Below are 57,671 nucleotides of genomic sequence, written 5' to 3'. Positions count from 1 at the left end.
ACCCGTCACTGGTCAGGAGCGCTGACGGCCTGTTCTCCGACAAGGTGGCCCGTTTCCATATCCGCAAGATCTTTCGCCCGCGCACCTTCATCTACATGGGCGCCTGGTCGGCGGTCGGTCTCGCGCTGCTCTATTCGCTGCTGACCCGCGAACGGCTCGAATTGAACGTCCTGCACGATCGCAACCCGCAGTTCGTGACGCTGTCCGACGGTTCGATCCGCAACGGCTACACCGTCAAGCTGCTCAACATGATCCCCGAACCAAGAACGATCATTGTCACGATGCAGGGCCTGCATGGAGCCGAAATGAGCGTTGTCGGTATCGACCTGGCGGCGGATCGCTCCTTCGCCATCCCGGTCGAACCCGACCGGCTCAAGATGCTCAAGGTTTTCGTGCGTCAGCCGGCAGATCAGGTTCGGGGTGCAGCGCAAACCTTCAAGTTCCGGGTCGAAAACAAGGCAACGTTCGAGTCGGACGAATACACGGCCACTTTCAACGCACCGGAGATCGCCAGATGAGCGACACCTCGCGACAATCCCGCGAATTCACCGGCAGGCATATGCTGTTCACCATCCTTGGCTTCTTCGGCGTGGTCATAGCGGTCAATCTGACGATGGCGACGCTCGCCAACACGAGCTGGACCGGCCTTGTCGTCGAAAACACCTATGTGGCGAGCCAGCAATTCAACAAAAAGGCCGAGCAAGGGCGAACTCAGGCAGCCCTCGGCTGGACTGGCAAACTGACCATCGCAGGCGGTGAGGTCCGCTACAGTCTCACCGATGCTGACGGCAAGCCGGTTGCCTTGCGCGGCGTCAAGGTGCTGTTTCGTCATCCCGCCTACGAGGCCGAGGACAATTCCGTCACTCTTGCCGCTGCCTCCGGTCAGATATTCGCCGCGCACCACATTCCCAAGGATGGCGTCTGGATCGTCGAAATCGACGCCGATGCGAGCCTTGCGAAACCCTATCGCGACCTTCGCCGGATCATGATTTCCCACGGGGCGCTGCAATGAGCTGCTGCGCGCCAGGCGCCGAAATGGCGCTGGACCTGGACAAGGTCGCACTCGTCCGGCCTTCTAGCCAGGAAATCAGACTGGCGAGCCGCTCGATTGGCGAAAATCTTCGCCAGACCGACCTCTCGGTGCCGGCTGTGCATTGTGCCGCCTGCATCCAGACGATCGAGACGGCGATCGGCAAGCTGGATCGCGTCGAACGCGCTCGTGTCAATCTTTCAACGAAACGTGTTTCGGTCCGGTGGCGCGGCGACGAGGTTCCGCCATTCGTCGCCACACTTGGACGGCTGGGCTATGGCGCGCACCTGTTCGATCCCGAGGCTGACGGGAAGGACAGGACGCTCTCGGAACTGATCCGCGCCGTCGCGGTCGCCGGCTTTGCGGCGGGCAACATCATGCTGCTATCAGTCTCCGTCTGGTCCGGCGCGCAAGGCGCGACCCGCGACCTGTTCCATTGGGTCTCGGCCTTGATTGCCATTCCTGCGCTCGCTTTCGCCGGCGGCATCTATTTTCGCTCGGCCTGGAATGCGCTGCGCCACAGCCGCATGAACATGGACGTGCCGATCGCGGTCGGCGTATCGCTCGCTTACGCCATGAGCCTCTACGAAACGATCAACCATGGCGACCATGCTTATTTCGAGGCGTCGGTGTCGCTGCTGTTCTTTCTGCTGATCGGCCGCACGCTGGATCACGTGATGCGGGAACGGGCACGGACGGCCGTAAACGGACTGGCTCGGCTGGCGGCGCGCGGCGCCATGGTGCTGCGCGAGGACGGTTCGCGCGACTACTTGCCGGTTGGCGAGATCGAACCGGGAATGGAGCTCTTGATCGCGGCCGGCGAGAGGGTGCCCATCGACGGCTGGATCATTGGCGGGGCGTCGGATCTCGACTGTTCCCTGGTTTCCGGGGAAAGCACGCCCAGAACGGTGGGCCCGGGGGCGCAGGTCCAGGCCGGTACACTCAATCTCACCGGTCCGCTGACCATCGAGGCGATGGCCGCCGCGAAGGATTCCTTCCTGGCCGAAATGATTCGGCTGATGGAAGCGGCAGAGGGCGGCCGCGCCCGCCATCGCAGGATCGCCGATCGCGTCTCCGCGCTCTATGCCCCGTGGTCCACCTCACCGCCTTTGTGACGTTCCTCGGCTGGATGGCGGCGACCGGCGACTGGCACCGGGCAATAACAATCGCCATCGCCGTTTTGATCATCACATGCCCGTGCGCGCTCGGTCTCGCCGTGCCGATCGTGCAGGTGGTCGCTGCGCGGCGGCTGTTTGAAAGCGGCGTCATGGTCAGGGACGGCTCCGCCATGGAGCGCCTGGCGGGGATCGACACGGCATTGTTCGACAAAACCGGCACGCTTACGCTCGGACTGCCAAGGCTGATCAATGCGCCGTCGATTGATCCGACGATGCTCGCCATGGCGGCCGAGATGGCAGCGCATTCCCGCCATCCCTTTTCGAAGGCAATCGCTGGCAATGCAGCCTTTGCCGGCCAGCCGAAACTCGCGTCCGTCAGCGAGCATCCGGGCTTCGGCATCGAAGCCATCGCCGAGGGCAGTACCTGGCGGCTGGGTCGCCGCGGATGGGGTGAGTGGAAAGCTCGCACCGTCGGCGAAGGCAAACAAGGCTATGGCGGAACCGTTCTGACGAAGGACGGGGTCATTGTCGCGACTTTCGATTTCGAGGATGAGCTGCGTGCCGATGCCAAGGCGGCCCTCGAACTCTTGAACAGCGCCGGCGTGTCGGTGGAGATGCTGTCGGGCGACACAGAAGCTGCCTGTGTCGAAGTCGCGGAAGCACTGGGCGTCGAGCGCTTTATTCCCGCGTTGCTTCCCTCGGGCAAGGTCGAACACATCGAAGCATTGACCAGATCCGGCCACAAGGTCCTGATGGTCGGCGATGGGCTCAACGACACGCCTGCATTGGGTGCCGCACACGTTTCGCTCGCTCCGGCCACGGCGGCGGATATCGGTCGCAACGCCGCGGATTTCGTGTTCCTGCGTAAAAGTCTTCTGGCGGTCCCACTTGCTTTAGACATTTCGCGGAAGGCCGGACGGCTGATCCGGCAGAACATCGCCATCGCGATCGTTTACAATGGCATCGCCGTGCCGGTCGCCATTCTGGGGCACGTTACGCCACTGATCGCGGCGGTCGCGATGTCCGCCTCGTCCCTCCTGGTCATCGGCAATGCGCTACGCCTGCAAGGTTTCGTGTCAAATGCATCGGTGCAAGATGCCCGACATGACAGGCGCTCCGACATTGGCGCACTGGCACAACCCTCATGACGACGCTCGCCTACCTCATACCTGTGGCCCTGTTCCTCGGAGCGCTTGGGCTGGCCGGGTTCCTGTGGGCCTTGAGGAGCGGCCAATATGAAGATCTCGATGGCGCCGCCGAGCGGATCCTGATCGACCGCGGCGAGCCACGCAGTTGACCCAGCCTGCCCTGCGAGGACTCGCTCGAATATTTTCCGCGGTTGCTTCGCGTCATGCCGATTTCGGCGCGCGACGGGTGCGAACGGATCAGCCAGAATACGTTGCCGAACTTTCGGCCAGGAAAGGGCCGCACCGAACGGGAAGCCGGCCATTCCATGATGACCTGACCAGACCATGGTGTGGCGGTCGACCAGTCGACCGTGAACCCGCCGTTGCCGCGTTTATCGAGCCTGGTTGATCCACATCAGGGTTATCTCTTCATAGGCATGGTTTCATTGAGCATTTTTGAACGGAGAACGGATGTCTAACGGACGGTTAGGTCGCGTGGAGACGCTTGGGGAGATGAGCCGCAAACCGTGGATCGATTGCGATGCGTTCCAGTGCCCTTCGTCGCAGATAGCCGACGCAATGGCGGCACGCTGATGGCCGGCTCTGTCGATAGATTCGACGTTATTGTGGTCGGAGCCGGGCCGGTCGGACTTTCCTTCGCCGCGTCGCTTGCCCAGAGCCGACTCAAGGTGGCAGTGGTTGAACGGCAGTCGCTCGAAAGCCTGGCGAATCCGGCTTTCGACGGTCGCGAGATCGCGCTGACCCACGCATCGGTTGGAATCCTTCGCGAGCTCGGCGCCTGGGATGCCATCCCCGCTTCGGACAAATCACCGCTACAAGGCGCGCGCGTGCTCAACGGATCGAGCCCTTTCGCCCTGAGCTTCGATTCTCCCAGCGGATCTGGGGAACCACTCGGAATTCTGGTCCCAAATTGTCGGATCCGCAACGCCCTGTTCAAGCTTGTCCACTTCCAGGATCATGCCCAGCTGCTGTGCGGCCGCTCGGTCGTCAATGCAACAACCAGCCACAAAGAAGCAGTCATAACGCTCTCTGATGGCAGGCAATTGGCCGCTCGGCTGCTCGTTGCAGCGGATTCGCGTTTGTCCGCGACGCGCGACCTGCTCGGCATTGGCGCCGACATCAATCGGCTTGGCAACTCCATGCTGATTTGCCGGGTGAGGCACGAGCGCGCCCATCACCAGATCGCGGTCGAATGGTTCGATCACCATCAGACGATAGCGATGTTGCCGCTCATGGAAGGCGTGTCGTCGCTGCTTCTCACGTTGCGCTCAAGCGAGGCCGACAGACTGCTTGCTCTCGACGACGATTTGTTCCTCATGGAATCGACGAGCCGGTGTCGAGGACGCTTCGGAGAGATGACCTTGGCAAGCACCCGCCATGCCTATCCGCTGGTCACGACCTGGGCGCACAAGTTCTGGGCTCCGAGTGCGGCACTGATCGGCGATGCTGCCCTCGGCATGCACCCGGTGACCGCGCATGGCTTCAACATCGGCCTCAGTGGCCAGAAGCAACTCGCCGATAGAATCCTGGCGGCATGTCGCGAGCGCCGCGACATTGCTGATCCCGACATGCTCGGCAGATACGAAAGCCGGCTGCGTCTGTCGGCGGCACCGCTCTATCATGCTACGAATGCACTTGTCGCTCTCTACTCAGGCGAGCACCCGGCGGCACGGCTTGCAAGACATGCAGGGCTTCGCTTTGCCCAATATCTTCCCTTTATCCGCCATGGCATTTCGGCCATGCTCAGGCGGTGAATCGCAGGCAGCGCTGCCGCTCTGGAACGCTATCTCGGCCCGGCTTCCTTTTGTCTCGCCGGGCGCGTTGATGCCGTTGGTAGGGCTGCTTCCATGGTGACGTTGCCGATCCTGGGATGATTCGGATCAAGGCACGCGTGCGGGCAAGAGCTCGATGGTCAGACGGCAAGGCCAAGAGGCAGACGTGCGCCCCGAAGACATGGTGAGCACACTGGTTATCCCCGCTGGATAGTTAACCCGTCCTTCAGTGGGCCTGCGTAGGCTTGTCCTCGCGAACAACGATGGGAGCAAGCTGGTCCGTCCATGGCCCCGAAGAATGAAGACACGCTGGAGGCCAAAATCCGCCAGGATCAGCTTGCTGACCTGAGGGCCGGCCTCTTCGTGTCGATGCCGATAAGCGCTATCCTGTCAGGCCTGATTTGGGCGGTGCACGCCCTTTCTGGCAGCGGCTTTGCAGCTGCAATCTGGTTCCTGGTCGTCAATGCGATAAATGCCGCCCGCCTTGCACTCGCGCGTTATCAGCTAAAGGAAACGGGGCGCCATGACGGATTAGTGGGGGTTTTGCCGCGGCTTCGCTGGTTTGGCATCCTTGCTCTTCTGGCAGGGTTTGCCTGGTCCTTCCTGGCCGTCCTGACTGTTGGATACACGACACCTCAAGCACCGCTGCATCTGGTCATTCTGGCGGGCATTTCAGCTGGTGCGGTTACATACGGCAGTTCGTATGCCGCGGCGGCGATCAACTTCATCACACCTCCGCTCCTCATCACGGTGGGTTGCCTTTTGGCGAAAGGCAATTTTGAAGACTACATTCTGGCTTTTACCGTTCTGCTCTTCATGGGCGGCTTGGTTCGAGCTTCGTTTGTTGGGCAAGCACGGTTCCGCGAAGCGAGCCGCCTGAGGCATGAGGCCGAGCGGCTTGCGGCGGAGATGAAGGCCAGTTCCAGGCAGGACCACCTGACGGCCCTTCTCAACAGGCGTGGCCTCGAAGACGCTATCGGACGGTTCGAGACCGCGGATGGCCCCTTCGTGGCAATGCTGGTTGACCTGGACGGGTTCAAATCCGTCAACGATACCTACGGTCACAGGACCGGTGATGAACTGCTTGTCAGGATCGCCCGCCGCATAGAGGAGGAAGCACCGGAAGGCTCAACGCTCGCTCGTATCGGCGGCGATGAATTCGTGCTGTTTTTTCCCTCAACGAGGGTTTCGCTTTCTGCCAGTGATCTCGCCTCCAATATCATAGCCAAAATTGCCCGCCCCTATATCGAGGTCGCGTCCGTCCGGGTCGGGGCATCAATAGGAATATACCTGGCGGAAAGCCCGGGCCTGACCGAAATGTTGTTGCGGGCGGATATCGCCCTTTATACGGCCAAGCGTCGTGGCAGGAACGAATTTTGCCTGTTCGATGCCGAACTCGACAGGGAACTGCAACGCCGCCAGTCCGTCGAACGGGACCTTCATTCGGCGATAAAGACGAGAAGCTTGCAACCTTGGTTCCAGCCGATCGTGAAACTCGACACCGAGGCCGTGGTCGGCTTTGAAGCCTTGCTGAGGTGGTCCCATCCGACTCATGGTGCCATCTCTCCACCCGAAATCATCACAGCTGCACGCGAAACCGGAATGCTTCAGCTGCTGACGCAAACCGTATTCGCCGACTGTTGTGCTTTTATCGACGGCTTGGTGAAAGCTGACTGTCGGGATCTCCGTGTGGCGATGAATGTTTCACCGCGCGAACTGGAAGCCGGCGATATCGACGACATGGTTCTGGATGGTCTGGCGGCAAGAGGTCTCCCTGCAACGATGTTCGAGATCGAGATTACCGAAGAATCCCCGGTTGACCCGGACAGAGTGGATGAAAAGCTCGGACGGCTTTCACATGCGGGCATTTCCATCGCGCTCGATGACTTCGGCACCGGCTTTTCTACGTTGGCATCGCTCAAGGACAGTCGGATACGCAAGGTCAAAATAGACCAGGGCTTCATTCGCGGCTTGGCCAAGTCCCGAGAGGACCGACTGCTTGTCAAATCGGTCATCGATCTCGGTAACATGCTCGGGATCGAGGTCATGGCCGAGGGCGTCGAAACAGAGGCGGATCGGCAAACCCTGCACAAGCTTGGCTGCCGAACCGCTCAAGGCTTCCTGTTCTCCAAGGCTGTGCCTCTGAGCCAAGCATTGGAAATGGCAGTCAAACAGCACGCGAACCAGTTGTGACCGCTCCCGCCGCGCCGTCTCTCGCGGCCGTGCGCTCATGAGTGACGGGTATCTGAACTTCCTTGTTTGAAGAGCATGACAATCCGTGCTGTGCGTCAGCCGGCGAACAGTTCCTTGTAGCCGGTCGTGACCATCCAGTTCGCCCGGTCGATATGGCTGCGAAGAGCCTTGCGGGCGCGGACCGGTTCAAGGGCCGGGTCGATGCCTAGAATGAGATCGGCCATCTCCTCTTCGCTGGCATTGTCGGCGCAGGCATCCAGGATCCGCAGGTAGATCGTGAAATGCTGCCTATCGTAGGCCGTCAGGTTCTCCGACCAGGGGACTTCGTCGCACAGAGTTGAGTTTCGAGTCTCATCTGTTCCCATTGATCGATTCATGCCTGTTGCGAGCCTCGGCTGTTGAGCGCTGGATGCAACGCAGCATATCCCAAAATGGGATAATCCGAAACCGGGATTAGTCGCTGATCCGGTCTTTACCCGACCGGTTCGCCTACATGCCCAAATCTCTTCGCTCGCCCCGCCACCAGCGGTTTCTGGCCCAGCTGGTTTCCCTGCGCAAGGCCAAAGGCCTGACTCAGGCGCAGGTGGCCGAGAAGCTTGATCGTCCCCAATCCTTCGTGGCCAAGTACGAGGGTGGAGAGCGGCGTCTCGATGTCATCGAGTTTCTCGACTTAACTGCGGCGCTTGACGCTGATCCGTGCGAGATTCTGTCCAGCCTGCGGGCTAACGGGCGCCTGCGCGTCTAACGGCTCGCGCCGGTACCGTGAACCGAGCGTGCTTTTCTTCGGCAAGCTGCCATTCCGCTGCGGGTGGGTCTTTACCAAGCCATGCCGATATAGGATGATAATCCTAGGTGGGGCGATTCCTCACGGAGATCGCAATGGCTAGGACCAAACTTTCCAAGCAGCTTTCACAGGCTGAAATCGAGCGCTTTCTCGCGGAGGCAGAACGGCTGCACCAGAGCATCGTCCAGCCGCTTCTATCACCTACCAGCAACCATTACCGGGCTCTCCAACGCACCCATGAAGCGCTGTTGAAGACGGTGAAGGATATCACCGGTAAGGATGCGCCGTTCATTCAATGGTTCGGAACAGGACCGGTGAATTAGACCAGACTTATAGACTCCAGGCTGCAAACGTCGCATTCTCTCTTCGGGGAGAAGGGGCGTGGGCAACCATCGCTATCAAGACAATCGGTACAACCGTCGCAGGTATGGCGAGCGCCATCGTTCGAAGGACGTTCCGTTGTGGGCAAAGATCGTTGCTGGTGGAACAATCCTGGCTGGCTTTCTTGCCTTCGAAATCGGCCCTGCCGCTCTCGGCTGCAACATCAAAGCCAATATCAGCTACAACACGGGCGAGCGCATCTATCATGTTCCCGGACAGGAATATTACTGGGAGACGCGCATCAACCTGTTGAAAGGCGAGCGCTGGTTTTGTTCGGAGGAAGCCGCGCGCAAGGCTGGGTGGCGGAAGTCTCGGGTCTGAGCCTCCGTGGTAAATGCTTGCGAAAATGCTGCATCGCACATGTTTTCGGTGCAGCATTCATTTGAAGTATTTATCGCGATCCGTTCGAAAAATCTGTCCAGCCTGCCGTCCTGGCGGGCGCCCGCGCGCCTGACGACGCGCACCAGGTGCTCGTGAACCGAGCCCGCTTTTCTTCGGCAAGCTCAGGCGGTCTCGGCCATTCGGCTTCGCCCCTTGGCGTGGGCAGCCCTTCGGGCTGAGACGGCCGCCGTCCTTGCGGGCGGCGCGGTTTGTCTGTTGGCCTTTCCCGGTGGCGCGGGGTGGGCGGCACTCCCTTCTAGGCCCGCCGCGGCAGCCCGCAACCCTTCGCGTGCCGCTCAGGGTCCTGCTCTTCGTTCCGGTCCTTCGGATGCGGTCCGCCTCCCACGGCGGGCCTTTCCGGTCGCGACTCGCCGCCCACCCCGCTTCCGGGGAAAGGCGCGGCGATTGGCGAGCGGAGGATGAGACGATGCATGCAAACAGCAAGCGTACCCCCAGCGGAGAGGCTGGCACAGGCAAGGGCGGGCGCCCCGGCGCCAGCCTTTATCAGGAGATCACGGACCGCATCATTGCCGAACTGGAGCGCGGCACCGTGCCATGGGTCAAGCCATGGGGCAGCGCAAAGGCAGGCCTTGGCCTGCCGAGAAATGCATCCTCTGGGCGCATCTATTCCGGCATCAATATCCTCATCCTGTGGGGCGCGGTCATCGAGCGCAGCTATCCCAGCCAGAACTGGCTCACCTTCCGGCAGGCGCTCGTCCTTGGCGGCAATGTCAGGAAGGGCGAGCGCGGCACGACCATCGTGCATGCCGACCGCTTTGTCCCCAAGGACGAGAAGGAGCGCGCACGCCACGAGGGCGATGAACCACAGGCCGTGCCTTTTTTGAAGCGCTTCACCGTCTTCAATGTCGCGCAGTGCGATAATCTTCCGGAAGACCTCTATGCCGCCGCCGAGCCGCTGCCTCAGTGCGAGATCGTGCCGCACGCCGAGACGCTCATTCGCGCCAGCGGTGCGGATTTCAGGGTCGGCGGCGATCGCGCTTTCTACATGCCGGGCAGCGACCACATTCAGGTGCCGCCGCAGCCGGCGTTCCATCACCAGATCGACTATTACCGGACCTGCTTTCACGAGCTTGGCCACTGGACCGGCCACCCAACGCGGCTTGCTCGCGACCTCTCCGGCTCGTTCGGCTCCAAGGCTTACGCGCGTGAAGAATTGGTCGCCGAAATCACTGCCGCCTTCGTCTGCAGCAATCTCGGTATCGAGCCGACCGTGCGTCATGCCGATTACATCGGCTCATGGCTGAAGGTGCTGCGCGAGGACAACCGCGCCATCTTCCGTGCCGCCAGTCTTGCCTCCAAGGCCGCCGATTTCCTGTTTGGCCTACAGGCCGATGCCGAAGGCGAGGCGCAGGAAGGGATTGCGGCATGACGATGCGCGATCCTCAACTGACCGCGACCGAGCCGACGCCGCAAGGCGAGCAGATGCTCATTCCAGGCGTTCGGCCCATCACCACGCGCGATCGGCTCACCCTCCTGACGGACGCGCCGATGCGTCCGCGCGCGGCGCAAAAGCCGCTCGATATCGGCCTCTTCGATGAAGCCAGCAGAAATCAACTCGACCTGTTCTGACAAGGAGTCTTTCCATGATCCTGATCACCGATCCACTGCGCGCACGACTGCTCGCCAATGGCGCCGCCGACGCCGACATCGACCATTTTCCCGTTGTGAAACTGTTCGATCCGACAGGTGCCGCGACGTGGCTTCTGAGCGAACTCGACGCCGATGGCGACACGCTGTTCGGTCTTTGCGATCTCGGCTTCGGCTTCCCCGAACTCGGCAGCGTCAGTCTGGCCGAGCTTGCATCCGCAAAAGGTCCGCTTGGCCTCGGCATCGAGCGCGACCTGCATTTCCAGGCGCGCTTTCCGCTCTCCGTCTATGCCGAAGCCGCCCGCATTTGCCGCCACATCACCGAGGCCGAGCGACTTCTGCGGCAGGCAGCAGACGCCCTTTCAAAGCCCCATTCCGAGCTTCCGCCCGACACGGCGGAATAGCAGCGCCGATAGGCGCAAAAACCGTCCCGCCGCGCCGGCCGTCGGCCTCTGCGGCGGGACAACCTCACCAAAGCGATGGAGAGTAACCATGCAGCTTGCCCACATCCCCTTGGATCAGCTCAACATTTCCGCGCTCAACATGCGCCATGGAAAACGCGCGCCCGACATTTCCGACATCCTGCCGTCCGTGCGTGCGCGCGGCGTGCTGGTGCCTCTCCTTGTGCGGCCCAACGGCCAGCCGGAAACCTTCGAGATCGTTGCCGGCAGGCGGCGCTATTTCGCCGCGAAATCGCTTGCCGACGAGCGCGGCGAAGGCGATCCCTTGCCCTGCGCCATCATGGAGGATGGCGACGATGCCGATGCGCTGGAAGCCTCGCTGATCGAAAACCTCGCCCGCCTCGATCCTGACGAAGTCTCGCAATGGGAGACGTTTTCGCGGCTCGTCAGGCAAGGCCGCACCGTTCCCGATATCGCTGCGACCTTCGGCATCACTGACCTGAGGGTCAAACGCATTCTGGCGCTTGGCGACCTCTTGCCCAAAATCCGCGAAGCCTACCGGCGCGAGGAGATCGATACCGAGACGGTGCGCCATCTCACCATGGCGTCCAAGGCGCAGCAGAAGGACTGGCTGGCTCTGTCTGCCGATCCCGATCAATACGCGCCGCGTGGCTTTCAATTGAAGCAATGGCTGTTCGGCGGCCAGTCGATTTCCACCAAGGTGGCGCTGTTTGCCATCGACGAATATCCCGGCCTGATCACCTCGGACCTGTTCGGCGAGGACAGCTATTTCGCCGATGCCGACCTGTTCTGGCAAAAGCAGAACGAAGCGATTGCCACCAGACGCGACACATATCTCAACGAGGGCTGGAGCGAGGTGGTGCTGCTGGAACCGGGCCAGTATTTCCACCCATGGGACCACGAGAAGACCCCGAAGAAGAGGGGCGGCAAGGTCGTCATCACTGTCTCGCATCGCGGCGAGGTCGAGTGTCACGAGGGCTGGCTGTCACGCAAGGAAGCCCGCCGCGCCCGCGAGGGCGGCGAGCAAGAAGAAACAGCCGCCAAGCCGCCGCGCCCCGAACTCACCGGCCCGATGCAGAACTATGTCGATCTGCATCGCCATGCGGCCGTGCGCGCGGCCATGCTCGACCATCCCGCCGTGGCGCTGCGACTCGTGGTGGCGCACGCCATCACCGGTTCCGGCTTGTGGCTGGTGCGCCGTGAGCCACAGCGCGCGGCCAACGAGACGGTGACTGCCAGCCTTGCCGGCTGCAAGGCTGAAGCTGCATTCGGCAAAAAACGGCGCGAAGTGTTGGCCCTGCTCGGATCACCGGATGAGGATGGCGTGGTCGCCGGCGGCGATGGCGACGCCTTTGCTATCGCCGGCGTCTTCGCGCGCCTCTTGGCGCTCTGCGACGACGATGTCATGCGCGTTCTCACCCTTGTCATGGCCGAGACGCTTGCAGCCGGCAGCGCCGTCATCGAGGCGCTCGGCAACCATCTGAACGTCGATATGGGCACCTGGTGGCAACCGGACGATGCCTTCTTCGACCTCTTGCGCGATAAGGAAATCGCCAATTCGATGCTCGCCGAGGTCGGCGGCAAGCTGGTCGCGGACGGCAATGTCGCCGAGAAGGTCAAGACGCAAAAGAAGATAATCCGCGACTTCCTGGCGGGCGAGAATGGCCGCCAGAAGGTCGAGAGCTGGCTGCCGCGCTGGATGAAATTCCCGGCCGAAAGCTACACCAGCCGCGGCGGCTTCCGCACCGCCGATCAGTGGACACAGGTACAGCCGCTGTTCGTCCGCGAATAATCGATCAGGGCCCGAGCGGCGGTTCTCTCGATTACCGCCGCTCAGGTCGCGCGCGCCGCTCCGGGTCGCGCCGGCTGCCGATTGGGCGTCTTGTCGAGCCAGTGCCGCGCGCGAGAAATCCCGACGCCAATTCGCGCCCGTTTCGGCAGCCCTGCACCGCGCCGGGTTGCTTGCTGAGGCGCCAGGCGCATGGGGCCAATTGTCCGATCGGGTTGCCGACAGAGCCCGCGCAGCCGGCGCCCTGTAATGCCGCCTGCTCGTTGTGCCGCCGATCGCGCCACCTGCCTCCATGTGTCTCAGGGACCATTCCCCTGCGGCTGGCTTGACGACCTATGGGCGGATCCGGCCCGCCCGAAACCCTCGCCAGCAGCTTTTTTCCCCGCCGCCTGCGGCGGCTTCCTCGCGCCGCTTCGCTTCAAAAAAGCTGTCCGCTCGGGTCCTCCGCTATCGCTGCGGCCGTCCCGGTTCCGGCGGTCCGGACGCGCCCATCACGGTCCGCCATCGCAGGGGAATGGTCCCCGGCGAGCACCAAAAGGAGACTGAAAATGACCGCGATCGGATACGTCACCAAACAGGAAAACGGCGGCTACAAGGGCCAGCTCAAGACGCTCAGCGTGCGCGCCGACATCGACATCGTGCCCAATCAGGCAAAGAGCGCCGACACCCATCCCGACTTCCGGGTGCTGACGCAAGGGGTCGAAGTAGGGGCCGGCTGGATCCGCACCGGCGAGACCTCCGGCAAGGACTATGTGAGCCTGTCGATTGCCGCCCCGGAGTTCGGCCCGCGCAAGCTCTACGCCAATCTCGGCCGCGCCGCCGGCCAGGATGATGACGACACATACGCCATCATCTGGAACCCGGTCGACTGAACCGCCTGCCTCGAGCCTCGCGCCGCAACCGGGCGCGGGGCTCTTCTCAAGAAGGGGCGGCGAAAACTCGCCCCCCACTCTTCGCCCGTCCCCGAAACGATCTCGCTCGCCGATCCTCGCCTTCGCTTGTCCGTAACGAAACGAGGACCATCATGGACGACGAAAACGAACGCGCGGCCCGCGCCAAGAAGGGCAGTCCGTTTCTCAACACCGCGCAGGCCGCCTTCTATATCGGGCTGTCCCAGCGCACGCTGGAGAAGATGCGGCTCAAAGGCGGCGGCCCGCAATTTCGCAAGCACGGCCGCTATGTCCGCTATCACATCGACGAGCTCGACGACTGGTCGAAGGGACGCGCGCAGGAGACCAGGCCCGAGGATGGCGGGCACAATTCCGGCTCGGCCGGTGAGGGAGGCCGCTCATGAGCCGGCGTCCCACTATCCGTCTGATCGGCAGCCATCTGCGGCGCATTCGGGCGCGCAAGACGATCCCCGTGGCCACAATAGGCCTCGGCCTGATCGGCTTCGCCGCTTTCGACAACCCATCGCCCTGGCTGGTGTGGAACGCCTCGGCCAGTGCGCCGGTCGGCCTCTATCGCGTCGCGTCCGGATCACCGGCTCATGGCGATCTGGTGCTCGTCCGCCCGCCAAAACCGGTCGCCGATCTCGCCGCCGAACGCTTCTATCTGCCCAGCAATGTGCCGCTGGTCAAGCGCCTTGCCGCGCTGCCTGGCGAGCATGTCTGCGCCTTCGGCGACGCCATCATCATCGGCGGCGAGATTGTCGCGCGCCGGCTGGCAACCGACACGCAGCACCGTCCGCTGCCTTGGTGGAATGCCTGCCGCAAGCTCGCCGCCGACGAGTTTTTCCTGCTCGGCAACGATAGAAACCGCTCCTTCGACAGCCGCTATTTCGGGCCGGTGCCGGCCGAAAATATTGCCGGGAGGCTCGTGCCGCTATGGACCGAGTAACCCTCCTGATGCTCGGCATGGTCGCGATAGCGCCATGCGCCTGTTCCGCCGCGACCGACGCTCAGCCGGCCGACATCTCCCGTGGTCCGCAGCTGGCAAAATGGCAGCACTACGTAGCTGAGGCAAGCCGGCGTTTCAGCATTCCACAGCCCTGGATTTATGCCGTCATGGATGCCGAAAGCCGGGGGCAGACAATGCTGGACGGACGGCCGATCGCCTCACACGCCGGCGCCATTGGCCTCATGCAGGTGATGCCCGGCACTTACGAGGAGATGCGCGCAGAGCTTGGCCTGGGGGCCGATCCGCACGACCCTCGCGACAACATTCTGGCAGGCACTGCCTATCTGCGCGCCATGTATGACCGCTTCGGCTTTCCCGGCCTGTTTGCCGCCTATAACGCTGGGCCGGACCGCTACGAACAGCATTTGCAGCGTGGGCGACCGCTGCCCAGCGAGACGGTTTTGTATCTGGAACAGCTCAAGGCGGCGGGGATCTCGGCCGCCGACATGGACGCGTTCACCGGCAAATCCCGTTCCGGAAAAGCGCCGGAAATCCCGTCCGGGCAGTCGCTGTTTTTCCTGCGAAACGGTGTTTCCGCGACCGATCCGAATGGCCAAATTGTGGTGCCGCTCGGATCGGAGCGAGCAAGGTCAGGCCGGCCGGATCGCAGGTGAGGGCAGGGGTACCGTGGGTCGGGCGGGGCAGGGAGGCAGGGAGGCAGGTCCGCGGAAGGCAAGATAAAGGCATCGCCTCCTGGAGGCGGCGAAGTCTTTGTCTGCACATCGTTTTCCACGGAGGCTGCCTTCAGCGTCAGGAGAGCTGCTGCCGACAAACCTCTGATATTGCTTAAGATTACTAGGAGGCTCAATGCAGGATGAAGAGTTCAAGCCGAGCCTGGGCAAAATCGGATCGCGCGGCTCGAAGGCAGGCAAGCGTTTCGCCGGCCAGATCCGCGCCGCGATCAACCGAGCCGGCGGCGGCAGCGGTCGCCGTGGCCGCTTCATCGGAAGCCGGGCGGGGCGCGGCGGGGCTGCTGCCGCCGTTCTCAGAGCGCGCGACCCCCACGCGGCGTTTCGGCAGCGGCGCGCCGTCGTCAAGGCGCGTATCGTCAAGCTGGCCGGCAAGGGTGTTGACGGGGCACGTGCACACCTTCGCTACCTCCAGCGCGACGGCGTCACCCGCGAAGGCGAGCCTGGCGAGCTCTATAGCGCCGACAGCGACCGCGTTGATGGCAAGGCCTTCATCGATCGTGCCGATGGCGACCGGCATCAGTTCCGCTTCATCGTCGCCCCTGAAGACGGCATCGAGTATGATGACTTGAAGCCGCTCACGCGGCGCCTCATGGCGCAGATGGAAGAAGACCTCGGCACTAGGCTCGACTGGGTGGCCGTCGATCATTTCAACACTGGTCATCCGCATACCCATATTATCGTCCGCGGCAAGGACGACCGCGACGAAAACCTCGTCATCGCGCGGGACTACATCTCGTCTGGAATCCGTGAACGGGCGGCGGAGCTGGTCAGCCTCGACCTTGGCCCGAGAACGGACCGCGAGATCGAGCAACGCCTGCGCCAGGAAATGGAGCGGGAACGCTTCACCAACATCGATCGGCAGCTGCTCCGCATGCGCGACCATGAGGGGCATGTCTCACCGGCCAGCCGAGACACGTTTCGCCAGACGCTGCACCAGGGCCGCCTGCGCAAGCTCGAGCGGATGGGTCTGGCTGAGGAAGTCGGCTCGGGCCGCTGGCGCCTTGATGGCGAGCTTGAAGCGACGCTGCGCCGCATCGGCGAGCGGGGCGACATCATCAAGACCATGCACCGCGAACTGACCGGCAAGGGGCTCGCCCGCAGTGCCGCCGACTATGTTGTCCATGATCGATCTGCAGAGCAGATGCAGCCTGTCGTCGGCCGCATCATTGCGCGCGGCCTGGCCGACGAAATCACTGACCGCCATTACCTCGTCGTCGACGGCGTGGACGGCAAAAGCCACTATGTTGATATCGGCAAAGGCGAGGCCACCCAACCGACGCCAGAGGGCTGCATAGTGCGGGTCACGCCGAGGGACACCGGGCCAAGGCAAGTCGACCGCACAATTGCCGAGATCGCCACGGCCCATGACGGGCGCTACAGCATCGATATCCATCTCAAGCATGACCCGTCGGCCACCGAACGCTTTGCCGAAACGCACGCGCGGCGACTGGAGGCGATCCGCCGGGCGACCGGTCGTGTCGAGCGCGAGCCGGACGGCACCTGGATCGTCGCACCGGATCATCTCGACCGTGTGTCTGACTACGAGCGTCAGCGGGCCGGGGCCGAGCCTGTCACGGTTGACAAGCTCTCATCGACGCCGCTGGAACAACAAGTCAGCTTCGACGGCGCCACCTGGCTCGATCGAGAGCTGGTTTCCGACATACCGGAGGCCTTGCACAGCTCTGGTTTCGGCCGCGATGTCCGAGAGGCGCAAGGCCGCCGACGGCAGTGGCTGATTGCGCAAGGTCTTGCTCGGGAAGAGCAGGACCGGATCGTCTATCGCGCCAACATGCTTTCGATGCTGCGCCAACGCGAGTTGAACCGCGTGGCCGGCCAGTTGTCGAACGAACTCGGTCTGCCCTATTCTGAAGCCCAGAGTGGAGATCGAATAGAAGGCACGCTCCGCCGCTCCGTCGAGCTCGCCGGCGGAAAATACGCTGTCATCGAGAAATCGCGCGAGTTCACGCTGGTGCCATGGCGGCCGGTGCTTGAGCATCATATCGGCAAGGAGGTTTCCGGCGTCGTGCGTGCAGAGGGGATTTCATGGACCATCGGCCGGCAGAGAAGCGGACCAAGCATTTCGTGACATGGCTACACAACTTCTTTTGCCCGCGTTGAAACAGGTACTCAGTCCGGACGGAGTTCGCCTGCTAATTGCCCGCGGCATTGATCTCGCGAGGGATAAATGGCTGGTCGTGCAAGACTTATCGTTCGCTCTACAAAATGCGCCGCGATGATTCATCGTGTTCCATGATTCTGAGCCAAAACCCTCCTGCGCCACCACGGCACTCTTCCCGGTGCCACGGAAGCCGCGCCGACGCGGCGGTGCCGGCCTGGTTGCACAGGGCTGCCCCCGACCCAAACAGTTGCGGCGCATTGAGGACATTGCAATCACTGACGGTGCAGCCATCGGCGCGCTCGATGAGATGGTCCGCCAGCTAGAGAGGTGGGCTGGCGCCTGGTGACAGCGCCTAGGGCTTTCGGCGGCCGTGGTACGGCGAAGCAGGCTCGCGGCGTCGAGGATGAAGCCGCACTTCGCGATGTTCTTCTGCTCACACGACCGGGAGACAAGGTCGACCCCGCGGGCCGGATGCTGTTGACCGGGCGTGAACTGGCAGCCCATCCCGCTGAGGATCTTCTAACGGGAGAAACCTCGCTGCGGTGGGGAAGATTTCGATCGTCGCCCGCGACGACGAGGCGGTCAGCGACCTGACCAGACGAGCTCGGCAGCTTTCCGCTGCGGCATGGTGACCGGCGCGATCATGGCCGCCGAATGAGATCGCTTCGAACGCACCGTCGGATGCTGGCTCGCCGACGCTTTACTGGCGCAGCGCCTGGGAGGGGCACGAGATTCCGGTAGAGACCAGATGCACCTGGGAGGCGCGAACGTCCTCCAGGCCGAGCCGGTCCGGCGAGCGGTCGAATATCGCGAAAACTTGGCCACCGCGTGCACGTAGGATCGCTGGGTGGCCGGCGACAGATTGCGGATCGTCATGTCCTCGATCATGCGTCGGCGAAGAGGGCTCAACTCGGCCATCTCAAACTCTCAAACTCCTGTTCTCAAGATTGCGCTTCAACAGCCGCAATCCTTCAAAACAGAAGCGTCATCCGCAAACCCACGCACCAAATGACGCGTCAGCGGCTTCGTTCAATCCCTTTATGGGTCCGGATCCTAGCAGGTTGTGACCATTGCTGTGGCAATGCAGCAGTCCTGGATGGCTGCATCAAATAAGTTCCAAGATGCCCCGGGCGCGCTTCCACCGGACCACCTGGACGCTGCAGTTAAATGCACAAATCCACGCGCGTGCTGAAGCATCGTGAAAAATTCATGGATTATGACCCGATCCAATTTCGGTCGATCAATCAGCGCCCTTCGCCGGGGCTGTCGGTCCGCATCGCGCCTGACAGCGGCGCTATGCTGGCGCTCCCATGGCCGCCCTGTTGAATCGCTTTCTCCAGCACCGAACTGAATTGGTCCCGCTGGCGAACATTTCGATGCTTCCGCCTTGTAGGCCTTCTTTGTTGCGGCCGCCTCTGCGGCACGGCTGCGCCGACGTGAACGTGCTTGGCGGCACGTTTTGTCAGGGAGGGGAAAGAGGCGCGCGGCCCTCTCCCAGCAAGCCGCCGCTGGCGGATTCCTCCGTCTGCCCGCTGCGCTCCCTGCAGACCGGGGAGACCCTTCCGCCCCCCTTGCTCCCGCTGCTCGCCGCGATGCAGGGGGACAGGCGACCTGAACCCGTGCCCAAGCCGATCTGATGGCCGCAGAGGCGGTGGGGCTGGACATGGGCCCGTGGTGGACATACGTGCCACACAAATCCTCATGCTCGCCTAACCGGCTGCAACGTATGGCAATCCGGGCAGACCCGACGAAAGAAGGAGTAGGTCTCGGCCATTCCCGTGTCCGAACCCAGAAAAGTTACTGGTTTCCTTACGGGCGCGATACAAAGGGCACAGGCTGGACTTGGCTGCCGGGGGCGGGGCTTGTCGACCGCTCAATCGAAAGTGAGAGACGAGGAGGAGAATCACCGACCTGCAGAGCGGCAAGGCGCTCGCCTACTTCCCTGTCAGTCACCGTTAGCCGATGGTTTAGACGAAGATAGTCCGTCCATGTCGGCGTGCGGAATGTCTCGGTCCAAAGAGTCGAGTTCTGAAGATCGCGCTGGAGGGTCCAGTCCCGCGCACCGGCACGGCTCTGAACGCGCCGCCTTTCGCGCATGCAGCTCAGAAATTCCTCGATATTCTCCTCGGGTATCGAGTACTCCACCTTGATCACGATCGGGCCGCTCCTGGGCTTCAAATCGAGGGCCAGTTCTGGTGGCCTGAAGTCGAAGGCCCCTTGATCCGATTCCTCCCATAGGCGGACCGGCAATAGCTTTCCCACAGCTGCAACCAGCAACAGCGCCGCTGCAGCACCTTCCAAAGCCCACGTCAGGGAATAGTTCTGCGCGACAGCACCCCAGATCCAGCTGCCCGCTGCCATGCCGCCGTAGGTCAGGGCGTAATAGATCGACAGGGTGCGACCAACGACCCACCTTGGGCTTGCCAACTGCACACACACGTCGGTTCCGGTCCAGGTGACAACCCAGCCTGCGCCAGCGATTGCAAGCGCGATCGCTGCTACAGCCACCGATGATGTGAGAGCCAGTAAAAGGCAACACGTTGCGCAAGCAACGGACGCGAACGTGATCAATCGATTTTGGGACGTGATGCGTCGCAAGTAGCTATTGCCAATGCCCGCGATGAAGGCGCCTGTGCCGAAGCCGGCCAACAGGACGCCGTAAACAATTGGCCCCCCCGCCAGTTGGTCGCGAACCAGGAGGGGGAGCAGAGCAAGGATCGAGATGCTTGACAGCCCGAACAGGGTTGCACGCACGATCGCCACTCTGATCTCCGAGGAGATTGCCGTGAAGCGCATGCCATCATGAATGGCCGTCGTCATCCGCTCGCGCGGAAGAGGCGAAGAGCGAACTTGCCACTTGGAGCGCAGTACAGCGCTCAACGGGACCAGGTCGGTCAGCGCAGCGAAGGCGAAAGCCGTAAGGGGGCCCAGCAAAGCCAAAATTACACCGCCAAGCGCCGGTCCTATGCTTCGAACCACGTTGTACCCCACCGACATCAGCGTCACTGCAGCGGGTATGTCGCGCTTTTCCAGGATGTCGCCGACCGAGGCGTGCCAGGCTGGATCATTCAAGGCAAAGCCGCATCCCGCCAAGAAACTCAGTCCCAAGATCAGCCATGGACTGACAAAGCCCAGTCCAACAGAGAGAGCCAGCGCCGTGGATGCCAGTGCGATCAGGCAATGTCCGGCAAGCATCACGCCGCGGCGGCTGAAGCTGTCTGCAATCGCTCCAGCAAGGATCGACAAGAAGAAGGCGGGCAGTGTCGATGCAGCCTGCACGAGCGCAACCATCAGATCGGAGGCTGAAATCGTTGCCATAAGCCAGCTTATAGCCACGCTCTGCACCAGCCAGCCAAGGCTGGATATCTGCGTGGCTGTCCAGATCGAACGAAAGACCGGATTCTGAAGAGGGATCAGTGTGTTTGCCGCAAAGGGCGGGGAATCTTGACGCCGCATGACTTCTCACCTCCACCACGTAGTTCTTTCGCTCGCTCACTTGCTGACAGCGGTGCGCTTACGCACAGCTGCGTCACAACCAAGTTCCGATATCGCGCTCGCAACAAAGTAGATGTCGCATCCACGGTGCTGATGCGATGAGTGTGCCAGTTGGGCGTCAGCTGGTCTGGGTCGCGCAGCCCGATGGGGTGCGGTCTGCCCTGCGACTCTTGGCCTTGGACGGTGCTACCGCCCCGATGGCCGGGTTGTCAAACTGCCACGGTGCTAGCAGCGCCCATCCCATCCTGACAGGCATGAGCGTACGACGCAGCGCATCGCTGGTATCGGAGGCGGGTGCAAGATCAAGGGTGGCATCGTCTTGACAAGTACGAGCTGGTGGACGCCTTCGCCCGACCTATCACATCGGCGATTTATGGGGCCGCCGTTCAACTCGTTGGTCTATGCACAAAAAACATAATACGCTTCAAAAGACGTTTCGTGTCGGCGCAGGCGCCGAGGAGGGCGCGGAAGCCTTCACCATCGTCATCCCGCCACCGGACGTCACTGGCTCGCTGCACATGGGCCATGCGCTCAATAACACGCTGCAGGACATTCTGGTGCGCTTCGAGCGCATGCGCGGCAAGAACGTGCTGTGGCAGCCCGGCATGGATCACGCCGGCATCGCCACGCAGATGGTGGTCGAGCGCCAGCTTATGGAGAAGCAGATCCACCGCCGTGACCTGACGCGCGACGAGTTCATTGAGAAAGTCTGGGAGTGGAAAGCCGAATCCGGCGGCGCGATCTTCAACCAGTTGAAGCGGCTGGGGCCTCGGCCGACTGGAGCCGAGAACGTTTCACCATGGACGAGGGCCTGTCCAGGGCGGTGCTCGAAGTGTTCGTCACGCTCTACAAGGAAAGGCCTGATCTACAAGGACAAGCGCTTGTCAACTGGGACCCGAAGCTCTTGACCGCGAGTCCGACCTTGAGGTCGAACAGCAGGAGGTCAACGGCAATCTCTGGCATTTCCGCTACCCCGTCGAGGGCGAGGTTTTGGATCCGGAAAATCCTAAAACCTTCATCACCGTGGCGACGACCCGCCCGGAGACGATGCTGGGCGATATGGCGGTCGGCGGTGCATCCCGACGACGAGCGTTTCCGGCATCTTGTCGGCAAGAACCTCATCCTCTGCCGATCGTCGGCCGCAGGATCGCGGTGGTGGCGGACGAGTATTCTGATCCGGAGAAAGGCAGCCGCGCGGTCAAGATCACGCCGGCGCACGACTTCAACGAATTTGAGGTCGGCAGGCGCCATAAGTTGCCGGCGATCAATATTCTCACCATAGAGGGGCGGTCACCCTCACGGACAATGACGACTGTCTCGCCGGGCTGGAGGTGGCGCCGTAGCGCCATGCGGTCCGGGACGAGCTCGACGGTCTGACGCTTACATCTAGCCGAACTGGTCCAAGCAAGCATGAATTCCATAACCAGGCGCCGACGTGGAACTATCTCGTCGTCCACGCCCACGGACGCATCACTGTCCGGGATGATGAGCGCTATGTGCGCCGTAACGTGGCGAAGCTCACTCACATGCATGAAGCCTCGCAGCCTGCCCCGTGGAAGATGGGCGACGCGCCGAAGGACTTCATTGACACGATGGTGAAGGCGATCGTCGCCCTGGAAATCGAGATCACCAGCCTGGTTGGTAAATCAAAACTCAGCCAGAACAAAGAGGTGCGCGACATTCAGAACGCTGGTGAAATGCTGAATGCCCGAGGCGTCAATGGGATGGGAGAAGCGATGCTCGCGGTTGCGGCGGCCAAATCCCAATAGCAACTATCTTGTCCCGACAAGCCGCTGGTGCTGGATTTCCAACGGGTGACCTTGAGAGACAAATGCTTCGGCTCGCCGGAAACGCGACCAGCATCTGACCACCCGCTATGCGGCAGATGGACAAGAACTCAGGCCGCCATCGCCAGCCACATCCGCAATGCCGCCGGATCGATGGAAGCTGCTTACCCCGCCAGTCTCTCCGGTCATGCCGCCTGCGTCGTTAATACCTTGAACAGCAGCCTGGCGGTTAAACCGCCTTGCGTGTTCGGTATGGCGGCACAGCGGTTTGGAGATCGGCGAACGCCACGCCCCACGGTAGCGATGCCTCGCATGACCAAGCAGCGGCATGTGCGGCAGGCTTGCACCCGCTTCAGATGCGAGACGGGTCAAGACAATCATCCTGCACAACGCCACGCGGCGGTGAGCCGGTTTCGAAAAGGGCCGGCCCCGGCCGTTCATACAAGTGGAGTTGGGGGCGCGGGGCCGGATCAAGCCTATCGCGTTGGACCCGCCGGGACCGCGCGTACATCATCCCGGCAACGCCAGGCGCTCGCCTCGCGTCATGCGGGCTTCGGCTTGGCGCGCCGAATGTCTGGACCGGCATCGCGGAGCAATGGCGCACCAGTCTACGACATGGTGCGTAGTCGCCATGCTGCCCCTGGCCAGATCGTAGATGACCTCGGCTTGTTCGCCATGGCGAGCCGAAGCACGTTGACGGCCGTGCCGGGTGATGCGCCGTCCCAGACTATCATCCCAAAATCGGCGCGCGCCATCTCCCGGTCTTTGGCGGCGTAGATCCAGTATCCTCTAGCACCTTCAGGAGACGGGACCCGGGAGGCAGCCCAGTCGCCCAGATCATTGCGGGGTTCCTTGGCCGCATGGAAGACCCCGACATGTTTGTAGCCGTAGCCCGCGAGCAGGCCCTGCGCCTCGGCATCGGCTCCAGACGCGTCGCCAATCAGCACGCCGTGCACGGCAACAACGATTGGGCGGATCCGAGCGATGGCAGGTTCCGTCAGCTCAAATATCTCGCGTGAACCCCCTATGAATATCATCGACATCATGACTTTCCCTTCTCTCCAGGGCTCCCTCGCTCTGACCGCCGTCTCCCTCTGGCCCTGCGTGAGGGGTCACCCGAACGCCGAGACGGCGAAGCCGGCTCGGGGAGCGGCGGGACGCCGCAACTAGAGCCCGGTCGGCGGCAGGCCGGCGCGCAGACCTGCCGCTTCCGGAGGCGCTACGCGCGCGGAGCTAGTGGCCTTTGTCGGCCAGCCAGAGGCTCACGTCCTGGATCGAGCGCATGAGCACCGACGGATTGTCCCGCGCGGGAATGAAGCCCCAGCTCTGCCAGTAGCGCTCTGCCTCGGCGTCGATCGCCCGCACCACCACCGCGCGGCCGCCGACGATGTCGGCGCCGGCGACGCAGCGATACAGCGCGTCCTTGACCAAGCCGCTACCGATGCCTTGTCCGGCATAGCGGTGGTCGACGGCGAGTTGTCCGATCAGCAGGCAGGGGATCGGATCGGGCGGGCGTCCGGTGCGGATGGCGCGCGGTGCGCTATTTGGCTGGATCACGCCCGGCGCGAGGCCGTAATACCCGACGACTGTTCCCTCGTCGTGAACGACCAGGACGCGGGTAAACCCGCGGGCCTGGTTCGTTCGCGCGAAGCCGGCCAGCCAAGCATTGAGCGCCGGCTTGCCGCAATCGAAGCTGTCGAGGCGGTGTGCGTGGTCGAGGAGTTCGATGCCTGAAAGCGCCACCTAGCGGTCCCAGGGCGGGGACCGACGCAGCCGCTCGGCCGCCTTCGCCGGGGGCGCAGCGGCCGGGGCTGAGATCGCCTGCATGAAGGCGTCATAGGCTTCCGGGGACACGCGGATGACGGTTTCGTTGAGGATGGCCGCCTGCGCCTCGTGCAGCGCGGCGCGCCGCATGAACTCCGTGCGCGACAGGCCGAGCAGCTCCGCGCCGCGGTCGATGATGGTGAGATCATCGTCGCGAAACCGCATCGAGACGGGTGCTTCCTTCCTGGTGGGTGTGGTGGCCATGGCGCGCTCCTGTGCTGCGGACGTATATACGTTAGTGTAACGCGGAACGCAATACTACGTTCCCTGGCGACGTCTCGTGGCGGATGGTCTCAGGATTTCTCGCCGCATCGGTTCTTCTCGGCTTCTCGCCCCAGTCGCCATTGCCGCAACCCAGAGCAAGGTGGCTTTGGTCAGCTCCGGCGGATCAATTACGGCTTAGAAAGCGCATTTGTTTTTGGCGGCCGGATGAGCGGGTCCAGAAGCGAAGTCGCTGCCATGACTGTCGCCGGACGAGCCCCGGCTATCCCGAACCTGATGAACATCTGACGCGATGGCGACTTTCGGGCCGTCACGCCACAAAGGAGGAACGGCTATGAAGGCTGGGCGGCGGCACTTTCATTCTCAGGCGCCGCTCTATGCCACCTGTCGGCCAATGTGACATCGCCACTGCGGTCCTTCGAACAAGTCGATTCGATTCTGAATTTCGGCCTTTAGATGATTGTAGCGATTGAATCAGCGACAAGGGCTGGGCAATCGCGGTTGTGGTGATCGCGAGCCACTAAGCTTGTGCCGTACCCTTACAATGATTCATCAAGGCGTTTACCTCGGCAATCACGAGATCCGGCGTGATGTCGAACTTGCATCGGACTTTGACCGGACAATGCCGCACTTGGTCCAGACCACATCCGCGACATTCAATAACACTCATAAGCATGCTGACCAAGGGACCTCGAAACCCCCAAATCTCCGGCAGATGTGACGCCGTGAAAATGCCGATAGTAGGGCGGCCAAGCTGGGCAGCGACATGGCCGGTGCCTGAATTGTTCGAAACGACGAGCGCGGCCGAATTCACGAGACAATTGAATTCCAATTCTGACAAGTCGACAGCCGTCCGAATGTTCGCGGCCCCACGTTCCCTAGCTATCTTCGCAACCTCCTCAAGCGCTTCCAGGCATTCGCCACGGCCAACGAGGACCACCTCACCACGGGTCGAAAGAGCAGCGACAACTTTGCCAAAACTTTCAATCGGCCAATCTCGCAGGCTGGAATTGGAGAACGGAGCCACGACAATCGGGGCAATGCCTGTAGTCGAATTCTGTGGGTGACCCGCTCCGCTTTCGAAATAGGCAGCTGCCTTTGCGACCAGAAAGAGGAGGATTTCTGACACATGCTGGAGACGCACCTGCTTACGGTCAATGAACCAATCAAGCCATCTACGGGGGATTTTGTTAGCAAGCCCTATTTTTTGGACCAGCTTGTAGAAAATGGTTCTGCGCAGTTTCAGATTGAATGGCGCTATCGCAATATCGATCTGATGCATGCTGTACGGATCAACTATCGCCGCACGGTGCCTGGCGGGAACTTCAAGCAAGATCGGCCTTGTTTCTTCCGGAACACGCATATCAATGGCAAGATCAAACTCGCCGGTCAGCAGCGGCCTTATGTCCGCGGCTTCTTTGCGCGTTTTGACTTTTGGGTTGCGAGGAAAAAAGTCAAAAGCAACGTGATCGTCGGCGAGGTCGAACTGTTTTGCAGTAGCGATGTTCCAGCTTCCCACCACCAGCGTAATGTGGGCATGCGCAAAACGCTGACGAAGGTCCTTTAGAGGCCCTAGAGACATCCAAAAGTCGCCGACATGATCAAGCTTGAGGACCAAAATTCTCATCCTTGCGCTTGACTGTTCCGGCTCTTCCCAGCTGCGGTATATAATTTGATTGCCGTCGTGCTTTGTAAAATATGCCATTGCCATTCCGAAGATTATACGGTCAACACTGATAGCCCAGTGACGCGTGTGTAGGTTGGAGTGCTCCCCACTTTGTCCGCGTCTCCGCAAGAATTCTGCCATCAGATCCAAGCCGCGCTCCAGCAGGAGCTGTGGGGCGAAGTCTGCATCTCTAGCGATGGTAGCGCGCCAAGAAACCCAGCTATGTCCCGACCCGCAATGTGAAGGGCTTCGTCACGGTCTCGCATGCAGTGAGTTCGGCAACGCCGAGTAGACGGTGATCGCCAAGCCGCCGTCCCCAGATCTCGGAGCATAACGGCAGTGGCCTCGCTCTTTGGTCGATGCTGATCCTGAATGCGACCGTCGCCGCCGGCGACGACACCGCCGGCCGCATTGACCGTCTCGGGCACGCCCTGTCGCTGTGGTCCCGCATCACGGTCGCTAGCAAGGACCCGCCGCAGCCGCTTTTTTCTGCGCGTCCGGTCGTCCAAGGTGAAGTGGACGAATCGACCCTGTGATGAAGTCGACTGCCTGCCAGCGGTGAGGTGGCAGGCGGCATCGATGAACACCATTATTCGCCGAGCTTGGATAGCGGCACCTCTATCACGCTGAGAGCCTGTTATGCTGGTCCAGCGTTTGATCGCAGTCTTGATCCATGCGAGCAGCTTGTGAGGGATGCAATCGAACGAGGCGCTGCTCCCACAGCCGTCGCAGGCCCTCCATCAGAGCTTCACGCTTAGCCTGATCCGGCGCAATTGTATTGAGGAGATCTCCCAACACGGCTTCGCCCTCAATCCGCATCAGCAGATTAAACAAGTCGTGTGAAATTCGTACACTGTCACTGCTGAAGTGGGTCGTGCTGATCTCGCAGTGAGTCTCCCGACGATCTGGCGCTTTGTAAGCGCGGGTTTGATGGAGGGACACATAGGGCGGCAACGAAACCGCAAGCGCAGTCCAATCCTGCAGCGTTGCAGCCCGCTTTTTTACCAGGAAGGGCCCGACCACAAGTCCATCCAGCTCTGTCGTCAGAAAGGTGGCAATCGCGTCTGCAACCGAATCCACGATCGGTTCGGCATTGTTGTTAAAGGACGTATTGAGCAGAATTGGAGTGCCTGTGCGCTTCTTGAACGCATTGATGACCTCCCAGTACGCGGGATTGGCGTTGCGCGATACTGTTTGCAGGCGAGCGGTACCGTCGACGTGCGTGATGGCACCGAGCAAGGCGCGCTTTGAGTCACGCACGCGAACGACGAAATTCATGAATGGAAATTCGTGCCTACCGTCCGGGAGGTCGAAAAATTCGCTCGCATCCTCCTCCAGCACAGATGGCGCGAAGGGCCGATAGCCTTCGCGCTTCTTGACCATCGCATTGATCCGGTCCTTGTTTGCGGCGGGCCGAGGGTCGGCAAGAATGCTGCGGTTGCCCAGCGCACGTGGCCCAAACTCCGAACGACCCTGCACCCAGCCGATCACGGCGCCGTTGGCGATCCAGTCGGCTGCACTGCTTGCCACGTCATCAGAGCGTTCAACCTCGAGATGTCCGGCCCATGCATTCAGTTCCTGTTGCACGGCGCGCTCGCTCCCGAGATCAGGACCCCAATAGACCTCCTGCAGTCGCTCACACGGCGCGGGGCGGCCCATCTCGTTAGAGACTATCAGCGCAGCTCCCAATGCGCAGCCAGCGTCGTGAGACGCGGGTTGCACGAAAATGTCTTCGAAAAGCCCTGAATACAGCAGCTTACCGTTCATCGTGCAGTTGTGGGCCACCCCCCCCGCCAGGCACAACCGCTTCATGCCGGTGGCCTCACGGTGATGCCGGAGAATGTGGAACACGATCCGCTCAAGCGCTTCCTGCAGTGACGCACTCACATCTCGATGCTGCTGGGTGAAGGGCATTCCCTTTCGCCTGACCTCGATATTGCGGAGCAACGCCGGACCGATGCGGTCGAGGTGAACACGGTAGCCACCGCCGTTGGCGGAGAGCTCGTAGAACTGCTCGAAGAGCTCGCGATAGGGAGCGGGGTCGCCGTAGGGCGCGAGTCCCATTACCTTATACTCGTCGAACAAGCCGTAGCCGAGATAGCGGATCGTCTCGAGATAAAACAGCCCAAGAGAATTGTTCTCGGGGAAAGCCTCGAGTTGCGTAATTTCTGTGCCAGACCCTACCGCCAAGAGGCCCGATAGGAAATCACCAGAGCCATCAATCGCTAGAATGAGACTTTGTTCGAAGCCCGACATTGCAAAGGCGCTCACGGCGTGCGCCTGATGATGACTTACGAATGAAATACGCGAACTGTCCAACTTAGTGCCGAACTCACGCGTTAACAGATCCTGCACCAACGTTTTAGCATCCAACGGAATGGAGAGAATGTCGGGGTGGGATGCGGACATACCTTCAAGCATGGCGTTGGCATAGGGCTCGCTGGCGTAGAGCGCGACACGATCAATGTCGTTGAGCTGAACCCCCGCCGCTGACAGACAGTATTGAATCGAACGAATTGGGAGCTTGTTGGAGTGTTTCATCCGATTGAGGCGTTCCTCTTCGACGGCTGCTATCACCCGTCCGTCTCGGACGAGCACCGCGGCGCCATCGTGCATAAAGGCGTTCCGAAGCTCGAATCGGTTTTCATGGACTTGGTCAAGTCCGCCGCTAATTCCTAGACACAGCATTTCTTTCTCCACATAGTGACGGGCAAGCCAAATTGGCCTGCCTCAGACCGTTTCCAACTAAATAGGCCGCGTTGTCGCTTGCAGCTGCAACCGCCCGTCAGGCATCACCGGCATTAAAGAACGCCTCATAAGGGTCCGCCTGAATCAACATGAGATGCTTCGATCGTGGCGCCTGCCGTTCCATGACGCCGAGAGCTTGGCTGGATCATCGAATCTTGAGCGGCTGCTGACTTGCATGCCGGCGATGCCGTTTTCATCTGCAGCACGAACTTGTGACGCGGGCTGCCTATATCCTTGCGAAGGGGCGGCTGTTGACGAATAATGCCGCGCCGTGAACTGGCCCGATTTCATTCCCCGAAAGACCGTCGCACAGGCGAGTGACATGTGCTGCACTGTCCGCCTGCTTCCCGGTCGCACATCCGATAACGCCTTCGCTTGTGCAGGAGGCCGCATCGCGTCATTCGTCGGCCAAACATGGCACCGACTGGAAGCCCGGCAATACCGCGTAGATGTAAAGTGCGCTGATGTTGTATGGTAGCGCTGCCGGCCGGGTCTCCAATCCGCTGCCCAAACGAGCGGACTGCCTGCGGCAAAAAGCCCGCCACAAGCAGAATCGCGCTGGGCAGCTGGCTCGCCTGCAAGACTTCGCAGCTCCGGAACATTGGGGACGACTAGCGTCGAACCGCCGACATGATCGGCCAGTTGCAACTCACTTCTCGGCACGACCTCCACTGCACGTCAGGGCGCATGGAAGATTTTCTCCTTTGGATGGGTGATCGGTGCGGACGTGCTTTTGTCCATGCAAGATTTCCGAAGAGTTATGAAATCGTTTGTTTCGATCAAAGTCATCCACGCTATGAATAGCTGCCGGACATGCGCTTCAAAGGGGCTTCAGGCTTCCCGGACGGCTACTCCGATTCGAAGCGCGTGGCATTCCATGCGCTCTATGACAACATTTTTCAGCAAAGGGTATGAGAGCAAACCCACACTTCTTTTTCAGAAGTCGCTTCGAAGCAGCCGAGGCCTTGATGGGCTTCTTCACCAAGTTCGGCGATGGTGCCGCAGACATTCTTCCTCTTTCCGGGCTGAACAAGCGCAGAGTTCGCGCCTTGGCAGTGTATCTGGGCGCTCCGTCTGATCTTGTTGAAAAGATCCCGACCGCCGACCTGGAGAACCTCGTCCCGGTCTCCCATACGATGAGATTGACGACTTCCTCGAAGGCCAAGAGATCAACGGCGCACAGGCGCTACTTCATGCGCATTCCAGCACAGCCCATAAGCGAGCGCTTCCCGTCACAACGATTGCCATGACGGGTTCGATATTTAGGCATCGGCAATAGCGTCTCAACATACACGATCGATGGGCTTGCCGCAGTTAGGCAGCTAGCGGCCTGAATTACCGCTGGAGCGAAGCGCTGCTCTTTCAGCCCGCATGCGGTCATGAGGTTGACAGTGTCGGCACGTATCGCCGAGGCCGGCACGCGAACTCATTCTCCCTGAATGCCTGCTCTATCGATCTTCCGCAGCGTACCCACTTGACCGGTCGCTTCGACATTCCAGGCACCTGGATTGTAGCCGATCCTTGCCGCTCTCCTTCGGCCGGTCGCAATGCTAGACGTGCGGCCGTTACGCGATGCAGAGCTTGTTGTCAGATGCGTGATGCGAAATGTGAGATGCAGCTCAAGTTTCGGCGATGGCAGGCGCGCCGCATTGTTGATATGATCCGCGCAGAAAAGGCGCGCAAATGACATCGGATTCAGAGAAGGCTGAGGCCGTCGAGCAGTTGCTTGATACACCTGACCTTGCAACCGCACTGGAAAGCGAACAGTTCAAGAAATTCCTCGACCAGGTGCCGATTGCCATTGCCGTTTCGGACCTTGCCGCTGAAGAGCGCGTGGTCTACGCCAATCCGGAATTCGAGAAACTGTCAGGCCTGACGTCCGCAAGGCTCACCCGAGAAAACTGGGCGGCCCTTTTAGGCACAGGCCTCCATCAGCAAAAGGACAGGCCGCTAGCCGAGGTGGTGGTCGAGGAATCCGATTTGGTCGGCACCTTCAGGCTGGAGCGCAGCGAGGATAAACCCGCGATCGTTGACGTTTATTCCAACGAGATAGAGGACGACAACGGCAAGGTCTGTTTCCGACTGGTGGCCCTGGTCGACGTATCGGCTCACGGCGAGGTGGGAGATCAGCGCTCGGCCGAGGAGCGTGTCAGCGAGAAAGACACACTGCTTCGCGAACTGCAGCACAGGGTGAAGAACAACCTGCAGATGATCACCGCGCTGATCCGGCTGGAAAGCCGCAACGCGACCGAGGCCGACCGGAGACGGTTTGAGCGGCTCGCCGGTCGCGTCGACGCATTGGCGATCCTCTACCAGACGCTAACGGCCGACGAGCCGAAGGAGGAGGTCGACCTTGGTGTGTATCTCAGCCAGATCGCGTCCGCGGTCATGAGCTCGCATGCGGTCGAGGGGATCCGGCTGGATATGAAGGTGGATACATATCCGGTGTCAATAAACGTCGCCATGCCGGCGGGACTGGTCGTAAACGAATTGCTGACCAATTCCCTCAAGCATGCGTTCCGGGGCCGCGATGGCGGCACGATAACGCTGCACAGCATCGTCGATGGCGACGGCTGCCGGGTTATAGTGGCGGACGACGGAATCGGGCTGCCGGAAGGCGAGATGTGGCCCAAGCCAGGCAAGCTCGGAGCGCTGATCGCGCGATCGCTGACCGAGAACGCCAAGGCGCAGCTAGCCGTCGAGTCCAGCGCCAACAAAGGGACGAAGGTGACCATCGTTTTCAAGCGGTCGGCGGCAGCAAGCTGAACGGTTGCTGTCGACTAGCAGGCTGGCGGCTGGCTTCATGTCGCGGCTTTGAGCAGGTGGCTGCAAATAGGCTAGGTCGCCCTTCACGGCCTGCTTCACATGGTCGAGGTCTTCCATTATGCTCCAGGCTTGCTGCTTCTGACTTCGGCGGCCAGTCCATCCCCACCTAGCGGAAGGCACTCCCGCCTGATTGCGTTGCGGCTTGAGTCTTGACGGCGGGGGCACCTGACGCCTTCGCGCTCATCACGCGCGGGCCGGCAATTCAGCAGCGAGTCATCGCTTGGCCAATCTTGCCGAGGACGAAGGTCTAACCTACAAATAAAATTGGTCCGACTGTTCGTGGCCGGAGGTAACCGCGAATTTGCGCTATCGGGACAGGAGAGCAGTGCTGTAGGCAAACCGCGATGCGTGCATTCGTTCGATTGGTTCTACGATTATCCTGACGCCTGGGGTGACCAGTTGCACCAGTATTTCCTACTACGCGCAATCTTTGCAGGGTCATGTGCAGATCATCGCGGCCCGCCAAGACATCGGAAAACTGATCGACGATCCTTCAACCCCTGAGATATTGCGCGCCCGAATGGCATCGGCGGCCGCCATATAATAGTTTGCGGCAAAGACGGCCGCGATCGAACGGCTGAGGACGCGCTCGCCAACAGATTGCGCGACAGACGATGGGGTGGATACCGCGGATACGACGCCTGGTTCGATGCTCCGATCAACAACGCGAAGCTCGCCGCGACTTCCGTCTACAGCGATTCGGTTCAAAGGCTTGGCGCGTTGGACAAAGCTCGCCGCGCCGAAGCGCGATGCATAGAAGCCGGGATAGTCGCCCGAACACAAGTCGAACAAGCGGAGTGGTCGACCGTTTCGTCCTCCCCGGGGACGAGCCGGTTGCTCTGGCCTGGGGCGACCTGATGGGTCTTGCGGAGCACCGTCTCCAGCATGGCGATCAGGTCTTCGGGAAGGTATGGCCTCATTCTGCACAGACGGTTTTGCGTGGCTGTTACGGATGCCGGCGGGCACGGTGGCGATATGGCGGTCCTTTCGATCGAGCGGCTCGCCACGCTGCGTATAATTCCACGTCAGGGAGGAGAGACGGCGCTCGATCGTCGCCACAGAGTTTGGTTTCTTGTCTCCTGTAACCCTTTCTGGATGCACAGGCCGTGATGTAGAGGCCGACGGTCTGCGGATCAGGCGGCAACACCTCGAGGTGCTGCCGGCGCGCCCAGGCGCAAAAAATCCGCTCTCGACCGAGCGGCGTCAGACCGGTATTCTTATGGATGTTCATCCGGTCCCCCTGGAGTCACTGAAGCTTCGACAATCTCAGCTTTCCCGGTTCGGACCGGATGGACAACCTACTGAAAGCTCATAACATAGCTACCAATGCGATCAGCTTTCGGGCTATCGGGCGCATCCAGGGAGGATGGGTATGTTCTTGGCTAACGCGCTCAAGCTGCGGGACCGCGGGTGCACGCTGGCACTGATGTTGGCGATCATATGTATATGTGCGCCTGCACTGGCGGCAAACGCGTCGGATCAGGCGTGCCGGTCCATCGCCAAGCTCAAAATTCCAAACGTGATCTTTACCGAGGCTAGCCTTCAAAAGCCGCAGGGGATCCCCGCAGATCCCTTCACTGCATTCACCGGCGCCTCGCCTCAGGCGGTAAAAGTGGGCGGGCACTGCCTTGTCCGAGGTGTTATCGGGAAACGCCAGGGGGTCGATGGTCAATCATATGGCACCCGGTTTGAGGTGCGTCTTCCGACGACCTGGAACGACATGTTCCTTTTCCAGGGCGGCGGCGCAGTTGATGGCTTCCTGGCGCCGGCCGTCGGGACCATTCCTTGCCGGAACTCGACCGCGGCTCCCGGGCTCTTGCGCGGCTACGCTGTTGTAAGCATGGATGGCGGGCACCCAAGCCCCGATCCGGCTTTCGGGGTCGATCAAGCCGCACGCATTGATTTTGCGTACGCCTCCATTGGCAAAGTCACTTCGGTCTCGAAGCAGGTGATTGCCAAGTTCTATGGGGCGGCTCCGAAAAAGTCGGTGTTCATGGGATGCTCGAATGGCGGTCGTGAGGCGTTGATAGCGGCTCAGCGATATCCGCTCGAGTTCGACGGCATTGTTGCAGGTAGCCCGGGTTTTCGTCTCAGTGCCGCCAACATTGCCGAAGCCTGGGATACTCGCCAGTACATGAGCATCGCTCCCAAGGATGAGGCCGGCCATCCCATTCTATCCCGCGCCTTCTCCCAGCAGGATCTGAACATCGTCGCCAAGGCGGTTCTCGCTGCCTGTGATGCCCGCGATGGCATTGAGGATGGCGTCATCAACGCCTGGCAGCAGTGCCGGTTCGACCCAAAGGTCCTGTCCTGCCAAGGCGATAAGACGGACAGCTGCCTCACGGCTGGTCAAGTGCAGGCCATGAGCCGCGCGTTCGCGGGTCCGGAAAGCTCCGATGGCGAAAAGCTTTACAGCGATTGGCCATATGATACGGGCGTTGCGGGCGCGGACTGGAGAATGTGGAAGCTGGGCAATTCCCCCACTTCCCAGTCGGATGCAAATAACATCGTTCTGGGAGCCCGCTCGCTTCAATACTACTTCATGACGCCCCCGGCGCCGAATTTTGGGTCTGACGCACTCTCGATGAAGTTCGGGATCATACGGCACCGATCAGCCTGGCTTGCAGGAGGTCGAGCTTTCCGCGTCCATACATCTGCCGTTTCACAAGCTTGAGCTTGGTGATCTGTCCCTCTGTTTGACCGTTGGACCATGGTTCGGTGATCGCGGCGCGGACGGCGGCATGGTCGCGAATGATGCCCTTGGCGAAAGATGCGATGAGGCTTTTGCCGGCGTCGGCGATCCACGGCTCGAGATCATCGGCAAGCTTCTTGCGGATCATGGAATGGAAACCGGCGATCAGATTGCGTGCTTCCACCAGCAGGGGCACGCCCGCCTCGATGGCGGCGATCATCACCGTGTCGGCTTTGCTCAGGTGATCACGGGCCGTCGTCATCAGCGCGCGATCGTTCTGGCTGACGGCACCTTGTGGAGTTGCTGATCGGATGCCTGCTCGGCGCGACGCCGTCGCCTTGCCCATTCGCTGACGACGCCCAGGCGTCCCCGAAAGCCTTTTGTCTTCAGCCGCCGCCAGAGCTCGCTTGCATTGTGGCAGCCCGATATCCATTGCCCATCCAGGAACGGCAACCATGCCTCGAGCGAACTCTGCCGGACGCGGAAAATATCGGTTCGCTGGCCACGGATCACTTGGCGTACGAGTTTGCGACTGTGACCGGTGCGGCGCACGATCTCCTTGATGGGGATGTCTTCGCTGGCAAGTTTCATGATTGCCGCGTTTGTCTCCTCGCGCCGCAGATAGCCTTCGTATTGCAGCTTCTCCACGTAGGTGAGCAAGTCGGGATTGACCGTCGTAGCGCCGGTCGCAGTTCGGATTATCCGCATCGACTTGCGAACGGCGTCGAGGAAAGCCGCGCTCGCATTCTCCATGAGATGCCAGCGGTCGGCGACCTGAACCGCATGCGGTAATGCCTTGGCGGTGGCTTCGCCGTAACCGCCGCCGCGGTCGCGCGAGACGGTTTCGATCTCAGGGTGATCGGCAAGCCAAGCCTCGACGGTGGCAACTTCACGGTCGGGCAACAACGTCACGATCCGCCGTCGCTCCAGATCGCAGACGATCGTGCCGTAGCGATGGTTACGGCGATAGGCCCAGTCATCAATGCCGACAATCTTGGTAGGGTCTGTTCGTAAACAGGCCCGTCGCCGCACCACCCGCAGCAATGTGTCATTGCTGACCGGAACCATCAGCCGCTTTGCAAAACTAGCCGCCGGTCGGCCGCCGAGCGCCAGTCCAAGATGATGAACGATACACTCCAATCGCGAGGTCCGGCGCGATCGCTCGGTGACAACACTGTCGTCAAAGCGCTCGGCGAAGATTCGTCGACGGCACAATGTAGCATCGCAGACGAAGCGCCGCGCGACGAGGCGGAGCTCTACCTTCGTCCCACTACAGGGAAGATCGGACACGCGTCGAACATAGCGGCTGTGGACCCGGCTCGACACTCTGCGGCAAAGAGGGCAAGGCCGCGCCGACGTACCTGACCGCGCGGTAATGACGATCACTCCTTCGTTCTCAGCGATGGCCTCGACGACCAATCCCGCCGGGATCAAGGACGACAAACGCAAATTTCTCACCATGGTGCTGATTCCCCTAAGAAAACAGCACCACGCCGCCATGAAAAATCATCAAATGTGAGTCAGACCCGAATTTTGACCCCCTGAAGTTCGACTTCGACAAGGATCCGGCACGCGTTGCGGATACGGCCAAGCTCAATGATGCGACCGGCACGTATCTCGCCAGCTTCGCTGCCCACGGTGGAAAGCTGCTCTTGTTTCAGGGACTTTCCGATCCGGTCTTCTCAGCCAACGATCTGGTGCGCTGGTACAAGCAAGTCGTCGAGGTCACAAGCGGCGGCGATTTGGAAGCGACTCGCCGTTTCGTGCGCATGTTCATAATCCCGGGGATGACCCACTGCGGCGATGGCCAAGCCTTCGACGACTTTGATCCTTTGGCCGCCATCGAGGGCTGGATAAACCAAGACAAGGCTCCGGATTCTCTCGCGGCTGGCAGCAAGGCATTCCCCGGCAAGCACCAGCCGATCTGCGCTTATCCCACTCAAGCTGCCTATGGCGGTAAGGGAAATCCCGATGAGATCGCGAGCTATTCGTGTCGGGGATAAGAGACCTCGTCATTTGTTCGCTTCAATCTGCGCGCATTCCCGGAACAGGTCTCCCGGACCAAGGATCGGTTGGAAAAGCTAAACCCGGAATTTGTGGGCCGTGCCATAACGCAGTTGATGATCATGCCTGACTACGAAGCGTCGGCCGCCGATAGTCTGGACACAGCGCTCGCTGTGCTCGATGAGGTAATTGTTATCGCCTGAGATCTGACCGCCTCATCCCAGCGGACAAAACGGGGGCATCAGAGCCCGGGGCCTTGGTGAGATTTACGCGGAAACGATCGCGCCGGCGCTGATAATTTCGCGTCATCTCCGCGGAGGCATGGCCGAGCTGTTTTTGCACATAGCGTTCGTCGACCTCGGCCGACGAGGCGAGGCCGGCGCGCAGTGAGTGGCCGGCGAACTTCTTGGCCCGTTCGCCCTCCGACAGATCGCCGCGCACACCGGCGGCCAGGGCCGCGCGCTTGACCAGGCGTGCGACCTCCTGGTCGTTCAAGCGATCGACACCGACCGCTCTGCCTTGACCAGCAACGCGCCGGAACAGAGGTCCGTGCGCAATGCGCGCCAGTCTTAGCCAGGTCTGCAGAGCGGCCACAGGGCAGGTCGCGTCGGAGGAGCCGCGGCCGATTTCGACCTCGCGCCAGCCGGTTTTGCCGCGCAATGTGACAAGCAGACCCTTATCGGCAAAAATCTCGACCCAGCCGCGTCCGTCCTCGGTCTGATCCCTGCCGACGTCGAGGCCGACGATTTCGGATCGGCGAAGGCCGCCGGCGAAACCCAAAAGCAGCATGGCGCGGTCGCGCAGACCACGCAGCGTGCCGCGGTCGAGGGTCTCGAGCATGGCGATTAGATCCTCGGGCAGGATCGCTTCCTTCTGCCGGGGAGGGGAGGCGTGGGTGTTGCGAACGCCAGCCATCACCGTGGCGATATGCCGATCCTTGCGGTCGAGCGGCTGACCACGCTGGGCAAAATTCCACGAGAGCGACGAAAGCCGGCGCTCGATGGTTGAAACGGTGTTGGGCTTTTTGTCGCCAGTGGCCGTACCTGACGCGCAGGCGGCGATATAGAGCCCGACGACCTGAGGATCGGGCGGGAACATCTCTATGCCTTGGCGCCGGCACCAGCTCGAAAAATGCTTCCAGTCGGCTGCGTAGGCGCGGCGCGTGTTGGCCGAACTCGCCGCCTCGATATAGTCGCGCGCGCGGCCGGCGAGCGCCTCAAGCTGCGCAGGCAGGCTGGGATTGGCAATGGCTGGAAGGGGAGGGGACGAGGCTAGGTCGGCATCGCCCATCTGCATGACGATATCGATGATGTCGGGCAAAGCCGCGGCGCTTTGTGTGTGAAGCTTGTCCGAAATTCGTAGCATATTTCGGACATCTTGACCGTCACTTCGTCCGAAATCGGACCACAGATTTCGGACAAAGCCCCGGCATCAACCCGCCAATATCTCGATCTGCCGTCGCCGCTGCAAACGTCGCCTGTGAGAGGCGAGCCGCCTCTAAACTGGTCGTATATCCCGATTAATAATAAGAATGTAGTCAACTTCCATATTTTAGAGGGCACGCATGCTGCCACTCAACCGGCCTGATCACCACACAAAGTCAGGAAGAACCTGGTTAGGTGCAAAGCGACAATTGCCTCGACAGCGGGTCCCGGAAGGTTTATGCTGCCCAATCTTACCGCAATCCGAAATGGCGATTGAGTACCTTCACGAGTGAAGGGATTCCCGCGGTCTTAGAGATGAGTTGTCGAATGGCGCGAAGTCGCACAGAATCGCGAAGTCGCACAGAATCGTGTGTTTGATACCGATCAGGATCGCGAGCTATTTCAGGCGCAGAGAGGTCTTGCGCCCGATGCACGAGTTGCTCCCGGTCCAACGGAAGTGAATGGGGTGGAACTGCTTTGTCGACCAAATTGTTGACGGAACGTCCGGCGCCCATTGTTGCTACATGTCTGGATTCTTGGGGCGTTTTGGATGATGCAATCCACCATCTCACTCCAAAGGGCAGTGGAATCTGGAACAATGTCGCTTTTGTACGCAGGACATCCTTCGCGCCCGATTGGCATATTGTCTTTAACTCTGCTTCTATTTTTGGGCTCCCTGTTGATATCGAGGCGAGTCCAAACAGGACAATTTTTGCAATCGGCGAACCGCCGACGAAAGCTCATCGCGCATTTCATGAAGGGCAGGGGAAAAATACCATCGTCCTGACGTCTGACGCAGAGCTGGCTGCTCGGCAGAATGCAGAGCGCCGATTCGTTTTGTCTCCACCTATCACTCGGTCTTGGTCTGTGACAAAGACATATGACCAACTTCTGGTCAGCGAAGTCGTGGACAAGCCGCTTCGGCTCTCATGGATTACCAGCAACATCGCCCTGCTTAAAGGGCATCGATATCGGCTGGCGTTTCTGGAACGGCTGAGAGAGGAGCTCGATTTTGACCTGTTCGGCCGAGGTTTTCGGCTGATTGGAGATAAATGGGACGCACTCGCACCGTACCGTTACAGTATAGCTTTCGAGAATACTCGTGCTGATTACTATTTTACAGAGAAGCTTATGGACTGCTTCGTTGCTGAAACAATGCCGATCTATTACGGCAGCCCGGCAATCACGAGGTTCTTCCCTTCCGACTCAATGGTTCTGATTGACCCAGAGGACAAGAACGTAATCCAAAAAATTCAAGAAATCATCGACTCGGACCTCTGGAAGGAGCGTCGCGGCGCAATACAAGAGGCGAAGCGGTTGGTTCTTGAGAAATACAATACGTTTGCTTATCTCGCGGGCTTCATCGAAAGCGTTCACGATAAACCCTTACCGCCGGAAGTTATACACATCGGTTCGCCTGCGGTCGATTTTGGGAGAGACGAATGAAGTACTCCAACGCTCGCTTCGCGTGCCCGGCGGTTGGTGGTCTGGCGAGATCGGTACGGAGCGCTTGGCGGAGAATGCCTACCTGCGCAGACGGGCCGGCACGGGCGCACGAGGTCATGCGCCCCGGCTGCCGCTGATCAGACGAACTGGGGAAGGCCAGGAACGGAATTGAGGACCTCGTCCACGAGTTCGTCGCCGGCATGTTCCTTGGCGAAGGCGATCGTCTCGTTGGCGATGGCGGCGATCTTTAGAATGCTGAGACCCTCACTCATCAATTGCTGGCCGAGCCCCATGAGGCCGCCTCCGCCCTCTGGGTCGTTGCCATGATACTTCGCCACTAATTCCGAAGCTCCGGGAATGGCCGCGATCATGCGCGCAACGGGACCGTCGGCCGCGTGGCGTTGCAGGAAACCCAGCATTAACCCAACGGCCTTCTCTGCGAGAGCCGGGCCGATGCCGGCACCAGTGGCGATGCGCGATAAGAATTCTTCCATGGCAGGGTTCGTCTCTCTTTAATGAGGTTTACACGGGGCCGGTCCGGCGCCCAAAGCGCCCTTGGCCGAACCACAATTGAACTCCACAAAAATAGGCCGGCGGAAGTGCTATTGCAACTGCGCGTAAAACCGCCTCTGTCAACGCAAGCTGCGTCGGACGTGCGTATTTCGCAAAAACGGGACAGTCGTTCCGCTAAATCGCGGACAGCAGTTTCACTAATTCGCGGACAGCAGGATGGGGTCGGCGCTCGGTTGCCTGGTTGAAGTCATTTGCGATTGATTTCGCCGTTTTCGGCGCCGGTCAAGGGCGGCGGTGTTTTTTGCTTTCTCATGCTGTCGCCTTCGAGGGTGATGCGATGGGCGTTGTGGATGATCCGGTCGAGAATGGCGTCGGCTATTGTCGGCTCCGCGAATGCTTCATGATGCACCTTTCCTTGATCGCCTGGTCCGTTGCAGTCGGCGTTGAAGTTGATCGATCTGGTCGCTGGAAAGGTTTCCGCTTGGCCGCGGGCGTCACCATTTCTTTCCCACAAGATCCTTCAACGCGGCATTGTCGAGCATGGCGTCGGCCAGAAGCCGCTTCAGCCGAGTGTTCTCGTCCTTCAGAGCCTTCAGTCGCCGAGCCTCGCAGACATCCATCCCGCCGAAGCGGGCCTTCCAGTTGTAAATCGAGGCGTCGCTGACCCCGTGCTTGCGGCACAGATCGGCAACCGATACCCCGGCCTCATGTTCCTTCAAAATTCCGATGATCTGCTCTTCAGAGAAGCGGCTACGTTTCATGTCCTGGTCCTCTCGATGGGCCAGAACGAACTTCAAACCGGATTAGATAAGAGGGGCAAGGTCAAGGTCGATGACTCAACTGTTGTGTGGGGAGAGCTCTTTCTTCTCATTCGCTCCAAATGCGGACGCGGCGCACGAGCTCGGAAGTTGAGATCCCGTAGCGATCGTGAAGCGTCGGCAGCGCGCCAGCGTCGAGGAACTCGTCGGGCAGGGCGATCTGGCGAAAGACTGGGGTCACTCTCTCGCGCATCAGCAGCGCGGCAACGCCTTCGCCAAGGCCACCAATGATGGTGTGGTTCTCCGCCGCCACCACCAGCCGTCCCGAACGGCGCGCGGCAGCGAGTATCGCCTCCGTATCCAGAGGTTTGATCGTCGGAACGTGCAGAACGGCGCAGCCGATCCTGTCGGCTTCAAGCGCCTTCGCGGCCTCCAGCGCGCGCATGGTCATCAGGCCGCTGGAAATGAACAATACGTCCGCGCCCTCGCGCAGCATTCGCGCCTTGCCGATTTCAAATGTATAGTCGTCTTCGTCGAGCACGACAGGAACCTTACCGCGCGAAAGCCGCATGTAGACCGGCCCGTTGTAGTCCGCGATCGCCTCCGTGGCCTGTTCGATGTCGAGCGCGTCGCAAGGGTCGATGATCGTCAGGTTCGGCATCCCGCGGAAGATCGCGATGTCCTCCGTCGCCTGGTGGCTGGGGCCGTAGCCGGTCGTCAGCCCCGGTAAGGCGCAGACGATCTTCACATTGAGTTTCTCCTCGGCGATCGCCATGCAGATGAAATCGTAGGCACGTCGCGATGCGAAGACGGCGTAGGTGGTGGCGAAGGGCGTAAACCCTCCCGCGCCAAGCCGGCGGCGGCGCTCATCAGCACCTGCTCCGCCATGCCCATCTGATAGAAGCGGTCCGGATGCTCCTGTGCGAAGACATGGAGATCGGTGTATTTCGCGAGGTCCGCCGTCAGGCCAACTATCCCGGGCCGCTGGTGCGCCAGTCTGGCCAGTGTGTGCCCGAACGGCGCATTGCGTGTCGGTACGCCATCGGGCGCGATCGACGCGATCATCGCCGATGTGGTCTTGCGCTCACTGGCATTGGCGGCGTGGCGCGGCGCGAACTTTGACAACCTCAACGCGGACGTCCCTTTTCCAAAGCTTCGAGCGCTAACGTCCATTCGTGCGGTTCGACCCGGATGAAATGCGTGATGTCGCGGGTTTCCAGGAATGGCACACCCTTGGCCATGCGCGTATCGCAAACGATCACACGCGGACGAGGTTCCTTCAGGCCGCGCGCCATGTCGAAGGCCTTGCGGACCGCCTCGATGTCGTTGCCGTCGACGCGCTGCGCATGCCAGCCGAACGCCTCGAACTTGTCGGTCACCGGTTCGGAGGAGAGCATGGCCGTCGACGGACCATCGGCCTGCTGATTGTTGAAGTCGACAATGGCAATGAGATTGTCGAGCTTGTGGTGGGCGGCCGACATCGCGGCTTCCCAGGTCGAGCCCTCACCGAGCTCGCCGTCGGACAAAAGATTGTAGACGAAACTGTCGCTTCGCTTGCGCGTCAGCCCCATGCACATGCCAACGGCAATGCCAAGGCCGTGACCGAGCGAGCCGCCGGTGATCTCCATGCCGGGCGTGTATGGCGCCATGCCGGACATCGGCATACGGCTTTCATCGCTGCCATAGGTTTCGAGCTCTTCCTCCGGCAGCACGCCCGCTTCGATCAGAGCCGCGTAGAGCGCGATCGCATAGTGTCCGATCGACAGCAGGAAGCGGTCGCGTCCCTCCCACAACGTGTCCTCCGGCCGGTAACGAAGCGCATGGAAATAGGCGACGGCAAGCACGTCGGCGACACCCAGCGCCTGTCCGACATAACCTTGGCCCTGGACTTGACCCATCCGCACGGCGCGTCGGCGGATACGATAGGCTCGTTCGGCCAGGCTGACATTGCTGCCAGCGCGAGGCATCTCAAGCTCCGTTGTCCACTCAGCCATGGATTAGCATCCCACCGTTGACATCGATCACGGCGCCGGTGATGTAGCTGGCCAGATCGGAAGCCAGGAAGAGATAGGCGCCGGCTACGTCGCGCGCCTCGCCCAGCCGGCTGAGCGGGATTCCCTTGATGATGTCGGCGCGCATGGCGTTGGTCAGTTTGCCGCCGGTGATGTCGGTCTGGATCAGGCCCGGTGTGATGCAGTTGACGCGGATGCCTTCGGGACCGAATTCGCGCGCCATGGCCTTGGCAAGCCCCAGAACACCCGCCTTGGCAGCCGAATAGTGCGGGCCACCGAAGATGCCGCCGCCGCGCTGGGCCGAAACTGACGACATGCAGATGATCGAGCCGCCGCCATTTTCGCGCATGTTCGGGATGAATGCCTGGCTGAGATGGAGCACGCCGCGTAGGTTGACATCGAGGATGCGGTCCCAGTCAGCCGCGCTGATCTCCAGCGTCTTGACCGGCTGCGTGACGCCCGCATTGTTGCAGAGCACATCGATCCTGCCCAAGGTTTCTGTCACTTGCGCCGCCGCCCTCTTGCAGGCGTCGAGGTCCGCGACGTTGCACGCAAGGCCGATATGGTCGGGTCCAAGCGACGCAGCGGCGTCACGCGCTTGCCCGTCATCGAGGTCGAGTATTGCAACGCGAGCCCCGTGCTGTACCATCAGCGCTGCCGTGGAGCGGCCAATTCCCCGGGGGCCCGCGGCCCCCGAAATCACCACGGCCTTGCCCTTCAGCAACAAGTCGAACTCTCCTGCTATTTCTGTTTGGCGGCGATCTAAAGTCGGTAGAACCGGGCGGCGTTGTCATGGAACAGCGCGAGCCGCTCCTCGTGCGGGTGGGCGATCGTAATTTCCTTGAAGGCGTTCAAAATGGCGTCGAAGCTCGAGAACAGCTTGTCGACGGGGAAGTTCGTCGCGAACATCGAGCGGCCGACGCCGAAGGCTGCGATCGCCTCCTCGACATAAGGACGGATCGAGAACGTGGTCCAAGTCCAGTCGCCCATGCCGAGGCCCGAGATCCAGGCGACGTTCGGCGCTTGCGCTAACTGGTGCATGCCTTTTTTCCAGGCGCCAAAATGCTCGGCGCCGTCGACCTGCATGCCGGTGTGATTGAGGATGATCTGCACGTCGGGAAAGTCGCGCGCCAGTTCGAGGAACTCGGTCATCTGCGGATAGTAGAGCTGCGGGTCGAAGCTCAGCCCGCGCTTCGCCAGCTCCCGGAAGCCGCGCCGCCATTCGGGCGTACGACTGACCTCCGGCCGCGCCAGATAGGTCTTGGCGGGGTCGGGATGATAATTCATCGGCTGCCGCATGCCGCGGAAGTTCGGATATTCCATGTGGCGGTCGAGGAGGTCGCCGACGTCGGGTTGGGACAGGTCGGCATAGCCGACGATGCCATGCGGAAAGCCTCGCTTGTTGGCGATCTCCTGCAGCCAGCGCGTTTCCCCAACCGGATCGCCGGGATCGAGAAGCAGCACTTCGGCTCCGGTGGAAAGGGCACGAGCGATCTGGACGATCTGGCCTTCGTGGAGGGACAATTTGCGTGCCGGCATTATCGATGATCGCTTCGCCGATCGCTGGGTCGATCAGCTGGAGCGCTCCGAGCGCAGTTTCGCGCGTGCGGCGACGGCTGATCTGCGACCAGCCCGACCTCACATGCACAATGCCGATGTTTTCCGCGACCGGACAGCTCGGGCAACAGCGCCAGCTCCTGATGCACCACCGCGATGATCGGGCTGTTGTGGTCGGCCTTCGACGAGGCGAAGCCAATCTCGCCGGCTTCGCGTGAGGTCAGCCCTGTGACGATGCGGATGAGAGTGCTTTTGCCGGCGCCGTTGCCGCCCAGGAGCGCGTGGATTTCGTCGGCCCGGACCTGAAAACTCACACCCCGCAGGACACGGGTTGCGTCATAACTCTTCTCGATATTGGCAGCTTCGATCAGGGGCTTCCTGGTCAATACCTGTCCAACTCCCGGCACGTTGCCGGCGCTACCCAAGCTTTGGGTTGAACTCGGCTCCATCCTGTATCTCCTTCCGGGACCACTGTGCGACCGATTGACATTCGGCTCAATTTTCGTTTCTTAACATTCTGTGTAGCTGAGCTTAACTGACGAGGACGAGGTCAGACATCAAGTTCAATTCGATGACGCATTTCGAGGCAGTCGCGCGGCTCGGCGGCGTGGCAAAGGCCGCTCAGGAATTGCAGGTGACACCTTCGGCGGTTAGCCAGCAGCTGCGGCTGCTCGAACACCAACTCGGGGTGCGGCTTTTTCAGCGCGAAAAGCGCCATCTCTCGCTCACGATCGACGGTGAGCGGCTCTTCCAGACCACGACCCAGGCTTTCGAATCCATACGCGAGGTGCGTAATGCCATTGTGCGGCAGCGCGAAAGCTTCCAGCTTAGCCTGCGCGTCAGTCCTTCCTTCGGCGAGAAATGGCTGGCGCCGCGGTTGGCCGAGTTCAGCAAGGGCTATCCGAGCTGGAATTTGCGTGTCGACGCCACGCCCAATTTCTCGGATTTCGAAACGGAGGTCATCGATCTCGATCTTCGTTATGGCGACGGCGGCTGGGCCGGCCTTTATTCGGATTGCGTCGTCAACGATCTGATCCTGCCGATGTGCTCGCCTTCCTATCTTGCCGAACTGCGCGCGATCTCACCGGATCCGCGCGAGCAGCTTCGCCATGCGCGGTTGATCGACAGTGTGAAGGCCTATTTCCGGTGGGATTATTGGCTGCCGTGCAACGGTATCCAGGGCGCCCGCATGACGTATCCCTATCGTTTCGACCGTTCGTCAATGTCGGTTCAACTGGCGAAGGACGGTGCAGGTGTGGTCCTGGAAAGCACATCCATCGCATTCGAGGACCTGGTCTCGGGTTCTCTGGTTCCGGTCTCGATAGAGTTCGAGGTCATCGAGTTTCCGGGATACTGGCTGGTCTGTCCTTCGCGGCATATGAACCGGCGCGCGGTTCGCCTGTTTTCGGACTGGGTGTCACGCGTGGGTAAGCGCGACACCGATCTGGCTCGCCGGTTTCTGGCGGATAAGCAACTGCGCATATCGTTCGAACGACGGCCTCATTTCGGGGCACGGGATGACAAAGCGGCGCCAATGGCGTGAACAGTTCGGCGTTCAAGACATGGCAAGACGAACATTGACAGCACGTTGCGGTTGAGGAGCTGGCAAAACGCAGGCTGTGTGCAAGCGAATGGGTTGGCCCCGCTTTTCATTTTCCGCGTAGCCTGTGCCTGTGGCTGCCCGCGCCACAAGGCGTTGGTGCACAAATGTGGCATTAGGCACAATCAGCTCTTTGATGCCGCCTGCTATGTCGGCCTTGCCGGGCAGCGAACGGACTCCGGGCGTGCGCACGCCGTCATGCGGTTGAGAACGGCGCAGCCGATGGCGACCTCGGTCTGCTGAGCCGAAAAGGAGCGGGCTCGCAGGCGACGTCCGATCAGCCCCTTGTAGCGCCCGACGGCGGTCTCGATCAGGGCGCGCTTGCCATAGCCGGTGGACGCCTGCCAATTCAGCCTTCCATCATTGGCGATCGCCGTGATGTGACCGTCCCTTTGACCGGGTGGTCCGGTGTCATCACTCTCCACGGCCGTTGAACGTGGCGGGATGACTATCCTTGCGGTGACGCTGTGTTGCAGCACCGCGCAGTAGGTGGGACCGCCATCATATGCTCCGTCGGCCGTGAATTGGTCGATCTCTGCGTCGACCCGGTCGAGCAGCGGCTTCACCTGCGAGGGATCGTCGCCGTCCTGGTCGGTCAGACAATGGGCGATGATCTCCCCGCTGTCGGCTTTGAGAACCAAATGCAGCTTGCGCCAGGTCCGGCGTGATCTGGCACCGTGCTTGTCTTCCAGCCATTGGCCGGCGCCGTAGACTTTCAAATCCGGTGCTATCGATCAGCACATGCAGCGGACCGTCCTCGGGATGCCGCTGCCGCTTGGCCGATGGTTCCCATATCTGCGCCCGGCGGCTTAGCGTCGTGTGATCGGGAACCGGTAGATCAAGCCCATCAGATCGAGCAGCGAGGTCGCCAACGCCTCGCTCTGGCGCAGACGAAGCCCGAAGACGCATCCCAGTGTCAAGACCGCCTCGATGGCGAGATCGGAATAGCGGGGCTGGCCGCCGCGGGTCGTTCTTCGCGGCGCATGCCACCTGGCCAAGGCTTCTTCTGTCAACCACAGCGTCAGACTGCCGCGCCGCCGAAGGCCCGCCTCGTATTCCGGCCAGTTTGTCACCTTGAATTTCATCTTCGCGACTCGGTGGCGGCGGCTGGCATTGTGTTTGTAGGGCATCGGGCGAAGATCATGTCGTTGGCGATCTCGCCTGCCTATCGGCAAACCCTTGAAAAATGTTCCACGCACCAACGCCTCGACAAGCACCTTTCTTCATACATTTCCCGAACGACCCGCAGCGCAAAGCCTCCCCATGAGAAAAGAGCTTCCCATGTCTTTCACGCCATTGATTGACCCCGAGATCCAGGCCCGCTACCCGGATTTTCATCTGATCAGCATTGTGGTGCGGAACGCTGAAATCGACGTGCCGGATGCACAGGCGTTGAACGACACGATTGCGGCGGCGGAACAGGCGGCGCTTCGCGATGACGCCCAAAGGGACGCGCATCTTGCGGCGTGGGCCGTTGCCTACGAGGCTTTCGGCACAAAAGCCAATCGAACGCCGTGCTCGGCCGCCGCGCTTCTCAAGCGGGTGCGGAAAGATGGCTCTCTCCCGCGGATTTCCCCACTGGTTGATGCTGCCTACAATGCCGTCAGCGTGTTGTATGGCGTTCCGATTGGCGGGGAGGATCTCGATCTCTACCAGGGGTCCCGAGACTTCTAGTTGCGAAGCGAGCCATTCGACACGATCCAGCAAGGTGAAATGGTTACAGAGCATCCTGAACCGGGCGAAGTCATCTGGTGTGATGATGCCGGTGTCACGTGCCGCCGCTGGAACTGGCGGCAGGGGCGGCGCACCATGGTCACGGCCGATACCCGCGCCATGTGGCTCGTGCTGGAAGCCCTCGGCCCAATGTCAGCTAAACAGATGACGGCCACCGGAGAGCATCTGATGGGACTTATCCCAGCGTTGTGCCCGGGGTGCGCGAATCGAAACCGCGCGGATCGACGAATCCACTACATCTCGTGTCCCTTAGGGCATGGCCCCACCTTCCGGAAAACACTCCACTCAGCCCTGTCCGGATCTGGCGCTCCTTGCTCGCTCCGCTGGCCTACACAGTTGATTGCGAACGACCCAGAACGGCTCTCGAAAACGAGCGTCGAACGAAATCAGATCACCGTTTGTTCTCCCTTAGCGTTGTTTGGCGTACTTTTATCGCGATGCCCTCTTGTGGGCCGTGCCATAACGCAGTTGATGATCATGCCTGACTACGAAGCGTCGGCCGCCGATAGTCTGGATACAGCGCTCGCTGTGCTGGATGAGGTATGTTATCGCCTGAGATCTGACCGCCTCATCCCAGCGGACAAAACGGGGCAGGGAGGGGGCTTTTCAGAGCCCGGACGCCTTGGTGAGATTGACGCGGAAACGATCGCGCCGGCGCTGATACTTTCGCGTCATCTCGGCCGAGGCGTGACCGAGCTGCTTTTGCACATAGCGCTCGTCGACCTCGGCCGAGGACGCGAGGCCGGCGCGCAGCGAATGGCCAGCAAACTTTTGACCGCGTTCGCCCTCCGACAGATCGCCGCGCACGCCGGCGGCGAGCGCCGTGCGCTTGACCAGCCGCGCAACTTCCTGGTCGTTAAGCCGATCGGCGACGACTCTTTTGCCTTGCCCTATTACCCTTCTGAACAAAGGGCCATGGCCGATCCGCGCCAGCTTCAGCCAGGTTTGCAGCGCGACCACCGGGCAGGTGGCGTCGGAGGAGCCGCGGCCGACCTCGACCTCGCGCCAACCGGTTTTGCCGCGCAGGGTCACCAGCACGCCCTTGTCAGGAAAAAACTCAATCCAGCCAGAAGAATCCTCGGTCTGGTCGCGACCAACGTCGAGCCCGACGATTTCCGAGCGCCGCAGCCCACCGGCAAAACCCAGAAGCAGCATTGCGCGGTCGCGCAGACCACGCAGCGTGCCGCGGCTGGCGTTTTCCGTCTACCAGACGCGGACATGGCTGCGTCAACACCTACCCGGATTCCCGAAACGAGGATGACAAGGTTGCTCGGTTTCGCCATCATCTCAAGCATCTGGCCATTTCGTCGATTTAGCAGTGCAAGCACCTGCTGACCGCCTTGGAGGCCACAGACGACCTGCCCGAGCGATATCGCCAAGCCTTCGGGGTGCCGGGGGATGTGTAGGACGGGAGAGCCGTCCGTTTTGTTCCGCAAGTGGGCGAGCGGGGCATAGGTTTGCAACTTTCGTTCCATCCATTGGGTTGCGCGTTGCGCCGATCACGCGAATATGCGGCCACGAATGGGATTGCCGCATCACGTGTCGATTGCTGGCTTCAGAAGGAGCTTTGGATGGAGCGAGGGTTGCGGGTCACGGTCGACAGAAGTACATGGCCGACGCCTCCGGCCTTGCCAGCTTATCCACCAGCGTTCGGTACTTCGCCGACAGAATGGGACCTAAGCATACCGGCGCTGCTCCTGACGATAGGATATCTCACGACTCCGTCCCACGCTTCGGGCGTGTCGCTGAGCGAATTCTGGGCGTGGGTACGGTATCTGCATGCTGTGGCGGAAGATCCTGACCTGAGGCTGACCAAGGCCTTCTTCGAGCTGGATCCCCATCAGAAAACGATACTGAGCGACGATTTCGGCATGGGCGTGCCGATCTATTGGCTCATGGGAAAGTTGAACATCGCCGCATCCAGCATCTTCAATTCTTGGAAATGTTCGGCGTGCGAATTCCAGCGTTTTCTCAGCAGCGGCATCACGACTGAGAACGAGCGGCGATGAAGAAGGTGCGAACGTCCGAACGGCCGAGCTACCTGACCGAATGATCGTATCAGTCCCGGCCATCGACAATATCTTTGTCGAGCCGGATGTGCCGTGCTCGAAGACGAAAAAGTGGGGATAGGCGTCAGCGGGAGTCTCGAAGCTATCGACGTCACTGAAGTCTACAATCGCCTTTAGATGTCCCAGGGAGGTGAAAGCTTCCCTGATGGAACCGCCATAGACATTTCTCGTCCAGGTGCCGGGGCACAGAAACGCAAGCTGGCCGCCTGGCTCGAGCAATTCAAGCGAGCGCTCGATGAACGCGATATATAGGTCTGCCCGCTGCTTGAACGAGGAAAACCGCTCTCGATATGAGGCGCGTAGCGGTGCAGGGATGGCGTCCCAGCGGATATATGGAGGATTGCCGACGATGTGGGTGAAGCGGGTACGGGGACGGGCTTCTAAGAAGTCCTCGTTCTTTATCCAGGCGCGGGCGATACCGCGCGCCATCGGTTCTGCAACGCCAAGCTCATTCAGTTCTTCGGCACACCGGTCGCGCAATGTCGCCGCAACATCGGGGTCGATCTCGTACGCGCGGATAACGGGGCGAAGCTGGTCGTAGGATTTCCCTTGTTTGCAGCAGGCTTCGACCAGAGCACGCAGCAGGGGAAGAATGAAGGCGCCTTGCCCGGCAGCTGGCTCGAGCAGGCGCAGTACCAGAGGATCTTCCGGAAAGCTGACATGGCGCAGGCATAGAGTCGCCACCTTGTCCCGAGTGAAAAATTGACAGAGGCCCGCCTGCCACGGCCGGTCGGTCGCGACATCGCTGTCGACTCTTCCCTCCATTGATATGCCCCTAACCCTAGACCGGCTGCCTCGATTTTGTGCGTATTACTCGCCAATAGGGCGTGTCGATGCAATCGAAATCCTTGCGACGATAGGCGTCATCCGTGAAAGGCAGAGGTTTCAGCCAGTCCCGGAGCGACAAACGCTCACCACACGGGTTTCGCCTCGGCATTTAACTAGTTTCGGCTAAGTTTGACTTAAGATCGACTGCAATAAATGGGTCATGGTTTGGGTTCCTGAAGAGGATGCAGAAACAAAAGACTAGCAGTTTCGCGTGGGATGTCCCACTCACTGGTCAGGGGCCATCCTGGTTCATAGAGCTCCGCAGGACCGAGCCGCGGTTCGGATCGCTTGGTGCAGAAAAGACGCCGGCAAATATATGAGATTTTGACCCAAAGCCTGGATTTGCACTTTGAGGCAGCGCCCTTAGAATGAGCCACCATTTGCGGTGCTGTTCTGGTTTCCGTAGCAGTGGTCTTCGCCGCTGCCCTTTCGGCGCGGGGTGAGTATGAGATCGGTCGCCTCGGATAATCGCCATAATTATTTGAACCTCTCAACCGCTATGGTATTTTCGTAGGTTCGAGCGGGACTTTTGGGGGAGTGGTGGGGAGCTTATCTATCACGGTCCACTGGGAGCGACTTGTCCTCCCATCCATTAGGGGATTCATCGAACACGAGGATTTGTTGCACGCGGTGGCTGCCGGAGATGATGCCGGGCTCACACGAGATGTTAGCTACGAGACGCTGCGCGTCGGAATGGTCGGCGCCATCTTCCTGTATCACTTTGCCGAGGTCGCGCTAGAACGTGGTGCTTTGGCGGCCGCAACCAGCAGGGCTGGTGCTCGCCAGCTGATATCGAACGCGGCAGTCGCGGCCAACGGCGATCCGAGACCCGACGATCATAAGGTCCTAGGCGAAGTCGCTGACGCGATAAAGCATGCTGAACTAAATTCGCCTTCGATCCTTCATGTCCCCAAAAAAGGTCGCGCGATTGAGATTTCTCAAAGTGCGCCTTCCATTTTCTCTGAAGGGCAACCGGCAGGTATCCCGCAGGTTGTCATTACCACGCGCACCGGTACGCGCTCGCTGCGCGCGCTGTTCGAGAATGTCGGGCGCGGCTGGAACGCAATTCTAGGACTGCCCCCAGGATAACTTTAGGACCACATGCGTCCCGGAATAACAAAGGTAACTAACGAAGTAGTGTACCATCGAGGTAAATGTTCTTCGATATTTTGCTCCAGCCCGGATTCATGCGAACGCCGCTACCGGGATTTGCACGTAAGAAGTCCGTCGTCTAGGCTGGAGAACCGTACAGGGTTCACATTCGAGCCGAACCGGTGACCCACGAACATCCCGCCAGGATCGCGTTCCGCCTTCGCGGTGACAACAGACCCGATGATACGTTCGATGCGTGAAATGGCCATTGATTTCTATAGCGCACCATAACAGCGCACGTACGATCAAATTGCCGATTGAGCATCGTCCTCCGCTCTCTGATATATGTAGTATCAGCCACCACCTCGTCGCGTTCGCGGTGGCTGGTCCCAGCGGATTCTAGCGAGATCATTTACCATGTCGCCGGCGGAGTATGATTTGCCAGTTCCTGAAGCGCTTTGTACTCCGGTCGCTCATGGAGGAACTGCATTCCGAGGGAAAGCTCGCACTGATTGCGATCGACCAAGATCGTCCGCGCTCCGGCATCGAGATCGATGCAAGTGAGAGCACGCCTTGGTTGATCGGTGGTGGGGTGCTGAGCGCGCCATCGCAAGAAATGCCAGGACTCCAACTTGCAGATGCACTTGCCTTCGGCCTTGGACGTCGGTTTCGTCGCTATGCGGAATATGATCGCGGTCAACCTTCGGACCTCGACGTAGCGGCTATTGCGCCGCTCGCTGCCCTGAACGGGCGTTCGCGATCGCTACACGAGGAAGCGCACAATAGCGCGCAAAGCCGTAATTCGAATTGAGCGGCATGTTCACAGATCCAACGTCCAGCGGCACCCACACAAAGCTGACGCAAGCCATCAAAAATGTGGGGCAATACGTGGGTTGACCTTCGTTAATTATATCAGCTTGTTGGCCGAGCAACTGGCGGAGAGAGCGGCCGCCGTCGCAATTTGATTGCTATAGATTTCAACAGCTTAGCTATTCAGAGCGAGCAAATACCAGAGCAAAAAACAGAGCAAAGGCGCGCAGTGAGGAACCGTCATTATCGACCACGACGCATCATTTCGGCCGCAACATCGTCCCAGAAACTCAAGGTTGGCAAAATGACGATGTGCAGGACCAACCATGTTGCCGTCCTGATTGATGCGATTGGTTTCTACACCCGACGAACTGAGGATGTAGCGAAGTGAGTTCTCCAGTTGCGGCAGGATTAGATGCGCGGCTTCGAGTTCGTCGCCGCCGACGAACTTGGCAGCACCGATTGCAAAGGTATACTCGTGGCGAGGTGGGACGAAGGGACTTGCCCGCATCAGCGGCAACAGCGTGTCCACAGAAACGGAATGCTCCTCCCAAAGGACCCGCCGGATAGGATGAATTCTTCCCGCAACAACAAGGCTACGGCGAATTCGGTCATGCTGATTGATCATGAACCGGACCTGATTTTCGTCTGGCGGACCGTTGAGATCGAGACCGGGTGCAATGAAGCGAGTTCGGCCTTGGCTGTCGCTCACGGTCGTTGAGAATATAGCGGCTAGGCCTCCATGGCTTGCTTTCAGAACTTGGTCGCGCAGCTTGTCAGGATCGGGTGAGTCCTCGCACATAAGCAGCTTACGAATGGCTTGCGCGAGCGGCTTGCCGCGAACGTCAGCTTCGGCTGCTTCCACAAGTTCTGTAATGTTGGTTTGATGTGAGAAGATGGACATTTCGTCCGTTATGCGAGGCTGGATCGCACTCAATCGGTCTTGCAAAGCCCGCCGTCGATCGACAGTCCCTGGGATGGGTCTTAATGCTTGAATCGCATCGTTGAGGAAATGCACTTGCACGGCGGCCGAATCTTGTCGCGCATCAGCATCCGCAGCGTATGTCTCGGCTGCTTCGACCAAACATCGATTGCTGTTTTCGGCATCTTTGGCGCTTAGGTAGGCGCGACCCGCAAGTTCCCATAGAGATCGGCGGGCTGGGTGATTACCACCAAGCTGGGCGCTTGCCGCGAGAATTTCAGCGGCCTGTGCTGTCTGGACCAATTCCCAAACGTGATTGCTTAGGTTGATAGGAACAATGTGAATGAAGCCCCATCCATCATCGGCATCTAGAGCAAGTTGCGACACGTCAGCAATGATCTTTCGCAACGGGTCGAATTCACTTCGCTTCCATCCCATTGATCGTGCAATTATTGTTGCCCGCGTCAAATACTCAGCGGCCGGCACGCTAGCGGGGTTGCTTTCATCGAAGTCGAATTTGGCTTCGCCGTTCAGCACCAACGTGACGCATTCGACATATGATGCGACGGCTCGCAGACCCGAGACCGCGTCCTTCTTGTTCAGCAACCAGCAGACATCAGCGACTCTTGCTCGAAAGGCGGGGTGACCGATTTCGGGCACCAACTCTGCCAGTATCGTGATCTGATCGGATAGGAGGTCGGCCGGGATTGGCGACCTGCGTCCGTGCATGATTGCCAAAGGACGAAAGGGCTCAATTCGATCGTCTGGCACGAAATGGTAAGTTGAAATTTGCCCAAGCACCTCTAACGCCGACAAGCTGTGAGCATCCCCGGCTGCCTTGGCGGCGGCAATCGCTTCACGAATGCGACCGTAGATGTCCATACTGTCAACCACAGCCGTTGCAGCGATCGCGCTTTTCACGGCCTCGCGCTGAAATGCATCTTGCGGGACCGCAAAAGTAACGCCGGGAATTTCTCTTTTCTCTGCGCGTTCCGCATCAGTCATTTGGTATAGACCTTCTTAAGCCAGCGTCACCAACCGTACTAGCACACCTGTTGTGCGGAAGTTTATCTTTGAGACGTCCAAATTTCCGTAGGTCGATTGGGAAAGCTTGAAAGGGCTGATCGCCAGCCGCAAGGTTAAGGTCGTCGCGCTGGACCTTCCGACTTCATGGATGATGGCCAGGGCCGATCAGGACGATTTCACCACGCGCCTGTTCGATGCGATGAACGCCATGATCCTAGACGTTCTCGCCGCTGCCGGTATGAAGGACTACATCGACCGTCGCCGCCGATAGGCGCAAGGCATAGCCAGGGCACAGACCGAAGGCCGCTACAGGGGCCGACAGGAAGACGAACGGCGCAACGCTGTGATCATGAAGATGCTTGGCAATGGGCAAGCTGGTCTAGCATCGTCGCCGCTACAGGAGCATCTAGGAGCACGTTGGCGAGACTCGCGAAGCGATTGCAGCCTGCCGGCTAGGAGCACCCATGCGCGCCATCCTAGCCCTGTTAGAACTGTGCCTCTGGGGTACAGTCCTTCTTCGCCTTTTTTATCGACACCATTTGCAAGAAGGTCGACCGGGAGACCCGATGACGGATGTGCCCTAGGCGGGCTCAAAGCCCTCATTGAGGTCGACTGCGGCACTAAATTGAAGGTCTGCACTCAACTTGGGCGCTTTGCCGTATTGATCTTATCCACCAAGCTACGAACTGATTTCTGATGCCCAACATAGAGGTCTTCAAGAAGAACCTCCAAAATATCATAAGCGTTAAATACATCATTAACAGTAATATTCTCAGGACGACTTCCGAAATTACCGATCCATCGTAGAGCATCGACGCGATCGGCGTTATCCCTGTCAATTGCCTTGAATGAAGCGATACGAGTTCCCAGGAGAACGAATTTTCCTTTCGTATCCGTTGGGGCTATTCCAGAATTTGTCAATATTTCTTCTGCGGATTGTCTCACGTGATTCGAAGCGGCCCCCGGGTCACAGAAAAAGACGTTAAACGACTTCTCTATACTTCTCTTGACACTCTTCGGGCATTTAGCAGGCACAGAGAAAATCCTCATGGCCTTAGAAAAGTACCTCACGTAGAATTCTTCTCTGTAATCCATGTTGAGATCGCCGTTCTCATCTTGATATTGATCCGGCGCGTAACCTCCATTGCCGCAACACGCCACCTTGTCCTTGCAGTTGACGCACTCCAACATAGCCGAAAAGGCCAAGTCGATTAGTACTTCGTCAAAGCCCTCTTCGCCGTGCCTCGCTCGCGATTCAGCCGTTTCCTCATAGTGTAGGGTCTCGCGTTTCAGGCGCATTTTTCCGTCGCGGCATGACGGGCAAGGCGTACCCATCCGGTGAAGACCGCAGACGTGCGTATCTGGTGGCCATGAGCACCTTGAGCACCGCGGTGCTGGGGTCAAGCTTTCGATGGGGAGACGCGATGATATTCTTCGAGGAGGAGTTCGACCTCCTCGATGCCTTCATCGGTGAAGGCCAAGATCCCGTCGTCATCGGTGGCGCCGTGCACCCAGATGACGCCGTCTTCGGGCTCGAGACCGAGGGTCAGTTCCTGGATGAGCGCTTCGTTGACGCCGAGGTCCCTGGCGACACGGTCGACGGTATAGACGTGATGCACCTTATTGCGCTGCATGATCAGGCCGCCGCTGGTTGGGTCCGCAGTTTTGCGGATCTCCAATTCCACGGCAGCAAATCATCGATCCGATGGGCCGGATATGCGGGCAGTCGGGCGAGGATGTCGGCGATCCAGACCTGCGGGTCGATGTCATTCAACTTGGCGCTGACGATCATGCTGTAGAGAACGGCAGCGCACTGTCCGCCGCGATCGGAACCGCAGAGCAGCCAGGGCGCAGGGCTCGCTCGGCTGCATTGTTCGATAGCAAATCCGCCCATCGTCGAGGAACCGGGTGAAGGATGACCAGCGGCGCAGCATGTAGTTGAAGGCCTTGGTCAGATCGTGTCCGCGCGAGAGCTTGTCGCGCGTCTCGATCATCCAGCCCTCGAGTTCGGTGACCAGCGGCATGCTCCGCTCCTGGCGCACGGCGTGGCGTTGGGCCGGCGACAGGCCGTTGATCTCGCGCTCGATGTCGAACAGGGCATCGATGCGCTTCACGGCTTCAACCGCTAGCGGATAGACCAGGTTTGGCTTCTCGCCGCGCCCCTTCTTGCACGCCGCCGCTTCGATGTCGGCCAGCTCGAACACTTTGCGCCGGCTGTGAGCCCAGCAGCTGGCTTCCAGAACAGGCGCCGGCTGACGACCCATCGCATAGAGATCGCCATAACCGCCATAGGCGTCGGCCTGCAGAATGCCGCTCCAGCCGGCGAGATGCGCCGCGGGATGTTCGCCTCGGCGATCGCGGGAATAGTAGAACACCACGGCCGGCGGATCGACACCGCCGAATGGTCGGTCATCGCGCACATAGGTCCATAATCGGCCGGTATCGGTCTTGCCCTTGGCCAGGACCGGCACCGTCGTGTCGTCGCCGTGCAGACGTGAAGCGGCCAGCACATGGGCTTCGAGCCGCTTGAACAGCGGCATCAGCGCCGCGGCGCCGGCGCCGACCTGGTCGGCCAGCGTCGACAGGCTGAGCGGCACGCCTTCGCGGGCATAGCGTTCAGCCTGGCGGTTGAGCGGCTGATGCTGTCCGAACTTCTCGAACAGGATCATCGCCAGCAGGCCGGGACCGGCCCAGCCCCGCGGGGTGGCGTGGAACGGCGCCGGAGCCTGGCTGATCGTCTCGCAGTCGCGGCAGGTGAACTTCTCCCGCACGTGTTGGATCACCTTCCATTGCCGCGGCACCACCTCCAGCGTCTCGGTGATATCCTCACCCAGCCTGCGCAGCCGATGACCGCCGCAGCAGTGGCAAGCGGTCGGCGCCGGCTCGACCACGCGTTCGCGCGGCAGGTGCTCGGGAAATGGCTGGCGCGCCGGTCGCTTGCGCACATAAGGCGCCACCTCGGTGGTCCGGGCCGCTGCCTGTTCGGCGGCGATCTCGTCTTCCGTTGCCGTGCTCTCGAGTTCCTCGAAGGTGAGTTCCATCTGGTCGTGCAGGCGGGCGGCACGTTCAGAACTCTGACCATGCAGCGCCCGCTGCAGCTTGCGGATCGTCAGATCCTGATGTGCGATCAGCGCCGCATCATCCGATGCCTTGGCCCTGGCGACCGCCAGTTCGGCCTCGACCAGCGCAGCGCGTGCGGCCTCGTCTTCGGCTCTGGCCAGCGCCGCGGTCAGCGCTGCTCTCAGCGCGCCAATATCGTCCGGAACAGCATCCTGGGCGG

The 57,671-nt window shown here is 60.5% G+C and carries 47 protein-coding genes and 12 pseudogenes (1 of these 59 running past the window's edge); 33 read left to right on the top strand and 26 right to left on the bottom strand.

Annotated features, from left to right (window positions below; genetic code table 11):
* The 6 genes and pseudogenes from ccoG to NKI41_RS17255 form a co-directional block, all read left to right on the top strand.
* Positions 1–518 carry the end of a cytochrome c oxidase accessory protein CcoG gene (ccoG, locus tag NKI41_RS17280; protein ID WP_352684173.1) on the top strand. Its footprint begins 1,042 nt before the window's first position, so the window shows 518 of its 1,560 coding nt (coding positions 1,043–1,560); its start codon lies off the left edge, out of view; the stop codon is at positions 516–518.
* The gene (locus NKI41_RS17275) at positions 515–1,012 is read left to right on the top strand and encodes a FixH family protein (protein ID WP_352684171.1); all 498 of its coding nucleotides are present in this window, start codon (positions 515–517) and stop codon (positions 1,010–1,012) included. Before ccoG ends, NKI41_RS17275 begins: the two co-directional genes overlap by 4 nt.
* Positions 1,009–3,296 (top strand): annotated as a pseudogene (locus tag NKI41_RS17270) (cation-translocating P-type ATPase). The gene NKI41_RS17275 and the pseudogene NKI41_RS17270 overlap by 4 nt, the downstream one beginning before the upstream one ends.
* Positions 3,293–3,445, top strand: a complete 153-nt coding sequence (gene ccoS, locus NKI41_RS17265) for a cbb3-type cytochrome oxidase assembly protein CcoS (RefSeq protein ID WP_352496247.1) — start codon at positions 3,293–3,295, stop codon at positions 3,443–3,445. The pseudogene NKI41_RS17270 and the gene ccoS overlap by 4 nt, the downstream one beginning before the upstream one ends.
* 423 nt (positions 3,446–3,868) lie before the next feature.
* Positions 3,869–5,050 (top strand): 5-demethoxyubiquinol-8 5-hydroxylase UbiM, encoded by a 1,182-nt coding sequence (gene ubiM, locus NKI41_RS17260; protein WP_352684235.1) that lies wholly within the window; start codon positions 3,869–3,871, stop codon positions 5,048–5,050.
* A 303-nt stretch (positions 5,051–5,353) separates the two neighbouring features.
* Complete coding sequence (locus NKI41_RS17255; RefSeq protein WP_352684169.1) at positions 5,354–7,261, top strand: putative bifunctional diguanylate cyclase/phosphodiesterase; 1,908 nt, start codon at positions 5,354–5,356, stop codon at positions 7,259–7,261.
* 95 nt (positions 7,262–7,356) lie between these two features.
* Here the strand turns inward: NKI41_RS17255 and NKI41_RS17250 are convergent, their stop codons facing one another.
* Positions 7,357–7,626 carry a DNA -binding domain-containing protein gene (locus tag NKI41_RS17250; RefSeq protein WP_352453619.1) on the bottom strand — a complete coding sequence of 90 codons (270 nt, stop codon included), beginning with the start codon at positions 7,624–7,626 and terminating at the stop codon, positions 7,357–7,359.
* 128 nt (positions 7,627–7,754) lie between these two features.
* On the opposite strand from NKI41_RS17250, the gene NKI41_RS17245 reads away from it, so the two are divergent.
* The 12 genes from NKI41_RS17245 (at position 7,755) to rlxS (ending at position 17,303) form a co-directional block, all read left to right on the top strand.
* Positions 7,755–8,006, top strand: a complete 252-nt coding sequence (locus tag NKI41_RS17245) for a helix-turn-helix domain-containing protein (protein ID WP_023722035.1) — start codon at positions 7,755–7,757, stop codon at positions 8,004–8,006.
* Positions 8,007–8,140: 134 nt separating this feature from the next.
* Positions 8,141–8,368, top strand: coding sequence for a hypothetical protein (locus tag NKI41_RS17240; protein ID WP_352453620.1), 228 nt, complete (start codon positions 8,141–8,143; stop codon positions 8,366–8,368).
* Between the two features lie 58 nt (positions 8,369–8,426).
* The gene (locus NKI41_RS17235; protein ID WP_352468497.1) at positions 8,427–8,747 is read left to right on the top strand and encodes a sunset domain-containing protein; all 321 of its coding nucleotides are present in this window, start codon (positions 8,427–8,429) and stop codon (positions 8,745–8,747) included.
* A 487-nt stretch (positions 8,748–9,234) separates the two neighbouring features.
* A complete protein-coding gene (locus NKI41_RS17230) occupies positions 9,235–10,197 on the top strand; it encodes an ArdC family protein (RefSeq protein WP_352684167.1) in 963 nt (320 codons plus the stop codon).
* A complete protein-coding gene (locus NKI41_RS17225) occupies positions 10,194–10,397 on the top strand; it encodes a hypothetical protein (RefSeq protein ID WP_352474122.1) in 204 nt (67 codons plus the stop codon). Before NKI41_RS17230 ends, NKI41_RS17225 begins: the two co-directional genes overlap by 4 nt.
* Before the next feature lie 14 nt (positions 10,398–10,411).
* On the top strand, positions 10,412–10,819 hold the full coding sequence (locus NKI41_RS17220; RefSeq protein WP_352684164.1) for a DUF2958 domain-containing protein: 408 nt from the start codon (positions 10,412–10,414) through the stop codon (positions 10,817–10,819).
* A gap of 88 nt (positions 10,820–10,907) precedes the next feature.
* Positions 10,908–12,629 (top strand): ParB/RepB/Spo0J family partition protein, encoded by a 1,722-nt coding sequence (locus NKI41_RS17215; RefSeq protein ID WP_352684162.1) that lies wholly within the window; start codon positions 10,908–10,910, stop codon positions 12,627–12,629.
* Positions 12,630–13,174: 545 nt separating this feature from the next.
* Entirely contained in the window at positions 13,175–13,498 is a 324-nt protein-coding gene (locus NKI41_RS17210) for a DUF736 domain-containing protein (RefSeq protein WP_023672372.1), read from the top strand.
* 152 nt (positions 13,499–13,650) lie between these two features.
* Positions 13,651–13,920, top strand: coding sequence for a helix-turn-helix transcriptional regulator (locus NKI41_RS17205; RefSeq protein ID WP_352453595.1), 270 nt, complete (start codon positions 13,651–13,653; stop codon positions 13,918–13,920).
* The gene (lepB, locus tag NKI41_RS17200; protein WP_352684159.1) at positions 13,917–14,465 is read left to right on the top strand and encodes a signal peptidase I; all 549 of its coding nucleotides are present in this window, start codon (positions 13,917–13,919) and stop codon (positions 14,463–14,465) included. Before NKI41_RS17205 ends, lepB begins: the two co-directional genes overlap by 4 nt.
* The gene (locus NKI41_RS17195) at positions 14,453–15,139 is read left to right on the top strand and encodes a lytic transglycosylase domain-containing protein (RefSeq protein ID WP_352684157.1); all 687 of its coding nucleotides are present in this window, start codon (positions 14,453–14,455) and stop codon (positions 15,137–15,139) included. The genes lepB and NKI41_RS17195 overlap by 13 nt, the downstream gene beginning before the upstream one ends.
* 193 nt (positions 15,140–15,332) lie before the next feature.
* Positions 15,333–17,303, top strand: coding sequence for a relaxase/mobilization nuclease RlxS (gene rlxS / locus NKI41_RS17190; RefSeq protein ID WP_352684154.1), 1,971 nt, complete (start codon positions 15,333–15,335; stop codon positions 17,301–17,303).
* 751 nt (positions 17,304–18,054) lie between these two features.
* Here rlxS and NKI41_RS17185 read toward each other — a convergent pair.
* Positions 18,055–18,254, bottom strand: a pseudogene (locus NKI41_RS17185) (phage integrase N-terminal SAM-like domain-containing protein); the annotation flags it as partial.
* Between the two features lie 891 nt (positions 18,255–19,145).
* Positions 19,146–20,792, bottom strand: a complete 1,647-nt coding sequence (locus NKI41_RS17180; protein WP_352684151.1) for an MFS transporter — start codon at positions 20,790–20,792, stop codon at positions 19,146–19,148.
* A 440-nt stretch (positions 20,793–21,232) separates the two neighbouring features.
* On the opposite strand from NKI41_RS17180, the pseudogene NKI41_RS17175 reads away from it, so the two are divergent.
* Positions 21,233–22,115, top strand: a pseudogene (locus NKI41_RS17175) (class I tRNA ligase family protein); the annotation flags it as partial.
* Between the two features lie 89 nt (positions 22,116–22,204).
* Positions 22,205–22,600 (top strand): FMN-binding negative transcriptional regulator, encoded by a 396-nt coding sequence (locus NKI41_RS17170; RefSeq protein ID WP_352684233.1) that lies wholly within the window; start codon positions 22,205–22,207, stop codon positions 22,598–22,600.
* 626 nt (positions 22,601–23,226) lie between these two features.
* Here NKI41_RS17170 and NKI41_RS17165 read toward each other — a convergent pair.
* The 4 genes from NKI41_RS17165 to NKI41_RS17150 all read right to left on the bottom strand — a co-directional run bounded on the left by NKI41_RS17165 (position 23,227) and on the right by NKI41_RS17150 (position 26,369).
* Complete coding sequence (locus NKI41_RS17165; RefSeq protein WP_352684149.1) at positions 23,227–23,661, bottom strand: hypothetical protein; 435 nt, start codon at positions 23,659–23,661, stop codon at positions 23,227–23,229.
* A 190-nt stretch (positions 23,662–23,851) separates the two neighbouring features.
* Positions 23,852–24,361, bottom strand: coding sequence for a GNAT family N-acetyltransferase (locus tag NKI41_RS17160; RefSeq protein ID WP_352684147.1), 510 nt, complete (start codon positions 24,359–24,361; stop codon positions 23,852–23,854).
* The gene (locus tag NKI41_RS17155) at positions 24,362–24,646 is read right to left on the bottom strand and encodes a type II toxin-antitoxin system TacA family antitoxin (protein ID WP_352453587.1); all 285 of its coding nucleotides are present in this window, start codon (positions 24,644–24,646) and stop codon (positions 24,362–24,364) included.
* 538 nt (positions 24,647–25,184) lie between these two features.
* Complete coding sequence (locus NKI41_RS17150) at positions 25,185–26,369, bottom strand: glycosyltransferase family 9 protein (RefSeq protein WP_352684145.1); 1,185 nt, start codon at positions 26,367–26,369, stop codon at positions 25,185–25,187.
* A gap of 320 nt (positions 26,370–26,689) precedes the next feature.
* Between NKI41_RS17150 and NKI41_RS17145 the strand changes: the two genes are divergently transcribed.
* The gene (locus tag NKI41_RS17145) at positions 26,690–26,866 is read left to right on the top strand and encodes a hypothetical protein (protein ID WP_352457364.1); all 177 of its coding nucleotides are present in this window, start codon (positions 26,690–26,692) and stop codon (positions 26,864–26,866) included.
* Between the two features lie 85 nt (positions 26,867–26,951).
* Here the strand turns inward: NKI41_RS17145 and NKI41_RS17140 are convergent, their stop codons facing one another.
* Complete coding sequence (locus NKI41_RS17140) at positions 26,952–29,018, bottom strand: carbamoyltransferase family protein (protein ID WP_352457394.1); 2,067 nt, start codon at positions 29,016–29,018, stop codon at positions 26,952–26,954.
* A gap of 1,013 nt (positions 29,019–30,031) precedes the next feature.
* Here NKI41_RS17140 and nadE point away from each other — a divergent pair.
* The 4 genes and pseudogenes from nadE to NKI41_RS17120 form a co-directional block, all read left to right on the top strand.
* Positions 30,032–30,357, top strand: a pseudogene (gene nadE, locus NKI41_RS17135) (NAD(+) synthase); the annotation flags it as partial.
* 404 nt (positions 30,358–30,761) lie between these two features.
* A complete protein-coding gene (locus NKI41_RS17130) occupies positions 30,762–31,844 on the top strand; it encodes a sensor histidine kinase (protein WP_352684143.1) in 1,083 nt (360 codons plus the stop codon).
* Positions 31,845–32,295: 451 nt separating this feature from the next.
* On the top strand, positions 32,296–32,448 hold the full coding sequence (locus tag NKI41_RS17125; RefSeq protein ID WP_352453905.1) for an aminopeptidase: 153 nt from the start codon (positions 32,296–32,298) through the stop codon (positions 32,446–32,448).
* A gap of 56 nt (positions 32,449–32,504) precedes the next feature.
* Complete coding sequence (locus NKI41_RS17120) at positions 32,505–32,762, top strand: aminopeptidase (protein ID WP_352453904.1); 258 nt, start codon at positions 32,505–32,507, stop codon at positions 32,760–32,762.
* Between the two features lie 2 nt (positions 32,763–32,764).
* On the opposite strand, the pseudogene NKI41_RS17115 reads toward NKI41_RS17120, so the two are convergent.
* Positions 32,765–33,084: pseudogene (locus NKI41_RS17115) on the bottom strand (integrase); the annotation flags it as partial.
* 198 nt (positions 33,085–33,282) lie between these two features.
* Between NKI41_RS17115 and NKI41_RS17110 the strand changes: the two are divergent.
* On the top strand, positions 33,283–34,578 hold the full coding sequence (locus NKI41_RS17110; RefSeq protein ID WP_352684141.1) for a tannase/feruloyl esterase family alpha/beta hydrolase: 1,296 nt from the start codon (positions 33,283–33,285) through the stop codon (positions 34,576–34,578).
* Here the strand turns inward: NKI41_RS17110 and NKI41_RS17105 are convergent.
* A pseudogene (locus tag NKI41_RS17105) lies at positions 34,502–36,057 on the bottom strand (ISL3 family transposase). The gene NKI41_RS17110 and the pseudogene NKI41_RS17105 sit on opposite strands and share 77 nt — an antisense overlap.
* A 44-nt stretch (positions 36,058–36,101) precedes the next feature.
* On the opposite strand from NKI41_RS17105, the gene NKI41_RS17100 reads away from it, so the two are divergent.
* Positions 36,102–36,599, top strand: coding sequence for a tannase/feruloyl esterase family alpha/beta hydrolase (locus NKI41_RS17100; RefSeq protein ID WP_352684231.1), 498 nt, complete (start codon positions 36,102–36,104; stop codon positions 36,597–36,599).
* Between the two features lie 193 nt (positions 36,600–36,792).
* On the opposite strand, the gene NKI41_RS17095 is transcribed toward NKI41_RS17100, so the two are convergent.
* Positions 36,793–37,965, bottom strand: a complete 1,173-nt coding sequence (locus NKI41_RS17095) for a site-specific integrase (RefSeq protein ID WP_352684138.1) — start codon at positions 37,963–37,965, stop codon at positions 36,793–36,795.
* Between the two features lie 536 nt (positions 37,966–38,501).
* Here NKI41_RS17095 and NKI41_RS17090 point away from each other — a divergent pair.
* Complete coding sequence (locus NKI41_RS17090; RefSeq protein ID WP_352493678.1) at positions 38,502–39,470, top strand: glycosyltransferase family 10 domain-containing protein; 969 nt, start codon at positions 38,502–38,504, stop codon at positions 39,468–39,470.
* Positions 39,471–39,607: 137 nt separating this feature from the next.
* Here the strand turns inward: NKI41_RS17090 and NKI41_RS17085 are convergent, their stop codons facing one another.
* The 8 genes and pseudogenes from NKI41_RS17085 to NKI41_RS17050 form a co-directional block, all read right to left on the bottom strand.
* Positions 39,608–39,964, bottom strand: a complete 357-nt coding sequence (locus tag NKI41_RS17085; protein WP_352453730.1) for a hypothetical protein — start codon at positions 39,962–39,964, stop codon at positions 39,608–39,610.
* Between the two features lie 266 nt (positions 39,965–40,230).
* Positions 40,231–40,386 (bottom strand): annotated as a pseudogene (locus tag NKI41_RS17080) (ATP-binding protein); the annotation flags it as partial.
* Positions 40,387–40,457: 71 nt separating this feature from the next.
* Positions 40,458–40,744, bottom strand: a pseudogene (locus NKI41_RS17075) (transposase); the annotation flags it as partial.
* A gap of 106 nt (positions 40,745–40,850) precedes the next feature.
* Positions 40,851–41,872: pseudogene (locus NKI41_RS17070) on the bottom strand (transketolase family protein).
* A complete protein-coding gene (locus NKI41_RS17065) occupies positions 41,869–42,708 on the bottom strand; it encodes a transketolase (RefSeq protein WP_352975226.1) in 840 nt (279 codons plus the stop codon). The pseudogene NKI41_RS17070 and the gene NKI41_RS17065 overlap by 4 nt, the downstream one beginning before the upstream one ends.
* Before the next feature lie 19 nt (positions 42,709–42,727).
* Positions 42,728–43,480, bottom strand: a complete 753-nt coding sequence (locus NKI41_RS17060; protein WP_352453729.1) for an SDR family NAD(P)-dependent oxidoreductase — start codon at positions 43,478–43,480, stop codon at positions 42,728–42,730.
* 35 nt (positions 43,481–43,515) lie between these two features.
* Complete coding sequence (locus NKI41_RS17055) at positions 43,516–44,256, bottom strand: amidohydrolase family protein (protein ID WP_352684229.1); 741 nt, start codon at positions 44,254–44,256, stop codon at positions 43,516–43,518.
* A 35-nt stretch (positions 44,257–44,291) separates the two neighbouring features.
* A complete protein-coding gene (locus NKI41_RS17050; RefSeq protein WP_352457358.1) occupies positions 44,292–44,759 on the bottom strand; it encodes an ATP-binding cassette domain-containing protein in 468 nt (155 codons plus the stop codon).
* A 122-nt stretch (positions 44,760–44,881) separates the two neighbouring features.
* Between NKI41_RS17050 and NKI41_RS17045 the strand changes: the two genes are divergently transcribed.
* Positions 44,882–45,853, top strand: a complete 972-nt coding sequence (locus NKI41_RS17045; protein WP_352457357.1) for a LysR substrate-binding domain-containing protein — start codon at positions 44,882–44,884, stop codon at positions 45,851–45,853.
* Positions 45,854–46,056: 203 nt separating this feature from the next.
* Here NKI41_RS17045 and NKI41_RS17040 read toward each other — a convergent pair.
* Positions 46,057–47,040 (bottom strand): annotated as a pseudogene (locus NKI41_RS17040) (IS5 family transposase).
* Between the two features lie 151 nt (positions 47,041–47,191).
* Here NKI41_RS17040 and NKI41_RS17035 point away from each other — a divergent pair.
* Positions 47,192–47,584 (top strand): B3/B4 domain-containing protein, encoded by a 393-nt coding sequence (locus tag NKI41_RS17035; RefSeq protein ID WP_352684133.1) that lies wholly within the window; start codon positions 47,192–47,194, stop codon positions 47,582–47,584.
* Between the two features lie 666 nt (positions 47,585–48,250).
* Here NKI41_RS17035 and NKI41_RS17030 read toward each other — a convergent pair.
* Both NKI41_RS17030 and NKI41_RS17025 read right to left on the bottom strand, forming a co-directional pair.
* Positions 48,251–48,844: pseudogene (locus tag NKI41_RS17030) on the bottom strand (site-specific integrase); the annotation flags it as partial.
* Between the two features lie 476 nt (positions 48,845–49,320).
* The gene (locus NKI41_RS17025) at positions 49,321–50,478 is read right to left on the bottom strand and encodes an Eco57I restriction-modification methylase domain-containing protein (protein WP_352684131.1); all 1,158 of its coding nucleotides are present in this window, start codon (positions 50,476–50,478) and stop codon (positions 49,321–49,323) included.
* Positions 50,479–51,162: 684 nt separating this feature from the next.
* Between NKI41_RS17025 and NKI41_RS17020 the strand changes: the two genes are divergently transcribed.
* Together NKI41_RS17020 and NKI41_RS17015 are read left to right on the top strand one after the other, a co-directional pair.
* Positions 51,163–51,630 (top strand): hypothetical protein, encoded by a 468-nt coding sequence (locus NKI41_RS17020; RefSeq protein WP_352684129.1) that lies wholly within the window; start codon positions 51,163–51,165, stop codon positions 51,628–51,630.
* Positions 51,631–52,108: 478 nt separating this feature from the next.
* Entirely contained in the window at positions 52,109–52,444 is a 336-nt protein-coding gene (locus NKI41_RS17015) for a hypothetical protein (RefSeq protein ID WP_352684126.1), read from the top strand.
* A gap of 174 nt (positions 52,445–52,618) precedes the next feature.
* On the opposite strand, the gene NKI41_RS17010 is transcribed toward NKI41_RS17015, so the two are convergent.
* Positions 52,619–54,370: a DUF7380 domain-containing protein gene (locus NKI41_RS17010; RefSeq protein WP_352684124.1), complete on the bottom strand. Its 1,752-nt coding sequence runs from the start codon at positions 54,368–54,370 to the stop codon at positions 52,619–52,621.
* Positions 54,371–54,476: 106 nt separating this feature from the next.
* Between NKI41_RS17010 and NKI41_RS17005 the strand changes: the two genes are divergently transcribed.
* The gene (locus NKI41_RS17005) at positions 54,477–54,662 is read left to right on the top strand and encodes a recombinase family protein (protein ID WP_352684122.1); all 186 of its coding nucleotides are present in this window, start codon (positions 54,477–54,479) and stop codon (positions 54,660–54,662) included.
* A 368-nt stretch (positions 54,663–55,030) separates the two neighbouring features.
* Here the strand turns inward: NKI41_RS17005 and NKI41_RS17000 are convergent, their stop codons facing one another.
* The 3 genes and pseudogenes from NKI41_RS17000 to tnpC all read right to left on the bottom strand — a co-directional run.
* Positions 55,031–55,726 (bottom strand): DUF8608 domain-containing protein, encoded by a 696-nt coding sequence (locus NKI41_RS17000; RefSeq protein WP_502901215.1) that lies wholly within the window; start codon positions 55,724–55,726, stop codon positions 55,031–55,033.
* A gap of 65 nt (positions 55,727–55,791) precedes the next feature.
* Positions 55,792–56,025 (bottom strand): hypothetical protein, encoded by a 234-nt coding sequence (locus NKI41_RS16995; RefSeq protein ID WP_352684118.1) that lies wholly within the window; start codon positions 56,023–56,025, stop codon positions 55,792–55,794.
* A 2-nt stretch (positions 56,026–56,027) separates the two neighbouring features.
* Positions 56,028–57,671 (bottom strand): annotated as a pseudogene (gene tnpC, locus NKI41_RS16990) (IS66 family transposase); the annotation flags it as partial.

Origin of the sequence: Mesorhizobium sp. M0601 (assembly GCF_040320845.1) — a bacterium.
Classification (GTDB): Bacteria; Pseudomonadota; Alphaproteobacteria; order Rhizobiales; family Rhizobiaceae; genus Mesorhizobium.
The sequence above is the reverse complement of the archived record's forward strand: the minus strand, read 5'-3'. Positions and strand labels throughout refer to the sequence as shown.

Excerpts from the sequence above, each read along its gene's own strand:
- NKI41_RS17035 (WP_352684133.1), top strand. The coding sequence starts at position 47,192 with ATGTCTTTCACGCCATTGATTGACCCCGAGATCCAGGCCCGCTACCCG.
- NKI41_RS17215 (WP_352684162.1), top strand. The coding sequence starts at position 10,908 with ATGCAGCTTGCCCACATCCCCTTGGATCAGCTCAACATTTCCGCGCTC.
- NKI41_RS17250 (WP_352453619.1), bottom strand. The coding sequence starts at position 7,626 with ATGGGAACAGATGAGACTCGAAACTCAACTCTGTGCGACGAAGTCCCC.
- NKI41_RS17085 (WP_352453730.1), bottom strand. The coding sequence starts at position 39,964 with ATGGAAGAATTCTTATCGCGCATCGCCACTGGTGCCGGCATCGGCCCG.
- NKI41_RS17150 (WP_352684145.1), bottom strand. The coding sequence starts at position 26,369 with ATGGCATATTTTACAAAGCACGACGGCAATCAAATTATATACCGCAGC.
- NKI41_RS17230 (WP_352684167.1), top strand. The coding sequence starts at position 9,235 with ATGCATGCAAACAGCAAGCGTACCCCCAGCGGAGAGGCTGGCACAGGC.
- NKI41_RS17155 (WP_352453587.1), bottom strand. The coding sequence starts at position 24,646 with ATGGCCACCACACCCACCAGGAAGGAAGCACCCGTCTCGATGCGGTTT.
- NKI41_RS17195 (WP_352684157.1), top strand. The coding sequence starts at position 14,453 with ATGGACCGAGTAACCCTCCTGATGCTCGGCATGGTCGCGATAGCGCCA.
- NKI41_RS17240 (WP_352453620.1), top strand. The coding sequence starts at position 8,141 with ATGGCTAGGACCAAACTTTCCAAGCAGCTTTCACAGGCTGAAATCGAG.
- NKI41_RS17010 (WP_352684124.1), bottom strand. The coding sequence starts at position 54,370 with ATGACTGATGCGGAACGCGCAGAGAAAAGAGAAATTCCCGGCGTTACT.
- NKI41_RS17210 (WP_023672372.1), top strand. The coding sequence starts at position 13,175 with ATGACCGCGATCGGATACGTCACCAAACAGGAAAACGGCGGCTACAAG.
- NKI41_RS17025 (WP_352684131.1), bottom strand. The coding sequence starts at position 50,478 with ATGGAGGGAAGAGTCGACAGCGATGTCGCGACCGACCGGCCGTGGCAG.
- NKI41_RS17245 (WP_023722035.1), top strand. The coding sequence starts at position 7,755 with ATGCCCAAATCTCTTCGCTCGCCCCGCCACCAGCGGTTTCTGGCCCAG.
- ubiM (WP_352684235.1), top strand. The coding sequence starts at position 3,869 with ATGGCCGGCTCTGTCGATAGATTCGACGTTATTGTGGTCGGAGCCGGG.
- NKI41_RS17205 (WP_352453595.1), top strand. The coding sequence starts at position 13,651 with ATGGACGACGAAAACGAACGCGCGGCCCGCGCCAAGAAGGGCAGTCCG.
- NKI41_RS17050 (WP_352457358.1), bottom strand. The coding sequence starts at position 44,759 with ATGGAGCCGAGTTCAACCCAAAGCTTGGGTAGCGCCGGCAACGTGCCG.
- NKI41_RS17165 (WP_352684149.1), bottom strand. The coding sequence starts at position 23,661 with ATGTCGATGATATTCATAGGGGGTTCACGCGAGATATTTGAGCTGACG.
- NKI41_RS17015 (WP_352684126.1), top strand. The coding sequence starts at position 52,109 with ATGGAGGAACTGCATTCCGAGGGAAAGCTCGCACTGATTGCGATCGAC.
- rlxS (WP_352684154.1), top strand. The coding sequence starts at position 15,333 with ATGCAGGATGAAGAGTTCAAGCCGAGCCTGGGCAAAATCGGATCGCGC.
- NKI41_RS17140 (WP_352457394.1), bottom strand. The coding sequence starts at position 29,018 with ATGCTGTGTCTAGGAATTAGCGGCGGACTTGACCAAGTCCATGAAAAC.
- NKI41_RS17130 (WP_352684143.1), top strand. The coding sequence starts at position 30,762 with ATGACATCGGATTCAGAGAAGGCTGAGGCCGTCGAGCAGTTGCTTGAT.
- ccoS (WP_352496247.1), top strand. The coding sequence starts at position 3,293 with ATGACGACGCTCGCCTACCTCATACCTGTGGCCCTGTTCCTCGGAGCG.
- NKI41_RS16995 (WP_352684118.1), bottom strand. The coding sequence starts at position 56,025 with ATGCAGCGCAATAAGGTGCATCACGTCTATACCGTCGACCGTGTCGCC.
- NKI41_RS17220 (WP_352684164.1), top strand. The coding sequence starts at position 10,412 with ATGATCCTGATCACCGATCCACTGCGCGCACGACTGCTCGCCAATGGC.
- NKI41_RS17225 (WP_352474122.1), top strand. The coding sequence starts at position 10,194 with ATGACGATGCGCGATCCTCAACTGACCGCGACCGAGCCGACGCCGCAA.
- NKI41_RS17275 (WP_352684171.1), top strand. The coding sequence starts at position 515 with ATGAGCGACACCTCGCGACAATCCCGCGAATTCACCGGCAGGCATATG.
- NKI41_RS17065 (WP_352975226.1), bottom strand. The coding sequence starts at position 42,708 with ATGCCTCGCGCTGGCAGCAATGTCAGCCTGGCCGAACGAGCCTATCGT.
- NKI41_RS17145 (WP_352457364.1), top strand. The coding sequence starts at position 26,690 with ATGCTGATCCTGAATGCGACCGTCGCCGCCGGCGACGACACCGCCGGC.
- NKI41_RS17180 (WP_352684151.1), bottom strand. The coding sequence starts at position 20,792 with ATGCGGCGTCAAGATTCCCCGCCCTTTGCGGCAAACACACTGATCCCT.
- NKI41_RS17095 (WP_352684138.1), bottom strand. The coding sequence starts at position 37,965 with ATGCTACGAATTTCGGACAAGCTTCACACACAAAGCGCCGCGGCTTTG.
- NKI41_RS17000 (WP_502901215.1), bottom strand. The coding sequence starts at position 55,726 with ATGGGTACGCCTTGCCCGTCATGCCGCGACGGAAAAATGCGCCTGAAA.
- NKI41_RS17255 (WP_352684169.1), top strand. The coding sequence starts at position 5,354 with ATGGCCCCGAAGAATGAAGACACGCTGGAGGCCAAAATCCGCCAGGAT.
- NKI41_RS17045 (WP_352457357.1), top strand. The coding sequence starts at position 44,882 with ATGACGCATTTCGAGGCAGTCGCGCGGCTCGGCGGCGTGGCAAAGGCC.
- lepB (WP_352684159.1), top strand. The coding sequence starts at position 13,917 with ATGAGCCGGCGTCCCACTATCCGTCTGATCGGCAGCCATCTGCGGCGC.